This is a genomic window from Streptomyces brevispora (assembly GCF_007829885.1).
Taxonomy (GTDB): Bacteria; Actinomycetota; Actinomycetes; order Streptomycetales; family Streptomycetaceae; genus Streptomyces; species Streptomyces brevispora.
In genome coordinates, this window is sequence record NZ_VIWW01000001.1 from 6225339 (window position 1) to 6282585 (window position 57247).

Genomic DNA, 57247 nt, shown 5'->3' on the forward strand with positions numbered 1-57247 from the left:
GCTCTGCGGCACGGCCGGGACCTGTTCGCCGATCCGGACGTGACGCATGTGGCCATGGTCGCTCTGGACTTCGTGCCGGACGACCGTCAAAGGGTCCAGCCCTACGCCGTGTTCGGTGACGCGGTGGTCAGCTGCCTGCTGACCCGGCACCATCCCGGGCTGGTGCGGCTGTCCTCGTCCGCCGTCAGGGCGGACCCGGACGGACTGCGCGGTCGCGACTCGTTCGTCTCCCGCAAGGCCGTCGCCGACCGTACGCTGTCCGCGGTCCTGCAGGCCGGCGGGCGGGAGTTGGGGCAGGTGACCAAGGTGTTCGCGGCCAACCTGTACAAGCCACTGACCTTGTTCAACGCGACCGCGGTCGGCCTGCCACCGGACCGGCTGCACTTCGCCGACACGCTCTCCGCCTACGGGCACTGCGGCAACGCCGACTGGATGATCAATCTGGCCGACTACCACGAGCGGGTCGGCATCCGCAGCGGGCAGACCTATCTGGCACAGTCCTCGGCGCCGGGGTTCTACGCCTGCGTGCTCCTGGAAGGGAGCGCGCAGTGAACGGGATGCTGTCCAAGACGGACTGCATCGGGCCGATCATCGTGCCGGCCGGCGTGACGCACACCCTGCACTCCCTCGCCACGGCGGCCGGGGTCGACGATTTCGTCGCCCTGTCGGTCTGCATCGGTGTGCTCGCCGAACGGTTGCCGCGCCCCGGCACAGACTGCCGTGTCCGGTTCACCCGGCAGGAGGTCGAGGCCATCCTGCCGCTGCCCGATGCGCCGGACCCGGCGATGAGCTTCCGCGACGCGCTGCGGCAGGCCGCCCAGTCCGAGGCCGTCACCACGGCGGAAACCGACGACGCCCCGGTCGCTGTGACGATTCTGATCACCCGGGCCGGCCGGAACCTGTACGTCGAATCCATGACTGACGCGTCCGACGTCCCCTCGACGCAGGCCTGGGCACACGCGTTCCTGCAGTTGCTCGCCGGCCTGACGAGCGAGCCGGACGCACCGATGCTCAGCCATCCGCTGGTCGGTCCCGAGGAACGCGAGCTGATCCGGCACGGCCTCAACCCGCACCACGACCCGGAGATCCGGTTCCGCACGATGGCGGAGCCGTTCGAGGAGCAGGTGGAACGCACCCCGGACGCGGTCGCCCTGCAGGACGAGGACGGCAACACCGTCACCTACCGGGCGCTGAACGAGCGCGCGAACCGTATGGCCCATCACCTGCGTGGGCTCGGCGCCGGCCCCGGCACCCGGATCGGGATCTGCCTGCAGCGCGGCATCCAGCAGATCGTCGCGATCTACGCCGCGGTCAAGACCGGCGCCACCTACGTTCCCCTCGACGCCGACCTGCCGAATCAGCGCATCGCCCTGATCCTGGCGGACTCGGCGCCCCGGCTGGTGCTGACCGACCGGGTCTGCCGCGAGCACCTGCCCGACGGCGCGTGGGAGATCCACGAGGTCGGCACCGAGCAGGCCTGGTCCGACCGGCCGGCGACCGATCCCGTCGTCGAGGACGGCCCGGGGCTGGTCCACATCCTTTACACCTCGGGGACCACGGGCCGCCCCAAGGGCGTGGTCTCCCGCACCGCGGGCACCCTGGCCAACATCTTCTGGATGCAGCGGCAGTACCCGTTCCACCCGGGCGGGACGGCGCTGTTCAAGGCCTCGCCGGGATTCGACATCTCGATCTGGGAGATCTTCTGGCCGCTCTATCACGGTGCCCGTCTGGTGATCTGCCGGCCCGGCGGCGAGCGGGATCCCCGGCATCTGGCCCGGCTCACCCGGGATCACGACGTGTCGCTGATCTTCCTGGTGCCGACCATGATGACGGCCTTCCTGGAGGAACTGTCCCAGGCCCCGTCCGAGGCCTTGAAGTGGGTGGTGTGCGGGGGCGAGCCGATGAGCCCGCGGATCCCCGAGGCGTTCACCACCGCTCTGCCCGGCAGTAACCTGGTCAACGCGTTCGGCCCGACCGAGGCCGGTCCGGTCACCGACAACGTCATCGATCCGGGCACGACCGGCGGGTCCGTTCCGGTGGGCCGGCCCGCCGACAACTTCCGGGTGACCGTGCTGGACGCCAACCTCGACCTCGTACCGATCGGCGCGCCCGGTGAGGCGTACATCAGCGGGCAGGTCGGCCTGGCGGACGGCTACTGGCGGCAGTCCGCCCAAACTTCCGAGCGGTTCGTCGCGGACCCCTACGGACCGCCGGGATCGCGGATGTACCGCACCGGTGATCTCTGCCGCTACCGTGCGGACGGCGCGCTGGAGCACCTCGGCCGGATCGACCGGCAGGTGAAGATCCGTGGGCTGCGGATCGAGCCGGGGGAGGTCGAGTCAGTGCTGACCGCGCACCCCGCGGTCGGCGACTGCGCGGTGATCGCCCACGGACAGCCGCTCCGCCTGCTCGCCTTCGTCGTACCGGTCGGCCAGGGCTCCGTCGCCGACCTGGACCCGGCGGCGATCCTCGAACACGCGGCCGGGCTCCTGCCCGCGCAGATGCGGCCGGACCGGGTGGTGCCGATCGACTACCTCCCGGCGACGGTGAACGGCAAGATCGATCAGGGCGAGCTGATCAAGATCTGGCAGGAGCTCGCCGAGCGGGAACGAACGGTCGAGCCGCCCGCCGACGAACTGGAAGCGGCCCTGATCGACATCTACCACCGGGTCCTCGGCCGGTCCCCGATCAGCGTGCTGGACACGTTCGTTCAGCTCGGAGGCCACTCGTTGCTCACCTTCCGGCTGCTCGACGAGTGCAAGACGACCCTGCGGGCCGAACCCGACATGACCCAGCTGCTGCACGGCACGCTGCGCGACGTGGCCGCGACGATCCGCGGGACGAGAATCCCGTCACCGCAGGACTAGGACCGGAGGACGACGGCTTTGGACACCCTGACGAGCGGCGAATCGGAGAAGCTCGCCCACGAGCTGCGTGGCGATCTCATCACCGCGGCCGATCCGCGATACGACGAGGCCCGCAAGGTCTGGAACGGAGACATCGACCGGCATCCCCTGCTGATCGCGCGCTGCGTGGACGTGGCGGACGTGACCGCGGCCGTCACCTTCGCCTCCCGGCGTGGACTGCCCATCGCGGTCCGCGGCGGCGGGCACAGCGTGGCCGGTCAAGGGGTCTGCGACGGCGGCCTGGTCATCGACCTGTCGCGGATGCGTGCGGTCCAGATCGACCCGGAACACCGGCTGGCCCATGTGCAGGGCGGAGCGCTCTGGCAGGACGTCGACCGGAACAGCCAGGCACACGGGCTGGCGACGACCGGCGGCATCGTCAGCGAGACCGGTGTCGGCGGTCTCGCCCTGGGCGGCGGCATCGGCCACCTCATGCGCCGCTGCGGGCTCACCGTGGACAACCTGGTGGAGGCCGATCTGGTGACGGCGGACGGCACTCGCCTCCGGGTGGACGCCGACAAGGACCCGGAGCTGTTGTGGGGCCTTCGCGGTGGGGGCGGCAATTTCGGGACCGTGGTGCGGTTCGGCTTCCGGCTGCACGAGATCGGACCGACCGTCCTGGCCGGGATGATCATTTATCCGCTGGACGTCGCACCGGCGTTCCTGGCCCACTACCGCGACCTGGTCGCGGACGCTCCGGACGAGCTCGGGACGATACTCAACCTCCGGTTGTGCCCGCCGGTTGAAGCCGTTCCCGAACAGCTGCACGGTTCTCCGATCGTGGCCGTCAACGTGTGCTGGTCCGGTGACCACGAGGACGGGCTGGCGTTCCTGCGTCCGCTGCGTGAGTTCGGACGCCCGCTGCTCGACACCGTCGGCCCGATGCCCTACGTCGAACTGCAGCAGATGGTCGACCGCACCTCCCCGCCCGGCAAGGAGTACTACTGGCGGTCGGTGGACTTCGGGGAGCTCAGCGACCAGGTCATCACGACCGTCGTCGAGCACGCGTCGCGGATCACCTCGCCGCTGGCAGCCGTGCCGATCTATCACCTCGGCGGAGCGATCGGGCGGGTGCCCGCCACGGACACCGCCTTCGGCTCCCGGCACGCCGGTCACAACATCAACATGTTCGGCGCGTGGGAGCCCGGCCGGGGCGACCGGGAGCGTCACGTCAGCTGGGTCCGGGACTTCAGCGAGGCGATGGCGCCGCACTCGGTCGGGCAGTACGTCAACTTCCTCAACGACGAGGGAAGCGACGGCGTACGCGCGGCCTACGGCGAGCGGTGGCGGCGCCTGGTCGCGCTCAAACGGCGGGTCGACCCGCAGAACCTGTTCCGCTACAACTTCAACATCGACCCCGGTCGGCTGGACGAGGGAGACACATGAGATTCGGCATCATGATCGTCCCGGAGGATCGGTGGCAGACGGCGCGGCAGAAGTGGCGCCAGGCCGAGCAGATGGGATTCGACCACGCCTGGACCTACGACCATCTCAACTGGCGGGCGTTTCGCGCCAAGGAGTGGTTCACCCTGGTGCCGACGCTGACCGCGGCGGCGGTGGAGACCGAGCGGATCGGGCTCGGTGTGCTGGTCGCCTCACCCAACCTGAGGCATCCGGTGCACCTGGCCAAGGACGTCGCCGCCATCGATGACATCTCGGACGGCCGTCTCATCCTCGGTCTCGGCGCCGGCGCGGCGGGCTTCGATTCCACCATGACCCGCCGGAACCCGTGGAGCCGGAGCGAGCGGACCGAGCGGTTCGCCGAGTACGTCGAACTCACCGACCAACTCCTGACACAGCCGGTGACCACGTTCGACGGCCGCTACTACCTGGCGAACGAGGTGCACTCCTATCCTCTGTGCCGGCAGCAGCCCCGCGTCCCGTTCGCGATCGCCGCGTCCGGTCCCCGTGGCATGCGCGTGGTGGCCCGGCACGCGTCGTACTGGGTCACCACGGGCGAGCCCAACCAGTTCGCGAGCGCTCCGTACGAGCAGGCCCTCCCCGTCCTGCGCCGGCAGGTGGAGGCGCTGGAGAAGGCCTGCGTGGAGATCGGCCGCGACCCGTCCACGGTGTCCCGGCTGCTGGTCACCGGACCCACCGTCGGCGGCGTCCTCGATTCGCCCGCGGCGTTCTTCGACGCGGCGGCCAGATTCGCCGAAGCCGGAATAACGGACTTCGTCGTGCAATGGCCGCGACCGGACGAGCCTTTCCAGGCAAAGGTGGAAGTCCTGGAAAAGATCGCCGAGGACCTGGACCGTCACCGAATCACGTGACTTCACCCCGAGGCAAACCTGCCTACCGTCCCAGGAACACGCCGGTTTCGACTGAGAAGGGTTGCCTGATCCGATGCGAACCCATTATGTAGGGGACACCTGTCTCGACGACGCCCGCCTGGCGAAGGACCTCGCGACGAGCGATTCCATTGCCTGGTCCGAGGCGTACAGCGATTACGTTTTCGGTGGCGCGTGGAAGAGCTGCATGCTGTGGGCCCGGGGCGGGAGCGCCGGTGACGGCGTGGTCACCCATTACGACCACGACCGGCCCGCCGCTTTCTCCGAGTTCGCCGATCAGCTGCCCTATCTGCGGGAGCTGATCTCGACAGTCGCCGACCTGGACCGGCTGAACTTCGTACGCCTGGCGAAGGTGCAGAACAGTGTGATCATTCCGCATCGGGATTTGCTGGAGCTCGGCGATCTCGCTGACGAGACCCGCAACGCCCACCGGATGCACATCCCCCTCGCCACCAACGAGGACTGCTTCTTCAACGAGGGCGACACCGTGTTCCGCATGCGGAAAGGTGAGGTGTGGTTCCTCGACGCATCGGAGATCCACTCGGTCGCGGTGCTCTCCTCGCAGGAGCGGGTGCATCTGATGTTCGACTTCGTGGACGTGCCGTCCGCGAAGCCGTTGATCTCGGTCGAGGGCGCGAGCCCGGACGCCGGCATTCCGGCCGACCGGACGGTGAAACGACCGCCGCTCACCGAAGCCGACCACGCCCACCTGATGCGGCTCGCCGACGTGCTGACGCTGGAGACGGTCAACGAAATCTTCAGCATCGTGATCAAAAAGCACTTCCGGTGCGACGGGGGCGAGGGTTTCGTCTGGAATACCATGATCGATATTGCGCGCGCCGCCGAGGACCCGGCCGTTCTCCCGCACGTCAAGGAACTCCGTCGCCACTACACGCTGGAACGGTCGGCCTGACAATTCGCAAAAGGAATGTTATCCGGTGCACCACGTGAGGGTAAACACTAAATTCCATCACCGGTGTCCCATAAAGCGGGGAACTCTCCGAACCGCATTTTAGGGCCATCATGGCTTGGCGACAGTAGTGTCCGCGTTCGGATGCGCCTTTTCTCCGCTGGAGTGATGAGACATGAGAGAGACGTCATCGGCCGTCACCATGGCGGCCCAAGTCAGATTTCCCAGACCGCGGTTTCATCACGTCGGAGTGCAGACGACTGACCTCGAGAACAGCGTCCGTTGGTACGAGGACTTTCTCGGGTGCCGACAGGCGTGGTCGCTCGACCAGTTCTCCGAACTGACCCGTAGCCGCCTACCGGGGATCCACGGGCTGACCGAGATGGTTCTCGGCGACGTCCGGTTCCACCTCTTCGGCCGGCCCGGACGCAAGTCCGAGCCGGCCGAGAGCGCCGTGCAGTTCCAGCACTTCTGCTTCAGTGTGAGCGCCGCCGATGAACTGGTACGGCTTCGGCAGCACTGGATCGAGCTCTACGGCTCCGACCGCTACACGTTCGCGATCGATGAGCAGCCGACCGACATCGTGATCGACGACGACGGCGTGCAGAGCTTCTACACGTACGACGTCAACGGGCTGGAGTTCGAGTTCACCTTCGTGCCGGACGGTCTGTCATGAAGCCGGCCGGCAGTGGTGCGCTGTGCGACCTGCCAGCCGTCGGGCGATGGGACTTCGGCGGGTTCGCGTACGGTCTCGAACCGCTGATCCTGCCGGCGGTGGGGGATCCCGACGGCCCGGCGGGCGAGGTTCCGGCCCGGGACTACGCCGGCAGCTGCCGGCGCCTGGCCGCTCTCGGCGAACACGGCCTGCTGACCCCCGAGGTCCAGCTGTGCGAATCGCCGGACGAGTTGTTCTGGTTCCGGTGGATCACCGGGCACCAGGTGTGCTTCGTCGTGTGGCGGCTGATCGCTCAGCTCGTGGAAGACCTCGACCAGGGCCGCCGCCCGGCCGACGAGGTGCTGCCGCAGATCAGCCACTACGTGGACGGCTACTCCGCGATGCTGCTCTACACCGGCTCGTGCCCGCCCGGCCTCTACAACGACCTGATACGGCCGAGCATGCGGCTGCGGCACCGCGCGTTCAGCGGAGCCTGGGCCCCTGACTACTGGCCGATCCGGGACCTCTTCCGCCGCGGTCGGCTGCCCGGGATCGCGGACACCGACGCCGGTGAGCTGCTGGACGCCATGACCCTGCTGCACCTCGTCCACGACGGGGTCGCCGCGCGCCTGGTCACCAACGGCCGGTCGCTGCTGCGCGAGGCCGCCGTCCGCGGTCCCGGTCACCGGCTCGCAGGGCTGATCTACGACTCCTATTTCACGACGCTGCGGGCCCCGGTCCCCCGACACGAGGTCGTGGCCCAGTTACTGCGCCGGCTCGTGGCCATCGCCCAGGACGTCGCCGCGAACGGGCTGTACGCGGCGGATGACGCCGACGAGCGGCCGACCGAGCTGCAGAAACCCGAAGTGGTCAAGTGCGAGAACAGCCTCGTCGACATCCTGCTGAGCGTCGCCCAGCACGCGTGCGACCTGCCGTCCCAGCCGCCACCCACCCTGCGTACGAGCCTTGCCGAGGAGTGAGCCGATGACCGTCATGCGACCGGCGCTGACCGGAACCCTCGGCGGAGTGGCCGCCACTCACTGGCTCGCGTCCACCGTCGGCATGGGCATCCTGGAGCGCGGCGGCAACGCCTTCGACGCGGCGGTGGCCGCCGGTTTCGCCCTGCAGATCGTCGAGCCGCATTCGAACGGACCGGGCGGTGACGTCGTGATCGCCGTCTACTCGCGCTCGACCGGCGCGGTCCGCATCATCTGCGGCCAGGGCCCGATGCCGCAGGCGGCGACCATCGACGCGTTCGCCGCGCTCGGCATCAAGCAGATGCCCGCGGGCGGCCTTCTTCCGGCGACCGTGCCGGGAGCGTTCGGGGCCTGGATGCGACTGCTCGGCGAGTTCGGCACCATGCCGCTGGAGTCCGTCCTGGAGCCGGCGATCGGATACGCCTCCCGTGGCTACCCGCTGCTGCCCGCCGCCGCGTCGACGATCGGGGCCATGGCCGGCCTGTTCCGGACGGAGTGGACCGAGTCGGGCCGCACCTATCTGCCGGGCGGCGCGGTGCCGGCGGCCGGGTCCCGGATGCGCAATGAGGTACTGGCCGACACCTATCGACGGCTGATCCGCGAGGCGCGGGGGAAGTCCGCGGACCGGGAAGCCCAGATCGAGGCGGCCCACCACGCCTTCTACCAGGGCTTCGTCGCCGAGGCGATCGACCGCTTCGCGCGGACCACCGAGGTGTTCGACTCGACCGGCCGGCGGCATCGCGGCCTGCTGACCGGCGACGACCTGGCGTCCTGGCGGCCGGGCGTCGAGGCCGCGTGCGAGCTGCCGTACGGCGAGTTCACCGTCCACAAGCCGGGACCGTGGTCCCAGGGCCCGGTGTTCCTGCAGCAGTTGGCCCTCCTGCAAGGGTGCGACCTGCGCGCCATGGGGCTGGGCAGCGGCGAGTACGTCCACACCGTTGCCGAGGCGGCCAAGCTCGCGTTCGCCGACCGGGAGGCGTGGTACGGCGACCCGGAGCACACGCCGGTGCCGATGGACGAGCTCCTGGCGGCCGAGTACTCCGCCGAGCGGCGCTCACTCATCGGCGAGCAGGCGAACCTCGACCCGCGGCCGGGACGGCCGGGCGGCGCCGAGCCCTGGATCCCGGTGGCGGAGCCGGAGGAGCCGGGCGCGGACGAGCCGGAGTGGATGACCCACCTGCGCAGCGGCCTGCCCACCGTCACCCCGGCCGGTCCACGGGCCGGTGCCGGGAACACCTGCACGGTGGCGGTCGCCGATGCCTGGGGGAACCTGGTCGTCGCCGTGCCCAGCGGTGGCTGGCTCAAGAGCGCGCCGGTGATCCCGGAACTCGGTTTCGCGCTCGGCACCCGGGGCCAGACGGCGTGGCTGACCGAGGGACACCCCAACTCGCTCGCGCCCGGACGGCGTCCCCGTACCACGCTGAGCCCCACCATCGTGCTGCGCGACGGCGCGCCGTTCCTGGCCTTCGGAACGCCGGGCGGGGACCAGCAGGACCAGTGGACGCTCCACGCGTTCCTCGCGGTCGCCGAGTTCGGATACGAACCGCAGGCGGCGGCCGAGCTGCCCGCCTGGCACATCGACCACTTCGCGCAGTCGTTCGCACCACGCATCTCGCGGCCGGGCGTGGTGGTCGTGGAGCGTTCGTTCGACCCCGCCGTGCTTGCCGTGCTGGAGAAGAAGGGCCATCGGCTGGACGTGGTGCCGGAGTCCACGCTCGGCAAGGTCTGCTCCGCCGGCGTCGACCCGGCCACCGGATTCCTGCGAGCCGCGGCCGGTCCGCGCGGCCGCCAGGCGTACGCGGTGTGCCGCTAATTCCGATCGTGTGAGGCGGTAGCCATGTTCGTGCCCAGCCACTACCAGATCCAGGACGAGAACTGGCACCGCCGGATCATCGACGGCCACCCGATGGCGACGCTCACCACCAACGGCGCGACCGTGCCGTGGGCGTCACGCCTGCCGGCCCTCGTCGCTCCGGGCCGGCCCCGGTCCGGCCCGCTCATCGGCACGGAGCTGTTCGGCCATCTCAACCGCGCCAACCCGCACTGGAAGGCGCTGACCGATGGCACGTACGCCCGGCTGATGTTCGACGGTCCCGGCGGGTTCGTCACCCCGGCCGTCTACCCTGATGCCCCGTCCGCCCCCACGTGGAACTTCGCGAGCGTGCACGTGTGCGGGCGGATCCAGCTGATCCACGAGCCGGAGGAGACGCTCGAGGTCGTCCGGTGGACGGCCGAGCGCCTGGAGAAGCGCTTCGGCGCCGGCTGGGACCAGACCGCGTCGGTCGGCTACTTCCGCCGGATCCTGCCCGGCGTCGGAGCCTTCCGGCTCCGGATCGACGAGGTGGAGGGGCTGTTCAAGTTCAGCCAGGAGAAGCCGGCGGACGTCCAGGAGTCGGTGATCCGGCGCTACGAGGCCGATGACAGCGGCACCGGCCGGCCGATCGCCCGGCTGATGCGCGAGGCCGGGATGGGTCAGCCGGCCGGGGCCGAACTGCCCGGCCGGATGCCGCAGGACGCCGCCCGGGGCTGCCCGTTCTGACCGGTCCGGCACAGCGGCAAGATCGATCGACCACAGCGTGGGGTGCCCCGTAACATCCGATTTATGGCACTCATCGCTCGCACCGCGCAGGCGCTCCCCGACGAGACGCTGGACCAGCTGCGTTCGGCCGTCGCGATGGCCACCCGACCCGACCGGCTGGGCGGCCGCAGCCCCTATCACTACACCTTCTGGTACTCGCTGGGGACGCCGCCGCGCAATGTGGTCGAGGCGGCCGTCCGGAACCATCTCGTGCACCACATCCCCGCCGAGGTACGGGCGGCCGCCGTCGGAGTCGAGTGGTGGCTCGGGCGGCTGGCTCCGCCGTACGCCTCGAACTTCGAATTCGGTCTGCACCGTGACATCGGCGAGGATCCGGAGACCGGCGCGCTGGACTCCCCGATGCTGTCCAGCGTCGTGTACCTGACCGACGTCGACGACGGCCCGCTCGTGGTCTTCGGTGGCGAGCCGTCACCGGGGGAGCAGGACCGGGAGTTCGTCTTCCCGGCCAGGAATCTGTACGTCACGTTCCCCGGGCATCTATGGCACTCCGTGGGCAGCCGCGCCGACGTACACCAGGAACCGCCGACCGCCCCGGAGCATCGGGAACGACTGACGGTCCTGGTGAACTGGTGGCCGTACGAGCCGGGCGACATCGCCGCCGAGCCGATGAAGCAGGTCGCCGCGGCGTACGACGGGTCGATGTACCCGGAGTTGCGGGCGGCGGCCGCCGGCCCTCAGATCTCCTCGTAGCCCATCCGCCGGGTGATGGCGTCCCTGATCGCCGCGGCCAGCTGGTCCACATGCTCGGGATCGAACAGGCTCAGGTGGCTGCCCTTGATCTCGGTGGTCTCCAACTCGGCGACGAAGGCGCCCCACCCGCGGTCGTCGTCCATGTATCCCGCGGGGAACCTCGGCGCATCCGCGGGCAGCGGGTCACTGGCGCGCAGCAGTTCCACCTCGGCCGGGTAGAACTCCGGCCAGTAGTCGAGGAACGAGGCGCGGTTGCGCTCGACCATCCCGGTCAGCTCGGCCAGCGCCGCGGCGGCGTCGGCCTCGGCGCCCTCCAGGCGCAGTACGTCGAGCGCCAGGCACGCGGCCCGCACCTCGGCGGCTTCCGCCGCCGAGGACATGAACGAGGGCGGCGCCCAGGTGTCGAGCAGCAGCGTCGCGGCGACCGGCTCGCCGCGCAGCAGCCAGTGCCGGGCCATCTCGACCGCCACGCAACCGCCCATCGACCAGCCGGCGAGCACGACGGGGGCGACGCCGCGCACCGCGTCGACGGCGGCCACGTACCGGGCGGCGATCTCCTCGATCGTCGCCTGCGGGTCGTCCGGAAGCGACTGCAGGGCGTACAGCGCGAACTCCCCGCCGAGCCGCTGCGCCACCTCGTAGAACGGCAGCACCGAACCGCTCGCCGCGTGCACGAACACCACCAGTGGCGCGCCGGGGTTCTCGACCAGGTCGACCAGGTTGCCCTCGAGCGCAGGGGCGGCCTGCACCGCACCCAGCGTCGCCGCCAGCTCGCGGACCTTCGGGCCGGTGAAGACGTCCTGGACGGACGGCCGCAGGCCGAGCTCGCTCTCGCACTCCTCGATCAGTTTGAACACCAGCAGCGAATGGCCGCCCAGGTCGAAGAAGCTGTCGGTGACACTGACGGCGTCCCGGCGCAGGAGCCGGGCGTAGATCGCGGCCAGCCGGGCTTCCAAGTCGGTCTCCGGAGCGACGAAGTACTCGTCCTCGACGAGCGTGCCGCTGTCGCGCAGGTCGAGCAACGCGGCGACGTCGATCGCGCCGTCGTCGGCACGGACGATCCGGTCCACCACCGTGACGCTGCCCGGCACCAGGTAGTCGGGCAGCTGCCGGGCGGCGCCGTCGGCGAGCTCGGTCCCCGACAGTTCCCGATCACCACTCGGCACCACGAAGGCAGCGAGGCCGCCCTCGGGCGCCGCGGTGACCGCGCACAGGGCCACCCCGCCCTGGCCGGTGAAGGCCGCCTCGACGGCGGCCCGCTCGACGCGCATGCCGTGCACCGTGATCTGCCGGTCGATCGGGCCGAGGTACTCCAGCACACCGTCCTCCCGGCGCCGGCAGAGTTCGCCGGTGCGAACCATGCGGGCGCCGGGCACGCCGAAAGGGTCGGCCACGAACCGTTCCGCGGTCGGGGTGGGCAGCCGGTGGTAACCGTGGGCCAGGCCGGCCTCCCCGCCGACGTACAACTCGCCGGCGACGCCCACCGGGGTCGGCTCCAGCGCCTCGTCCAGCACGTACAGGGCGTGGTGGGCCACGCGCCGGCCCCGCTCGACGACCCGGCCGGTCTCCGGCCATCCCCGCCACGTGATGACCTCGCCGGGAAATCCGGCGACGGTCACCGGTTCGCCGCCGTGGAAGACCCGGCGCAGCGACCCGCCACCGGCGCCGTCCAGCGGCACCGACGCCGTCGTCCACAGCGTGGTGACGCGGTACGCGTCGATGTGTTCCATCAGGGGCCGAGGATCCCGGTGCACCACGGGCGGGCAGAGCAGGACCACGCCCCCGCAGGAAAGCGGCCAGAACGCGCCGTCGGGCGTCTCCGGGAGCACCACCTCGCCGGCGTCGAGGGGATGGGTGCGCCGCAGTTCCGCGACCTCGGCCAGCTCCGCGACGACGGGACGGGCGACGGCCCCCGGCCGGCCGGGGGTGTGGACCAGGCGGAGCAGGTCGTACCCGGTCTCCGCGACCGGCGGGTCGTCGGTGGACACATCGGCCCACCGCTCGGCGTCCGCGAACGAGACCACCTGCCACGATCCGGGCGGCACCTGGGCCGCCGTCGCCCGATCGGTGATCACCACGTCCGGAGCGACCTCTGCCAGCTGCTCCGGCGCGATCGCCGTGTACGGGGTGCCGAGCTTGGCCGCGGCGTACCGGGCGACGATCTCGTCGGCGCCGTGGGCGAGGCACAACGCCAGGACCGAGCCGGGCCGGACCCCGGCGCCGAGCAGGACCCATGCCAGCCGGTTGGCCCGGACGTTCAGTTCCGCGTAGCTCACCGCCCCCTCGCCGGTGTGGACCGCCACCGCGTCCGGAGTGCGGCGGGCCTGCTCCTCGAACGGCTGCGCCATCGTCCGGTACCGGATGTCCGGTTGCTCGGGTCCGGTCAGCTCGTGCAGCACGCGCTCCCGTTCGGCCGGAGCCAGCAGCGGCAGCTCGAACGCCCGCGCGTCGGGCTGCCCGGCGCCCGCGGCCAGCAGGCCCTCCAGGATGGAGGCGAAGCGCAGCGCGGTCGACTTCTCGAACAGGTCGGCGTCGTACACCAGGACGCCGCTCATCACGTCCTGGTCGACGAACAGGCTCACGGCCAGGTCCCACATCGCGGCGTTCGTGTCCAGCTCGGTGCCCATGTCGGCGGCGCCGCCCACCGCGATGGACTGCACGTTGACCATGGTCTGGAACACCGCCTGCACCCCGGAGAGCCGGGGCAGACCCAGTTCCGCCACCACCCGGTCGAAGGGCACCGTCTGGTGGTCATGGGCCTCCAGGACGGTCTCGTGCACCTGGCGGACGACCTTTCGGAACGTGGGGTCGCCGCTCAAGTCGGTGCGCAACGGCGCCGACTTCACGAAACAGCCCACGATCGACTCGGCGACCTCATGGTCCCGGCCGGCCAGCGGGACGCCCACGATGTTGTCCCGCTGCCCGGTCATCCGGGTCAGGAACACCTTGTACGCGGCCATGACGACGACGAACAGGGTGACCCCCTCGTCCGTCGCCAGCTGCCGCAGGCGGGCCAGCACCGGTCCGGGGACGGAGATCGGCACGGTGCCGCCGGACCGCCTCGACGTGGCCGGCCGGGGACGGTCCCTGGGCAGGTCCAGCACCGGCAGGTCGCCGGACAGCTTGCCGGTCCAGTAGGACAGGTCGCTCCGGACCGCCGTGTCGTCGGCGTTCTCCTGCTCCCAGGCCACGTAGTCGAGGAAGCCGACCGGCGGGGCCGGATCGAGCGGACCACCGGCCAGCAGGGTGTCGAGCTCGGCGACGACCATAGCCCGGGACAGCCCGTCGATGACGATGTGATGGAAGTTGATCGCCAGCATGGTCCGGTCGCCGGGCAGGGCGAACCCGATGATCTGGAAGAAGCACGGCCCGTCGAGCGGGAACGGGCGCCGAGCGGCCTCGTTGCCGCTCGCGGTGGCCCGCGCCTCCGCCTCACCGGCCGCCAGATGCCGCAGGTCGTGCCAGGTCACCGGCGGCTCGATCGGGCCGTCGTCCTGCTGCATCGGCACGCCGTCGCGCTCGAACATCCTTACTCTCAGCACGTCGTGACGGGCCATCAGCTCGACCGTGACCGCGCGCAACGTCGGGAGGTCGAGTGCCCGGTCCAGGGTCCGCAGCTCCGGCAGGCTGTACTCGCTGGTGTCCGGGTACTGGCGGCAGGAGAACCAGATCCTCGCCTGCGGCGGGTTGAGTGGCACCGGGGTGCCCGGCGGTACCGGCGCGACGCGCGGGCCCCGCGTTGCGGTGCTCCGCTCGCGCAGCAGCTTCATGAGCAGCTGCTGCTTCTCCACGTTCAGTGCGGTCATGGGATCATCCCTCCCGGCCGCCGCGTTGCGCGGCGGCGTCGTCGGACAGCGTGGCCAACTCGGCGACCAGCGCCTTCTCCAGGTACTCAGCCACACCCGCGATCGTCGGCGCGCTGAAGAACTGTCGTACGGTGACCGCCACCCCGAACCGGGTCTTGACCCGGTGCAGCATCTGCAACGCCGACAGCGAGGTGCCGCCGGCCTCGAAGAAGTTCTGCCGCCGGCCGATCTCCTCGACGTTCAACAGGTCGCGCCACACCTCGGCGAGCTGAGACTCGATCAGCGAGGTGGTCTCGGAGACCCCGGCACGTGCCCCGCGATCCTGCGCGGTCGGCGCCGGCAGCGTCTGCCGGTCGACCTTGCCGGACGGGGTGAGCGGCAGCGCGGCCAGCTTCACGTACACCGTCGGCAGCAGGTACCGGGACAGGTAGCCGGCCGCGTACTCCGCCACGTCGGGGACGACGGCGTCGGGTCCCACCAGATAGGCGACGATCTCCTTGGCGCCGGGCTCGTCCTCCCGGATCCGCACGGCAGCCTGCTCGACCGCGGGGTGGCCCCGCAGCACCTCCTCGATCTCCCCGGGCTCCACCCGTACGCCCCCGACCTTGGCCTGGCCGTCGGACCGCCCGGCGTAGTGCAGCAGGCCGTCGTCCTCCCGGACAGCCAGGTCGCCGGTGCGGTACAGCCGCTCCCCGGGCGTCACGGGCCACGGGTGCGGCAGGAACCGTTCCGCGGTGAGGGCCGGCCGGCCGAGGTAGCCGCGGGCCAGGCCGTCCACGCCCGCGACGTAGAGCTCGCCCACCACACCGGCGGCCACCGGCCGCAGAGCCTCGTCGAGCACGAACAGCCGGTAGCCGTTGACCGCCCGGCCCATCGGGACACCGCTCCCGTCCGGCCAGTCACGGCCGCTCCACAGCGCGACCTCCGAGGTCTCCGTCTGGCCGTACGCGTTGTCCAGCTCGATGTCGAAGTGGGCGGCGAACCGCCGCAGCATCGCGGTGGGGACCGACTCGCCTGACGTCTGCACGCGGTCGAGGCCGGGGTACTTGGTGGCGGAGACCGTGGCCAGATACATGTCCAGCATCGACGGGACGAAGTGGGCGAGCGTCGTGTCCGGCGTGGCGAGCAGCTCGGCCAGGTAGGGCACGTCGGTCTCCGTGCTGGCCTCGGCCAGCAGTATCGTCGCGCCGGCCCCGAGCGTCGCGAAGATCTCCCAGATCGCGACGTCGAAGATCAACGGGGTCTTGTGCACCACCTGGCGGCCCGGGCCCAACTCGTAGCGCCGGGCGATCCATTCCACCCGCGACGCCGCGCAGCCGTGATCGATGACCACACCCTTGGGCCGGCCGGTCGACCCGGACGTGTAGTAGACGAACGCCGTGTTGCGGGGGTGGATCCCGACCGCCGGTCCGCCTTCCGGGGCGGCCGCGTCCGGGTCGATCACCGGCACGTCCTCCAGCCCGGCCGGCACCGCGGACGCGATCAACGCGGCCATCGCGGAGTCGGCGGCGATCCAGCGCAGCCGCTCGGCCGGATAACCGGCGTCCAGCGGCACGAACCCGGCACCGGCGCGAAGCACCCCGAGCACCGCGGCGACCGAGGCGACCGAGCGCTCGACGCAGACCCCGACCAGTGCCTCCGGACCGATGCCGGCGGCGGCCAGCGTGGCCGCGATCGCCTCGGCCCGCGCGTCCAGTTCGGCGTAGCTGACGGCGTTCTTCCCGGACCGCACGGCCACCGCGGACGGGTCGAGGGCCAGCGCCGTGCGGAAGCCGTCGTGCAACAGCGTGCCGGCGGCGCTGCGGTCCCGGTGGTCGGCGTTGATCGCGGTCAGCTGGGCCGTGGCCGCGGCAGGCGGAAGCAGCGGCAACTCGGCCAGTCGTGCCGCCGGATCCGCCAGCGCCGACTCGAGAAGCGTCACCAGGGCGTCCTGCCAGCGATCGGCGGACGGGCGGTCGAAGCGGCGGGTGGCGTACTCCACCTCGCCGGTGACCCCGCCGGTGTCCAGCCGCAGTGTGCACGTCAGCGCCACCTTGGCGGTGCCCGAGTGGATCAGCTGCTCGGTGATGTCGAGGCCGTCGATCGTCCCGCCGTCGTCCACCGGAGTGGACTGCAGGACGAACATGGTCTGGAACACCGGGTTCTCGGCGGCGCCCCCGCCCTGGGCGATGCCGCCGGTCATCTCCGAGAACGGCAGGTCCTGCCGGGACAGCGCCTCGGCCAGCGCCGCGTCGGTGCGCTCCACCAGCTCCCGGAAGCTCATCCGGGGGGTGAACCGCATCCGCAGCGGCACGGTGTTCACCAGGTATCCGATCAGCTCCTCGGTGCCCGCCCGCCCCCGGCCGGCCATCGGAACACCGACCACGATGTCGTCGGCGCCGCCGGTCATCCGGTGCAGCGTGGCGAAGAAGCCGGCGAGCAGCACACCGAACGGGGTCGAGCCGCAGGCCCGGGCCACGTCCTCGACCTGGGCCGGGCCGAGGCCCCCGAGCCTGAGCGGCAGGGAGAACCCGCCCTGCCCCGGCGCCCCGGTCGGCCGGCCGGGCTCCACGACCGGCGCATCGCCGGACAGCCGGTCCGTCCAGTAGCGCCGCTGCCCGGCCGCCTCCTGCGAGGCCAGCCAGCGTTCCTGCCAGGCGACGTAGTCGGCGTACCGCAAGGTGGGTTCGGGCAGCCGGTGGCCCTGGTACAGCGCGGCGAACTCACGCCGGAACACCCCGAGCGACCAGGCGTCGAAGGCACTGTGATGCACGTCGAGCAGCCAGAGGTGGTTCTCGTCGTCGACCCGGTAGCAGGAGGAACGCAGCAACGGTCCGGTGGACAGGTCGAACGGCCGGGCCGCATCCGCCTCCGCCCGGCGTGTCGCGGAGGCACGGTCCGCCACCGCCGTCACCCGCGTGCGGACCGGACTCGGTGGCCGCAGGCGCGCCCGGACCAGGCCGTCGCGTTCCGCAAGGGTGCCACGCAGTGCCTCGTGCCGGGCCAGCAGCTCGGTGAGCGCCGCGTCCATCCGGTCGACGTCGAGCGGACCGGAGATCCAGTACCCGAGGGGCACGGCGTACGTCGCCGCGCCGCGGTGCAGCTTGTCCAGGTACCAGAGGGCGGCCTGGCCACGGGACACGGGCCGCCACTCGTCGCGCTCGCCGGTCGGCGTAACGGCGCCCACGCCGGGTTCGTACCGTCGCGCCCGGTCCAACAGCGCGGTGAGACCGGCCACGGTCGGTGCCGAGCGCAGCTGGTCGAAGGTCAGCGCCGACCCGGTGGCCTGGGCTATGCGGCTGAGCAGCTGCAGTCCGCGCAAGGAGTCGCCGCCCGCTGCGAAGAAGTCCTCGTCGTCGCCCGGCAACCGGCCCAGCACCTCCGCGACGAGTTCCGCGACGGTCTGCTCAGCGGTGGACGGTGCGACCGGGCCGGGCCGGTCGGCGACGGCAGGCAGCGGCGGCAGCTGGGACGTGACGACCTTGCCGCTCAGCGGGGACCGCGGGATCCTGTCCATCCGTACGATGGTCTGCGGGACCATCACGGCGGGCAGCCGGCCGGTCAGCTCGACCCGGAGCGCGGCCTCCGCATCCGGCTGCGCGTCCGCCTCGACGTACGCGATCAGGCGCGCACCGGCGACCGGGTCGTCGGCCGTGACCACGACGGCGTCGCGTACGCCGGCGCAGGCGCGCACCGCGTGCTCCACCTGGCCGGGCTCGATCCGGAATCCACGGACCTTCACCTGACGGTCCGAGCGGCCGAGGAACTGCAGGTTCCCGTCGGTCAGTAGCGCGGCCCGGTCACCGGTCCGGTACATCCGCGTGCCGGGCGGCCCGAACGGGTCCGGGCGAAACCGGTCGGCGGTGGCCGCGGGCGCACCCAGATAGCCGCGGGCCAGCCCGAAGCCGGCGATCCACACGTTTCCCGGTTCACCGTCGGCCACCGGCGTCAGATCGTCGTCGTCGAGCAGGTGCACGGTCTCCCCGGGCAGCGGCCGGCCGATCGGCACGAGCCCGATGTCGGGCAGGTTCGCCGGGTCCGGCCGGTACGTGGTGCAGCTGATCGTGGTCTCGGTGGGCCCGTAGTCGGCGACGAAGTCCACCGGCCGTGAGCCGACGACCGCCGTCCAGGCAACCAACTTGTCCATGCGGATCTTGTCGCCGCCGATGAAGACCATGCGCAAGGTCTCGGGCAGCGCCACCACCCCGGCCCGCAGGTCGTCCGTCCACTGGTGCCAGTACGCGCTCGGCAGGCTCACCGCGGTCACACCGCGCGCGGTGATCAGTTCGGTCAGCTCGACGCTCGTCGGCCGCGGCGCATCCGGTAGCACGACCGTCCCACCGGCGAGCCAGACCGGCAGCACCTCCTCCAGCGAGGCGTCGACGGCCATCGAGGTGAACTGGAGGAACCGGTCGGTCGACCGCAGGCCCAGCTCGGCCCCCATCGCGACGGCGTGGCCGGCCAGTCCGGCGTGCGGGATCCCGACCGGCTTCGGCCGGCCGGTGGAGCCGGAAGTGAAGATGCAGTAGGCGAGGTTGTCCGGCCACATCGCCGGAGCCGCGGCCTCGACCGGGTCCGCGCCCGCCAGGTCGGCCAGCTCCACGACCGAGAAGCCCGAACCGGTGGGCACCGGACCGGATCCGGAGTGCAGCAGCAGCTCCACCTCGGCGTCGGCCAGCATCGAGGCGGCCAGCTCCGCGGGGAGCGCGGCGTCGACCGGGACGTACACGCCGCCGGCCTTCCAGACGGCGAGCAGCGTCACCAGCCAGCTCGCCGACTGCTCGACGGCCAGCCCGACCCGAACCTCGGGGCGCACACCACGCGCGGCGAGCAGACCGGCCAGTCGCCCGGCCTGTTCGTCGAGTTGGGCGTAGCTCAGGACTCCCTCACGGGACACGATCGCGGGCGCGGTCGGCGTCCGCGCCGCCTGCGCCTCGATCAGCTGGTGTACGCAAAGATTCGACATGAATAGCCTGCCTCCGTATCCGAATGGGCGTGAATCGCGCACGGGGAACGGGGACCTGCCACCGTGTCCAACTGTGTGAAATGCGCGGTCAGACAATGCCTCGAGCAGTACTTCAGCAGGCTAGACCTGGATTTCGCAGGTGGGGAATCGCTTCGTCCTCCAGCGGAGTCCGGTTGGGGCCGATATGGAGAAGCCGTTTCTCAACCGATCATGGAACGTGCGGTTCGAACAGGGCGTGCTGGTGGAGTGATCTTCCGGCTGTTCGCGCATGATGACATGGCCTCTTGATGGTTCGCGGATACGAACCCAACCCAACTGTTCAGGAGGCCCGTTGCCACATGTATGGCAACGCGGCTGATCATCCGGAGCGGGTGGCAAGCCCTCCGTCGGGCACGTCGGACACGTCGGATGAGGAATGGGTGGTGGTGGGGCCTCTGTTGCCCACCCCGGCTCGGCTGGAGAAACGGGGGCGGGCGCCCCGAGGGCTGCTGCCACCGTAAGACGCTGGATCAATGCCACGAAGTCAGGGCCTGTGGATCATTGACTCGCTGTCTTGATCTTTGACGGGACGGGGGTACAGGCCGCGGTCGAGTGCTCGTATAGGTGCTCCAGTGTGGTGAGTTGGCCGTCGGTGGGATCGATGGTGTGCTCCATCTTTATCAGTGGTTGGCGCATGTCGCGGATATGACTGGTGATCGTCTCTGGGTAGACGCCGAAGAGGGTGGCGACGGCGATGCTTTCGTTGTCGCGGACAAGCTGCCGTTGCCCGGAGCGTGCACACACGTCATCTGATTGCCGGGGCCGGGGCCGGGGCCGGGATCGTGCCCGGGACCGAGATCGATTCTCGGCTCGTCGTGCCCGGGACTGAGGCGCCACCTCGTCGGCCGTAGTCACCGTGACCGGTCGGTCTTCGAGGCGTGCGCGGTGGTGAAGACGCCGGGGAACGTGGTGCGGACAAGGGCCGCGGCGGTGGGAGCGGTCGGACTGCGTGCCTGGAGCAGACCGATGCCGAAGTCGGGTGAGTGCGGCCCGCCTTCACCTGAATACCGCATGGTGCTCATGGGTATCGCCCCAGCCGTGCCGTCTCCCGACCGAATCTTTTCGTATGCCTGATGCCATGCTGCGAGAATGATCTTGATGCATAACGAGGTCGGCGGAAGCGGGCAGTCGTTTGCTCTGGCTCGATCGCTTGTAACGTCTGGGGATACGGCACTTCTGCCCCTCTGCGACTCAGCGATCCCGCACCGCGGAAGCAATATCGACAGCCTGCGGGCGCGCGCCACGAACCGCGGCTGAATTCCGTCGGTGCCAGGGCAAACCTCGTACGGACATGATCATCGTATCGAGTTAATGTCGACGACTTTCCTTGGTTCGGAGGGCGAGGCGGCCCATAGGGTTCCTCTGGATCCGGACGGATTCCTTTTCGTATACACCGATTCCGTGCTGTTGCCCGGTGACGTCCGCATATGCGCGTCACCGCCCCGACCAAGGAGTGTCTGCCCGATGACAGTTGACTCAAGCTCGGACGCGCGGCTGGAACTGCCCCGGCAATCCAGCCTGGGGACGGCGGCTGCCCGCAACCTCGCCACCACGACCAAGTCGGCTCCGCAGATGCAGGAGATCACCTCCCGCTGGCTGCTGCGGATGCTCCCCTGGGTGGAAACCAAGGGCGGGGCGTACCGGGTGAACCGTCGCCTGAGCTACACGGTCGGCGACGGGAGGGTGGACTTCGTCCAGGACGGCGCCGACGTCCGGGTGATCCCCCAGGAGCTGGGTGAACTGGCCTTTCTGCGCGGCTTCGACGACATCGAGGTGCTGACCGCCCTCGCCGACCGGTGCGTCCAGCGCGAGTTCCGGATCGGTGAGGCGCTGGTCGAGCGAGGGGCACCCGCCGATCAGCTCCACCTGATCGCCCACGGCCGCATCGGTCGGACCTCCGTCGGCAACTACGGCGACGAGGTCCATCTGGACGTGCTCGCGGACGGCGACCGCTTGGGAGAGCACGCCCTGCTGGACGAGGACGCCCGGTGGGAGCACACCGCCACCGCCGAGACCGCCGGCACGCTGCTCACCCTGTCGCGCGCCGACTTCGCGGCCGTGGCGTCCACGGCGCCGAGTCTCCGAGGACACCTCGAAGCGTTCGCATCGCGTTCCGACCGGCGTCAGAACCATCGCGGCGAGGCGGAGATCGCCATGTCGGCCGGCCACGTCGGCGAGCACGAGCTGCCCGGCGCGTTCGCCGACTACGAACTGAATCCGCGCGAGTACGAACTCTCGGTCGCCCAGACCATCCTGCGGATCCACACGAGGGTCGCCGACCTCTACAACGGTCCGATGAACCAGACCGAGGAACAGCTCAGGCTCACCATTGAGGCGCTGCGCGAGCGCCAGGAGCACGAGCTGATCAACAACCGGGAGTTCGGCCTGCTCCACAACGCCGACTTCAAGCAGCGCATCCAGACGCACTCCGGGCCGCCCACCCCGGACGACCTGGACGAACTGCTTTGTCGTCGCCGCGGTTCCAAGTTCTTCCTCGCGCACCCCCGGACGATCGCGGCGATCGGGCGCGAGTTCAACTCGCGCGGGCTCTATCCGGACCACGTGGACCTCGGCGGTCAGCAGGTGCCGGCCTGGCGCGGGGTCCCGATCCTCCCCTGCAACAAGATCCCCGTCACACCGGAGAAGACCAGCTCAATCCTCGTCATGCGTACCGGCGAGGAGAACCAGGGTGTCATCGGGCTGCACCAGACCGGCCTGCCGGACGAGTACGAACCGGGTCTTTCGGTCCGTTTCATGGGACTTGACGAGAAGGCGATCACGTCCTACCTCGTCACCACCTACTACTCCGCCGCCATCCTCGTGCCGGACGCGGTCGGCGTGCTGGAGAACGTGCAGATCGCCCGCTGGCCCAAGTAGCGGGACCGGCCCGCTCGGCGTGGTGCGACGCCCCGGACCGCCAGGGGCGGCCTCGCGCGCCCGGAAGCCTTCGAACAGCCGCCCACCCCACCAAGGAGCCATGGATGCCCGCGCCTGAGCTGCCACCTCCGCAGTCGAGCCTGCCCGAGGCCGCTTCCCACTTCGGGGCGCACATTCTCGACGCTGCCTCGGCCCGCGCCCGCGACATCAAGGCCGCCACCGGCGGCGCACCCCGCGTGCCCTCCCTGCCCGCCCCGCCTGCGATGTCCGCGCCCACCCTGCCCATCCCCGGCGCACCGGCAGTCAAGACGTCGGCAGCGAGCGCCGGCCTGGAACGGATCCTGCGCGGACCCGATGGCCTGGGCACGGGGAGCCTGCGCATGATCCTGCGGGAGGAGACCCCGACGCCGGCTGCCGCCCCGGCGGAGGGAATCCCGATCCCTGGCCTCTACTACCACCCGATTCCCGAACCCGACCCGGTACGGGTCGAGGAGGTCAGCCGAAGGATCAAGTCCTGGGCATTGGACGAGGTCGCCCTGTATCCCGACGACTGGGAGGAGGAGTTCGACGGCTTCTCCGTGGGCCGCTACATGGTCGGTTGCCATCCTGACGCGCCCACCGTCGATCACCTGATGCTCGCCACACGCCTGATGGTGGCGGAGAACGCGGTGGACGACTGCTACTGCGAGGACCACGGTGGGTCACCCATCGGCCTGGGCGAGCGGCTGCTGCTGGCGCACACCGCCCTTGACCCCCTGCATACGGCGGAGGAGTACCAGCCGGGATGGGCGAAGTCGCTCCACGCGGACGCGCCCCGGCGCGCCTACCGCTCCGCCATGGAGTACTTCGTACGAGCGGCGGGCCCCTCCCAGGCGGACCGGCTCCGGCACGACATGGCCCGGCTGCACCTGGGATACCTCGCCGAAGCGGCCTGGGCCCAGTCGGAGCACGTTCCGGAGGTGTGGGAGTACCTGGCGATGCGTCAGTTCAACAACTTCCGCCCCTGTCCCACCATTACCGACACCGTCGGCGGCTACGAACTCCCGGCGGACCTGCACGCCCAGGCAGCCATGCAGAAAGTCATCGCTCTGGCGGGGAACGCCACGACCATCGTGAACGACTTGTACTCGTACACCAAGGAACTCGACGCTCCGGGCCGGCACCTGAACCTGCCCGTCGTGATTTCCGAGCGTGAGGGACTCACCGACCGGGATGCCTATCTGAAGTCGGTCGATATTCACAACGAGCTCATGCGCGACTTCGAGACCGCGGCCGCAGACCTGGCCGTCGCCTGCCCCGTACTGAGCGTGCAGCGCTTCCTGCGGGGCGTGGCCGCTTGGGTGGACGGCAATCACCACTGGCACCAGTCCAACACCTATCGCTACAGCCTGCCCGACTTCTGGTAAGAGAATGGACTCATCCGTGACCAACACCGAACTCACCACCGCCCCCACCTCTACCTCCGTGCGCATCCCCCGCCCGGCGACGCCCTACCAGGGGGATATCGCCCGCTACTGGGACGGGGAGGCCAGGCCGGTGAACCTGCGTCTCGGCGATGTCGACGGCCTCTACCACCACCACTACGGCATCGGTGAGGTCGACCACTCCGCACTCGGCGACACCGAGGACAGTGCGAGCGAGAAGAGGCTGATCTCCGAGCTCCACCGACTGGAGTCGGCGCAGGCCGAGTTCCTCCTGGGGAACCTCGGTGACATCAAGCGTGACGACACCCTGGTGGACGCCGGCTGCGGCCGCGGCGGGTCGATGGTGATGGCGCACCAGCGCTTCGGATGCAAGGTCGAAGGTGTCACGCTGTCGGCCAAGCAGGCCGACTTCGCCAACGGGCGTGCCCATGAGCTCAGTTTGCAGGACCATGTCCGCGCCCGCGTCTGCAATATGCTCGCCATGCCGTTCGAGACCGGGTCGGTCGCGGCATCGTGGAACAACGAGTCGAGCATGTACGTCGACCTCCACGACCTCTTCGCCGAACACTCCCGCATCCTTGAGGTCGGCGGTCGCTACGTGACCATCACCGGCTGCTGGAACCCGCGGTACGGCCAGCCTTCGAAGTGGGTCTCGCAGATCAACGCGCACTTCGAGTGCAACATCCACTCGCGCCGGGAATACCTCCGGGCCATGGCCGACAACCGCCTCGTGCCGCAGGCCGTCATCGACCTCACTCCCGACACCCTGCCCTACTGGGAGTTGCGGGCTACGTCCTCGCTGGTCACGGGAATCGAGGACGCGTTCATCAACTCCTACAGGGACGGGTCCTTCCAGTACCTCCTCATCGCGGCCGACCGCGTCTGACCGGAGCGCGGCCGGGCGATTCCGTATCACCGTCACAGGTGGGCGGGATCGCCCAGGGCGCTTCACCGGACCATCCGAACTGGCCGTCCACAAGGCCGGGGAATAGCTTGGCCCCCGACGCGGCCGAGGTACCTCCGATGGGTGGGATGGGCCTATGCGCAGCAGAGCCGTACTCCCCAGCGACGCCCGGAATCCGCCGGGTCCGGGCTACAAGTGGATCGCCCTGTCGAACACCACGCTGGGTGTGCTGATCGCGACGATCAACCTCTCGATCATCCTCATCGCTCTGCCGGACATCTTCCGCGGCATCGGAGTGGACCCCCTGCAGCCGGGCAACACGAGTCTGCTGCTCTGGCTGATCATGAGCTACATGGTCGTCACCGCGGTCCTGGTGGTGAGCTCCGGCCGGCTGGGCGACATGTACGGCCGGGTCAGGATGTACAACCTGGGGTTCGCGGTCTTCACGGTGTTCTCCGTACTGCTCTCGGTGACCTGGATGCACGGCACGGCCGGCGCCCTGTGGCTGATCGGGATGCGGGTACTCCAGGGAGTCGGTGGAGCGATGCTGATGGCGAACTCGAACGCCATCCTCACCGACGCCTTCCCGCCCCGGCAGCGCGGTCTCGCTCTGGGGCTCAATCAGGTCGCAGCCGTCGCGGGGTCGTTCATGGGACTGGTGCTGGGTGGGCTGCTCGGCCCCTTCGACTGGCATCTGGTGTTCCTGGTCTCCGTGCCGATCGGCCTGTTCGGAACCGTCTGGGCCTATCTGAAGCTGCACGACACCGGAGTCCGCACCCCGGCCCGGCTCGACCGGTGGGGGAACCTGACCTTCGCGGTCGGCCTGATCGCCGTACTGTCCGGCATCACCTACGGCCGGTGCGCAATCTGCTTGGCCCGGAATCACTGGCGCGTCTGCCCATCAGCCACGCCGACTACCTCACCGGACGGGCGTTCTTCCCGAAGCTGATCTCCGAACCGTTCGAGCAGGGCCTCTCCGTCGCCTTCGACTTCGCCATCGCGGCGTGCCTGGTGGCCGCAGTCGTCTCGCTGCTCCGCGGCGGCCGCTACGTCCACGGCGAGACGGCGACGACGAAGGCATGACACCCGCGGTCCACCGCCCGCCGGGGACCGGGCGGGGCCGACGCGATGCGGCGCTACCACGACCTGACGCGCCTGGACCCCGGCGCCCATGGGCCCGGCGTGCTCACCACGAACTACGGGCAGGCGCGGGCGGCTCTCCAGGAGGTGGCAGGCCGGACGAAGGAGCCCGCGCCGCGCACCCTGCTGGACCGACTGACCCGCAATCTCGACATTGCTCTGGCCGACATGAGGATCGGACTGGCACCGGCCGGCAGCGCCGAACTGGACGCCGCACGCCGGGAGTACCGGGCACTCGTGCACCGCGACCGGTTCAACGGCATCTGCCTGCCCAACATGCTGGCATGGGGGCGCTGGAACGGTCCGGACGGCCAGTCACCCTACGACGACGCCCGGATCCGCCAGGATGTGGTCGACACCTACGCGAGCCCCGCGCTCGGGTTCGGTGATCCGGGGTTCCTGGTGCTCGAACGGGCCGGTGACCCGGTGCCGTTCGACGTGGAGGCCCAGGACGTCGACTTCGCCGGCCACACCGTCCACTGGACGGCCACCGCGCCCGACGGCGTCGTCCTGGAGCCGTCGAGCGGCACGCTGAAGGTGCGCGGCACCCGGGGCGCCACCGCGCGGGTCGCCGGACGGGCCACCGCGGACGCGGCGGCCGGGTCGCACCCGGTCACACTGGAGTTCCGGCTGGCCGACGGGACGCGGCTGGTCCCCTCCCGGGTGGAGACCGACATCCGCTGACCAGCACGGCCCGCCCCGGCATCCGGACGCCGGGGGCGGGCCCGGCCGTCCGTCCCTGGCCACCCCTGCGCACCCTGGCTCAGCTGAAGAGCTTGGCCACGAACGCGGAGAGATTGGCCGAGGTGCGGGCGATCTGCTCCTCCACCGTCAACGACTCCTGGAAGCGGGCACCGGCGGCCACGGCCTTCTTCCCCCGGACGTAGAGCGAGCAGGCCAGATCGGTGCACATGTACAGGCCGACCGAATTGCCCTCGCGCCCTGCCGGCCCGGCCTTGCGGGCGGTCATCAGGGAAACCCCGCTGCCCGGGTGCGTGGTCAGACAGAGCGAGCACATGCTGCGGTGCAGAAAGCCGCGCTGCTGGGAGGGGAAGCGGAGCGTGATGCCCGCCGGCCGGCCGTCGTGCTCGGTGACGATGTAGCTGCGCCCGGGAGCGGAAAGGTCACGCCAGCCGAGGAAGTCCAGGTCCTCCCACGGCAGGTCCTCGAAATCGCGGGGGAGCGGCAGACGCTTGGCTTCCCCCTTGGAGCAGTTGACGAACGATGTGCGGATGTCCTGCTCGGTCACGGCCTTCATGCAACCGACGCTAACTCTGCCTATGACCCCTAGGCAAATGAATAAATGATTTAGGGGTTCACCTGCGTATCCTCGGGCAGTACGGCCAGTCGGTGCACGGGCGGGTGCTCGATGCCGAGATCGGGGCGCCAGGCCGCGAGGATCTGGGCCGATGGGTCGAACAACGGCGTCGGCAGGGCCTCGGGCCGGGTCCACCGCCAGCTGCTGATGAGATGGGGTTCGGTCACCTGCGGACTGCCCGAATCCACCGCGACCAGTGCGGCCATCGTCACCCGGTTGATGCCGCCGACCGCGTCGTGCAGCATCGAGAAGATGCTCATGTCGCGCTCGGCGACCTCCAGCCCCGTCTCCTCCCGGAGCTCCCGCACCGCCGCCGCCGCGATGGACTCGTGCGTCGGATCGACCTTCCCGCCGGGCAGTTCCCAGGTGCCGCTGTGGTGCCGGCCGAGCAGGATGCGCCCCTGTGCGTCCTGCACGATCACTCCCACGCCCAACGCGGCCTGGGCCAGTGGCGGCCGGGAGTTGCGGGCGGGGATCTGCGCCGGGTCGCGGTCCATTGGTTGCTCCTCGGAGTGATCGGCGGTCGGTGACCGGTGCGAGGCGTCGAGCCTACGGCGAGCCGCGGCGGACACCGCGGCGGACACCTCGGCGGCGGCCACGTTCGCCCCGGCTCTTCCCGGAGCGCCGCCCCGGGGGTGGCTGGTCACACCGTCAGCCGCAGCGACGTGGGTGAGATGCCGAACCGTACGGTCTGACCCCATGTCAACTCCAGTGCGTCCGACTCCATTCCGTCGCCGAAGACCACCACCCGGTCGGATTCCACGGTCAGCCGCAGCCCCTGCCCGCGGCCCAGCTCGCCCGAGACCAGCGAGGTCCCGGTGACCGGCGACGGCCAGGCCTCCCGGACGAACCAGAGCAACCGGGAGTCGGTGGGCCCCGGCAGCGTGAGCGGGCTGCGGCGCTCCTGCCACAGGGAGCGCAGCCAGCCGGTGGCGCCGGTGCCGGTGCCGACCAGGACACCGGAGGAGGCCTGCGGTTCGGTGGGGGAGTCCGCCACGTCGGGGCCGAGCCGGTAGCGGGCCGTCTGGTGCCCCGGCGGCCCCAGGTAGATCTCGTTGAGGGCCAGCAGCCGCTGGGTGTCGTCGGCCACCGCCTCGACCATGGTGAGCTCGTCCGCCGCACTGCCCGGGGACACGGCCGCGCGCAGCAGCGCGGCGGCGTCGGCGGGCCGGTGGCGGACCAGGACTCCCGGATTGCGTCCGGGATCGGTGTCGATGCCGACGACCGGCTGGCCGGAGAGGTACTTGGCGGCGTTGGCGACCAGGCCGTCCTGGCCGACGACGACCACCACGTCCTCGGGTGCGAACAGGAACCGGTCCAGATCCTGGCGCTCCACCCGGGACCGGCGCCACTGCAACGGAACGGCCGCCGCCACATCGGCGAGTGCCCGCCGGGTCCGCTCGTGCCGCCGGGCGACCTCCTCGATGGACCGGCCCCGGCTCGTCAGGAAGAACGCCGCCTGGCCATGGGTGCCGTGCCGGGCGAGCAACTCCTCGTACTCGGTGGTGCGGTGGACCAGAACCGCTCTCGGGGCCAGGCTCATTCCCGGGTGTCCGGAGCGGGCCGGCCGAGCTTGGTGAGCAGGCCGGTGAGGACGTCGGGGGAGAGGGTGAGGCTGTCGATGCGCGGCAGGTTCTCGGCGAGCCGGGTGGCGGCCAGCGCGTGCAGGGTCGCGGCCTCCACCTCTCCGTGCACCCGGAGCCAGGCCGCCTGGGACTCGGCGCGGGCCGCGCCGACCTCACGCGCCGATTCGGCCTCGGCGCGGGCGAGGCGGACCTTGCGCGCCGCCTCGGCCTCGGCGCGTACGCCGTCGGCCGCCGCGTTCTCCTCGGCCTCGCGCCGGGTGTTGGTGCCGCGCTGCTCGACCAGCTGCTCCTCGCGGCGGGCGAGTTCGATCTGACTGGCGAGCTCGTTCTCGGCGATGGTCCGCTCGCGCTCGACGGCCACGGCCCGCCGCTCGTACGTCGCCCGGTCGGCCTCCTGCTGGATCTGCTCGCGGGCGGGGGTGCGCAGGGCCCGTTCCACCTCGGCCTCGGGCCGGATGGCGACGACGCGCACCGCCACCACCTCGATTCCGGTGGCGGGCAGCCGGGGCTCGTCGGCCAGGCCCGCGGCGACCCGTTCGCGCACCGTGGCGACGCCGTCGACCAGCGCACCGGCCAGCGGGGTGCGGGCCAGCACGTCCAGGGTGTGCTGCTGGGCCGTTTCGGTGAGCAGCGTCGCGATCTGCTCCAGCGGTGCGCCGCGCCAGGCGCCGGAGTCCGGGTCGACGGAGAAGTCCAGGCGCGCGGCGGCCTCGGCCGGATCGCTGATGCGGTACGTCACGGTGGCCTGCACGGTGACGTCCTGGAAATCGGCGGTGCGGGCGTGGAACGCCATGGCCAGTTCGCGGTCGTTGACCGGCACCTCGGAGAGTGCGGCGCTGAGCGACCGGTACCAGAAGCTCAGCCCCGCCCCGTCGTGCGCGAGCCGGCCGCGCTTGTGGTGGCGGATGTGAGCCGTGGGCGCGGAGCGCAGATGGCGCCAGCCGAAGCGCCTGGTGATGTCGGCCATGATGGAACCCCCTTGTTTTCGTCACTGAGACGATAATAGAGGCCGCGTCCTATCGTCAAGAGGACGAAAAGGGGGAGTGTGGGCGGCGGGTGCCGACGGGGCCGGTGCTACGAACGCGGGCGGCCGGTGACTTCCGAAGAAGTCACCGGCCGCCCGGACGGTGCGCCGCCCCCGTCCCCACGGTGCGGCGCGGGCGAGCCGTCGTCATCCGCTGGAACGACGGCCCACGTCTGTCAGGACCTGGACGCGGGGGCGTCCAGGCCGAGTGCGGGAAGGACGGCGCTCTCCACGAAGCGGACGAGGAAGGTCTCGTCGGCGTAGCCCCCCTCCAGCAGGGGCCGGGCGCGCATCACGCCCAGCAACTGCGCGGAGACGAATTCCACGGCCGGGTTGTCCGCCGCCACTTCGCCGCGCTCCACGCCACGTCTGACCATGGCGTCGATCGCCGCGAGCTCCGGCAGGATCAGCGCTTCGCGCATCGCGCACAGCAGCTCGGGGCTGTGGAGAGCGGCATGGCTCAGGGCCAGCATCAGAGGCGTGTCACGTCCGGAACCCTCGCCGATGACCTTCGCCGCCTCGCGCAGGTCTCCCCTCAGCGTGCCCGTGTCGATCCCCGGCAGCAGTCCGCGCCGGGTGCCGTGCAGTGCCGCGACGACCAGCTCCGGCTTGGAGCCCCACTGGCGGTAGAGCGTCGACTTGCCGCAGCGGGACCGGGAGGCGACACCCTCCATGGTGAGTGACTCGTAGCCACTCTCCCTGAGCATGTCGAGGACTGCCGTGAAGAGCTCCTGTGCCCGTTCCGGCGTGATCTTCGAGCGGCGCGACACGGGGGCCGCCTCCTGCCCGGCTTCCTGCGGCGACATGCGCGTTCCCTCTCTGCGACTTTGCGACTCTGCGACGAGGTCCATCGATACGCCAGTGTACCGATACGAGAGCGTTCCGATACGTTCCCGTATCGGTACACTGGCGTATCGATATGGCGTGGACCGGTCCATGCCGCCTTGACACCGCTTCGTCAGCAAAGGGGCACCGGGTGATGTTCGCCGGTAGCAGGCCCGCAGATCGGGAGCCGGACAGTTCTGCCCGACCGCGCCGCGGCGGCCATCGGCCTGGCCCTGCTGGGGGAGCGCCTGCAGGGCGGGACGATCAGCCTGGTCGCGGCGCTGCTGGGCGCGGCCGCCGCCGTACGCGGAGTCTTCCTGCTCAGCCACGCGCAGGCCGGGGCGGCACCCGGCGTCAAGGCCGCCACTGCGGCCGGGCCCGCGCCCGCTCCCCCCGCACCGTCGCGGGTGGTCATCAGGACCCCGCGTGTGCTCCGCACGGAACACGGACACGTCCGCAGGATCAGGGCCGGCCGGTCCTGACGCGTGTCGCGGAAGGCCGCGGGGGGTTCCCGGGTCGACCGAACCGCCTGCCGGTGAGGCAGCCGACGGGTGCCGACCCTGTCCCCGACTCCGACATCGTTCACCGCTGGACGACGACGGTGACGCTGAAGTCGACCGGCGCCCAGCTTCAGATGGTGCAGTGGAACACCGGCGGCGACCTCGGTGGCGGAAACACGCCGAAGCCGACCCGTGACGCACCCCCGCTCTCCCAGGAGCAGGCGGTGGCCGCACTCACCGGTCCCACCTGGGCGCCGATCCTCGGTGCCGTCGGCTGACCTCTTGCATTACCGAAAGCGAGGGAGGCACCCCCATGACCTGCTGCGTCGGCAGGTCATGGAGGTCCTGGTCGGTGCCGTCGTCCCCCCACAGGCCGGACGCGGTGGCCTCAGACCGCCGAGCTACGGGGAGCTCCGACGGTCCGGCGCCAATTCACCTGCAAGGCCCGGTATTTGGCGGCAGGGAATTCACCGGTTACGCCTTGCGGGCCACGGCACACCACATGGGCAGGGTATCGTCCGGGGTGTCGTCCGGGCCCGGGTGCCAGCGAGTCAGCGTGACCACCCCCGGTTCCAGGATTTCCAGGCCTTCGCAGAAACGACGCACCTCTGAGTGGATGCGGGGCGTGGCCGAGGCGTGGTTGGCGGCGCGCTCGTTGTAGATCCGCATCGATTCCGCGACCTCGGGAGCGGTGACGTCGGCGGCCGGATGCGACAGCACAAGGTGACTGCCCGGGGCAAGGCGGTCCAGCAGCCGGCGAGTGATGTCCCAGGGGTCCTCGGTGTCCTTGATGTACTGGAGGACCGCCACGAGCATGAGGCCGACCGGCTGGTCGAGATCCAGGTTCCGGGAGGCCGCTTCGAGGATCGTGTCCACGTCCCGCACATCGGCCTGCACATAGTCGGTCTGCCCCTCGGGACCGCTGACCAGGAGCGCCCGCGCGTGGGAGAGCACGATCGGGTCGTTGTCGACGTAGACAACGCGTGATTCGGGGGCGGCCTGTTGCGCCACCTCGTGGGTGTTCGCCGCAGCGGGAATCCCCGTACCGATGTCGAGGAACTGACGGACCCCGACCCCGGTCAGGTGGCGTACGGCGCGGCCGAGGAAGGCACGGTTGGCCCGGACCGACGGAACGATCGTCGGGTTCGCCAGGGCGGCCAGCTCTGCCGCCTCCTGATCCACCGGATAGTGGTCCTTCCCGCCCAGCCAGACGTTGTACACACGGGCGGGGTGCGCGCTCGCGGGATGCGGTGCGGACAGCGTGTTCTCATTCATTGTTTTGTCTCCTCGTGCGGCCGCCACAGCCAGCTCGAACTCAAGTCCGGACACGGTACCTCCATGATCCGCCGCCCCTTGCAGGCGGCCCATGTCCCTGGGCACGTCGAGGGTTTCGGACCGGGGCGCCCGGACGATCGGATGCTGCGCCCCAGCCCGGCATTGTGCGAGCGGCTCGATGTGCTCGCCCACGGTGGACGGCAAGTCGACGTGTCTGGCGCGGCGTTGTCCCGCCGCCTGCGCTGTGGGTACCGCGAGGCCTGCTCGGGGCTGCCGGCCGTTGGCGAGCCGGAGAAGGACCGCAGCCACTCGGCGGTATCAGGGCCGCCGTGCACGCGAAATCCCAGGAACCACTCCCGCCCCGCCTGCCCGGCCTACTCCGGCTCGCGCGCGGCCGTGACGGCGTCGTCGGCCAACGCACTGGTCAGCCAGCCGATCCAGAAGTTCTCCAGATCGATGCCGCCCCGCAGCACCAGATGCCGCAGCCGGTCCTGCGCCGCGCTGCGCTCCGGCGGGAAGTCCCGCTCCTCGATCGCCAGATACTCCGCGAGCTGCTGTCGGTGCAGCGCCAGATGCCTGCGCAGTTCCGTATCCAGGCCGGGTGCGCCGACGACTGCCGCCGCCCGCATCCGCAGCAGCAGTGGGTCGCGGACCTGCTTCGGGTCCTCCGGGCGGGCCACCCAGACGGACAGCGCCTCGCGGCCCGCCGACAGCACCTCGTACTCCTTCTTCTGCCCCCGGGCGGGCTGCGCCGGCACGAGTGCCCTGATCTGCCCGGCCTGTTCCAGCTTTCCCAGCTCGCGGTAGATCTGCTGGTGCGTGGCCGACCAGAAGTAGCCGATCGACCGGTCGAACCTGCGGGTCAGCTCCAGCCCCGACGAAGGCTTTTCGAGCAGGGCGGTGAGGATCGCGTGCGGGAGTGACATGGGGTGCATCCTAAGGACGGCCGGGCGAGCGGCCCCACGACACGGGCCCGCGGCCCGCGTCGTAGGGCGTTCGGTCAGAGTGCGGCGGCGAGTTCAGTGCCCTGGCGGATCGCCCTCTTGGCGTCCAGCTCGGCCGCGAGGTCCGCGCCGCCGATCAGATGCGCGGGGCGGCCCGCGGCGAGCAGTTCCTCGTACAGGTCCCGTCGGGGTTCCTGACCCGCGCAGAGCACCACCGTGTCGACCGGCAGCAGATGCTGCTCGCCGTCGATGGTGACGTGCAGCCCGTCGTCGTCGATCCGGTCGTAGACCACGCCCGCCAGCATGGTGACGCCGCGGTGCCGGAGTTCGGTGCGGTGGATCCACCCCGTCGTCCTGCCGAGACCCGCGCCGACCTTACTCGCCCTGCGCTGGAGCAGATGGACCGTGCGCGGCGACTTCGGGCGCTCGGCGGTGCCCAGTCCGCCCCGCTCCCGGTACTCGGTGTCGACACCCCACTGCCGGAAGAACGCCTCGGGATCCAGGCTCGCCCCGTCCCCGCCGTCGGTCAGGAACTCGGCCACGTCGAAACCGATCCCGCCCGCCCCGACGAGGGCGACCCGGTCGCCCACCGGCGCCCCGTGGCGCAGGACGTCGAGGTAGCTGACCACACTGGGATGGTCGACGCCCGGAATCGCGGGGGTGCGGGGCGTGACCCCGGTAGCCAGGACGATCTCGTCGAAGCCGTCGAGCTGCCGGGCGATGACCGGTGTGCCGAGCCGGAGCTCGACCTTCTCCTCCGCCAGACGGGTGCGGAAGTAGCGCAGCGTCTCGTTGAACTCCTCCTTGCCGGGCACCCGGCGCGCCACATTGAGCTGCCCGCCGATCTCGTCGGCGGCGTCGAAGAGCGTCACCGCGTGGCCTCGCTCGGCCGCCGTCACCGCGCAGGCGAGCCCCGCGGGACCGGCGCCGACGACAGCGACCCGCTTGCGGGTCCTGGTCGGTGACAGCGTGAGTTCCGTCTCGTGGCAGGCCCGCGGATTGACCAGACATGAGGTGACCTGGCCGCTGAAGATGTGATCCAGGCAGGCCTGGTTGCAGCCGATGCAGGTGTTGATGGCATCCGCGCGGCCCTCACTCGCCTTCACGACGAAGTCCGGGTCGGCGAGGAAAGGCCGCGCCATCGACACCATGTCCGCGCGGCCTGCCGCCAGGATCTCCTCGGCGACCTCCGGGGTATTGATCCGGTTGCTCGTCACCAGCGGTACGGAGACGGCGCCGCGCACCTTCTCGGTGACCCAGGTGAAGGCGCCGCGAGGCACCGACGTCGCGATGGTGGGGATCCGCGCCTCGTGCCAGCCGATGCCGGTGTTGATGATCGTCGCCCCGGCCGCCTCGATCTCCCGGGCGAGCCGCACGACCTCCTCCAGCGACGACCCGCCGGGCACCAGGTCCAGCATCGAGAGCCGGTAGATCAGAATGAAGTCGCTGCCGACCCGCTCACGGACCCGGCGCACGATCTCGACGGGGAAGCGGATGCGGTTCTCGAACGAGCCACCCCAGCGGTCGTCACGGTGATTGGTGGCCGCGGCGATGAACTCATTGATCAAGTAGCCCTCGGAGCCCATGATCTCGACGCCGTCGTACCCCGCGAGCTGCGCCAGCGCGGCCGCCGTGACGAAGTCCTCGATGGTCGACTCGACCTCGTCGTCGCTGAGCGCGTGCGGGGTGAACGCGCTGATCGGAGCCTGGACCGCGCTCGGTGCCACCAGGCCGGGGTGATGCGCGTAACGCCCGAAATGCAGTATCTGCATGGCGATCCGGCCGCCGGCCGCGTGTACGGCCGAGGTGACCTGCGCGTGCTGCGCCGCCTCCGCCTCGGTGGTCATCTTGGCGCCGCCGGGGAACGTGCAGCCGCGTTCGTTCGGGGCGATGCCGCCGGTGACCATGAGGCCCACGCCGCCGCGGGCGCGGGCGGCGTAGAACGCGGCCATGCGCTCGAAACCGTGCTCGACCTCCTCCAGACCGATGTGCATCGATCCCATCAGGACCCGGTTCGGGAGGGTGGTGAACCCGAGGTCGAGCGGGCTCAGGAGATGCGGGTACGGGCTCATGGGGCGGCTCCTCGCGCAGTGTCGTTGAGCCAGTTCTAGACCACCGAAACGTCATTGTGCAACAAGTTGCACAATGACGTGCGTCGCACTGTGTCACGAGTCACCCGCCGACCGGCCGTGCCTGGACGGCGAGTGACTCGTGACCCTCCAGGGTGCGGCGGCGCGAACGGCGGATGCGTACTTCCGTGGATGCGTACTTCCATGGCGCGGCTGGCGCGAAAGCGGCGACGCACGGCCCGGGGGGCGCCGCAGGTCCCCGGTCCGCACGTGAAGTGACGGCCGGATCGCGATGTCTGCCCTCGGCAGGTAGCTGCCACCGCAGCGCCCCGCAGGCCCTGGAGTGGCGGTCTCACTTCCCTCGGCACCGCGCTTTCCAGCGCGCGTCCCGAGGAAGGCGGTCTCGCCTCCGGTATGGTCAACACCAGCTATCAGGTCGGCTCGGCCCTCGGCCTCGCCGCGATGACCGCCGTGTCCTCCGCCTACGGAGCGAAGGAACTCGGTAATCCCGTCGCCCTGACCGACGGCTTCTCGGCCGCTTTCGTGGGCGCCGCCGCCATCGCTGCGGCCGGTGCGGTCATCGCTTGGCTCACGCTCCGCACCAACCCCGCCCCGGCACCCGCCGCGCCGGACGCGCTTCCGCTCGACACCGGTCGCGACCGCTTCGGTTAACCCGCGTACAGGGACGAGCGGCACGTTGGACCGGAGCGAACCTCCCGCGTCAGTACTGTGAGGAATTTTTTGCTCGGCAGCATCTCGTCCTGGAGCACCAGATGGTGAGTTGCGTAGATGGATGCCGACTCCATGCCGCGGTGGCTGTCCACATGGCAGCCGGCGGGCAGTCAGGAACTGGATCGATGACGATCCGCCGAGCCAGTTCGCACCATCGCAGCGCAGGTCTTCCGCAAGCGCAAGATGCTTGGGTCCCCGTGCCGTAGCAGGGAGGCCACCGGCTCTACGGTGTCACCGCGTCCGTGGCCGACGAAGCCCATCAGTGGTGGTGTCCGTAGGTCTCCTTCCACGTCGCGGTGGCGTCTTGCTTGCCGGATCTCCGGCCCACCTCTCGATCAGTTCAGTCATGATCAAGGAAACGCCGACCGCGCCGCGGCGGTTCCGGTGGGCGCCGAACTCCCGTACGTAATACCGGGCGCGCCGGGCGGCCCGTCAGCCGGAGACGCTCGCCCGGCCGTTCTCGATGTGCCCCATCAGCCGTCGCCGGAAGGCATCGTCCCCGTTGACGGTGACGGACAGGTCGTACCAGCCGTGTGCGTCGGCCGCCGAGTGCACGACCGTACGGCTGCGTCCCGGCTTGACCTTGACGGCCCTGGTCCAGTCCCGCAGGTCGGCCGCCTCGACGTAGCCCAGCGGCCGTACGGCGAAGGTGAGCGTCGTCCGCCCCGTGTTGTGCAGGGTGAGATGCAGATCCCGCTCATGTGCGTCAATCCGCGAGGCGACCTCGGCCCCGGCAGAAGCGCTGTCCTTCGCGGGCCCGGCGAACTCGCGCCGGAAGCCGTTCGGGCCTGTCACCGTGAACCGGTACGCCGCACCGGTAAGGGGCACCGTCCATTGCGCCGTGCCCCTTACATCCCGGTGCTGCGGTACGGGGAACTCCCCCGCGTACGGATACAGCGCGAAGTGCGCGGAGGAACGCCCCGTGTTGCTCAGGGCCACCTGCACCGCCCCGTCCACCAGCTTCGCCTGGGCGTCCGGCTGGTACGGCAGCGCGCGGGCCGGGCGGACCCCGGACTCCTGTACGGGCATGTGCTGCACGAGCGGCGGTTCCGGCGCCCAGCGCCCGCTGAACGGCGTGATGGCACCGGGCTGCTCGACCTTGGGCCGGCGCCGCGCCCGCTCGAAGTCGAAGGCCGAGGTCAGATCGCCGGTGGCGGTGCGCCGCCAGTCGCTGATGTTCGGTTCCTTCACGCCGGTCCAGCGCTCCAGGAAGCGGATCACAGAGGTGTGGTCGAAGACCTCGGAGCAGACGTAGCCGCCCACGGTCCACGGCGACACGACGAGCAGCGGCACCCGGATCCCGAGACCGGTGGGCTTGCCCTCCCACTGCTCCTCGGCCACCTCGGGCGGTGCGATCGGCGGCGGCACGTGGTCGAAGAAGCCGTCGTTCTCGTCGTAGTTGATGAGGACGGCGGTGTGCCGCCACACATCGGGGTGCTTGCCCAGCGCGTCCAGGACCTTGTAGACGATCGTCGCGCTGTGGATCGGCGAGGAGACGCTCGGGTGCTCGGAGTCGACGGCCGACGGCACCAGATAGGAGACCTCGGGCAGCGTGCCCGCCGCCACGTCCTTGGCGAACTCATCGGCCAGCTTTCCGGTCTCCACCCGGCGCAACGCACGCTCGAAGAGGCTGCGCTCAGCCTTGTCCAGGGTGGCGACACCCTCTTCGAGCAGACCGAACAGCCGCTCCCGCTCCGTGGCGTCCGCGTCCCGTACCGCCGAGTAGAACGACTCCATGTATGTATGGCCGCCGCTCTTCGACAGCGCCTTGCGGGCGATCGCCTTGAAGGCGGCGAAGAACTCGATCTGGTTGTCGGTGAAGTTCTCCCACTCGGTGTACGTACGCCAGCTGCGCCCGGCTTTCTCCAGCCGCTCCGCGTACGTGCCCCAGTCGTACCCCGGGTGCGTGTCCTCGTTGTACGCGTCGTTCCCGACGGCCCGCTTGCCGTTCGCCTCGTTGCCCGTCTTCCCGCTCCACAGGTGGTTGCGGTTGGGGCTGGTCGAGGTGTGGATGGAGGAGTGGTAGGCGTCGCAGACCGTGAAGGTGTCGGCCAGTTCGTAGTGCAGCGGGATGTCGCGGCGGTCGTAGTACGCCATGGTGGCGGCCGTCTTCGCAGTCACCCAGCCGTTCATCCACCCCCCGGCCCATGCCGTCCCGCCACCGCTCCAGGAGTGGTCGAGCGCGCCGATGTACTGGAGGTCCTTCTTCTGCGTCTCGGCAGCGCCCCGCACCGGGAACGGCAGCACGGACGTGCCCAGCAGAGCGGGCTGCTCGAAGACCGGCTTGCCGGAGGGCAGCTCGACGGCGTTGCGGTCGCCGAAGCCGCGCACTCCCCGGAGCATCCCGAAGTAATGGTCGAAGGAACGGTTCTCCTGCATCAGGATCACCACATGCTTGATGGCTCCGAGCCCGTCACCGCCACCGGACCCCGCCGCATGTGCCGGCTGCGCGGCAATCGCGACCTGCAGCGACGGCGGAAGCAGCGACCCCGCAGTCGCGACGCCGAGTGCACCGCCGCCGAGCGCGAAGAGCCGGCGCCGTGAAATGTCCGTGGTCAAGCGAGCCTCCCGAGTCGTGTCGTTCAGCCCGGAAACTAATCAAGCCAGGTGGCGCAGGGAAGGATTCCGTACGGCTCGGTGGTGAACGTCCAACAGGTCGGCCGGGAAGGTCCAACCGCGCCCCGCACTGGTCGCGTGGGTCTCGTAGACGAGCTGGATCGATGTCATCGCCCTGCTGTTCATGGTCAGGCCGCCTTGAGAGGACGTCCGCCCCAGCGGATGCCCTTCTCGCTGCGGATGCGGGCACGCCCTTGCGCGGCCTGCACGCCGCCATCATCCGCGCCCGCAAGATTCGGTCCGGTCAGATACCCCCTTCCGCTGCCCGGACACTCACAGAGTCGATCGCACTCCGGGACCAACCCAGCTCGCCTCGGAGCCCGAGTTCGTCGAGGACGACACGATGGAGCCGGGCCCGCACACGGTCCCGGCTCCATCGTGCGAAACGGCGGTAGACCGTCGGCCGGGCGGGACCGACCACCGGTGGCAACTGCCGCCAGGTGCAGCCGGAGGTGGCCACGAAGATGATCGCGGCCAAGACGTCGCGGTCACCTGCCCGCCGCCGGCCCCCGCCCTGCGGACGCTTCATCTCCGTCGGCGGCACCACCCGCCGAAATCAGCACTCTTTCCTCCAGGGCTCGCCGGGGCGCGAAGCCGCCCGTCTTACCCGTCGCCGCGATCGACGACCCGGCGCTGCCGGAGGCGCTGGCCGAGCTGGCGGCGGCGCGGGCGGGCGAGATGGACGGCTGGACACGTCACCGTCTCCGCCACAGCGCCCTGACACACGACGCCGAGGGCGGCACCTCCACCCCCACATGCTGCTCGCACGCTCCCGCCACGCCTCCGTCCGCTCCCTGGAACGGTACGTACGCCCGCCCCGGCGTCGACGCGGTCGCCCGGCACGTCGCGCAGCGCGATCCCGCTGCCCGTCGCCGGGGTTGAACCAGGCACCTTGGCGGTCAGGGCGCGGAAAGCGTCTGCCGAGCGCCGTCACTTCCCGTCCTGAGTCGGTTGCGGCGAAGTGGCGGGGCCGGACACCGTCGCTGGCCGGCGCGAGGCAGCGCCGATCTGCCAGGTGGCGGAGTACAGCAGCAGTGCGACCGTGAACGACGCGCCCGCTCTCTTGGCGGCCCCGGTCAACACGCCTTCGGCGAGGGTCCCCCACGGAGCTCGAACCGTCTGGGAGGGATAGGTGGTCTCGCTCGCGCCGTCGCCCAGGTCGACGGTAGTCGGTTGGCTGTAGTCCACTTCGGTCACATAGCGGTAGGCGTTGAAGTCGTTACGGGTGTTGACGGCGCCGCCCAGCACGGGTGCCGCAACCAGCAGAGTGACCACGCTCCACCGTATGACCGGACTCAGGCGGGCAACGGTGTCGGTGCCGCCGTGGGTGCGCAGACGGCCTCGGCGCCGCCAAAGATGCCGGCCGACGGCCGCCAGGCCGAAGGCGGTGCTCGCGTACTGCAGCAGCCGGGCGACCGTCAAGCCTCCCAGGGCCGAGGCGCGCAGCGGCTGCACGTGGGTGACCAGGAAGCCGTGGGTGAAGGAGTCCCACGCGAGGTGGGAGGCGATACCGATCAGGGCGGAGACCAGTAGCCATATGGTGTGGCGGACCTTGGCCGGCATGCCGGTTGTCCGCTCGGGTTCCGGAAGGCGGAGGCCGGACGGGAGCAGTGCTGTGATCGGCGCGCGCAGCATCCGGTAGGCGGCGACCAGAGCGATGGCAAGGGGCAGATTGACCACCAGGCCCGCACTGAGCGAGTGGGTCTCCGTGGCGTTGAGGAGCGGCCCGTACCAGTCCTGGGGGCTGGTCTCGGACACGCCGAGGACGTCCAGGAAGTACGGGACGTCGGGTGCCACGGCACCCGCGACCAGAGACGCCGGAACGAAGGGCCGGCGCATCAGCGGCAGCACTGCTGCGGGGTGGGACACGGTGAACGGCAACTGGATGATCTTCTCTGCTCGGAAGGGACGGGCGGAGGTCACTGCATGCCGCACCGCGCGCTCTTTCGCTGGGGCTACGAGATCGCACGGCTGGCCCAGACAGCACTCACGGATGGAACACCGGAGAGAGTATTCATCTCAACGGACTATCGCAAGGTGCGCGGGTCACGGTGTGCTGCCAGCGTGAGGAAGCCGCCAGGCAAGACACATGGCGGCACGGCAAAGCCGGCCGCCCGTTGGCGGGCGGCCCGCCGGAAAGTAAAGGCGGGGTCAGCTTCGGCGGCGCACCGCCTGGAAGAACGCCGTGAGCGCGGCCACGACCGGCAGCAGGAGAAGGGTGCCGAGGACGGGCCAGGGATCGCCCCAGACAGTCGCGTAGGAGTAGGCGACCAGCGGCGGAGAGGCCACGGCCATCGCGCCCATCTCAAGCAGACCTGAGGAACGCGCGCGGAGGGCGAGGACGGCCCCCGTGAAGGCGAGGACCAGCATCGGCCAGGCGCCGTAGTCCGTGGTCACACCGAAGGCCCCCGTGTAGGCCCCTGTATTCACGACGGCGACGGGAAACCACCCCGCGGCAGCCATGGCGCCGGTCGCCGCCGACAGTCGCCTGTCACCGCGTCGATCCGGAGGGCAGGCGAGGACGACGGCGACGGTCAGCAACGCCGCGACCGGAGTGATGGCCCCCTCGTCGTACACGCGTGCGCCGGCGGCCCACTGCACGGCCGTCCCCAGCAGCCCGCACACGGCCACCCCCGCACCCGGCCCCCACCGGCCGGTCAAGGCGATGACCGCGCCGACGCACACCAGCAGTGAGAGCAGCATGTGCAGGCTCCACGCACCATCCACGGTGGAGAGCTGTACCTGTACCGGGGCCGGCGAGAGAACAAGCCCTGCGTACCAGCGCGTCAGGCGCAACCCACCGTCCACCGCACCAGCCGCCAGCGCGAACGGGGCAGCCAGGGCGAAGAAACGCCCCGCAGGCGACGCCGAGTCAAGCCCCAGCCGAACCCGCAGGGCGTGCGCGGCCAGGTCGGCATCCGCACGCAGCCGGGCCGGACGCGGCATGTCCGCCGTCATCTCCCGGTGCACATCGACGATTTCCTGCCCGTAAGCAGCCCGGTACGCAGCCGGATACAGACGGACGAGGGGATCGCTCACGCAGGCGCCGCCGCGCCGTCGGCCAGACGCCGCCTGACCTCCCGGACGGTCGCGGCCAGCCGCTCCGCCTCGGCCTCCAGCCGCTCCCGCCCGGCAGGAGCGAGAGAGAAGACACGACGAGCCCGGCCGTCCACCACCTCCTCACGCTCCACCTGGATCAAACCCTCCGCCAGCAGCCTGTCCAGCGCCCCGTAGAGCGCCCCGGTACGCGGCGTGACGCGGCCGTCGGTGATGGTCTTGACCTCCTGGGCGATGGCGTACCCGTGCCGAGGGGCATTCGCCAGCGCCGTCAGCAGCAGCAGAGCCAGCTCCTGCATTCCTCGTTCGCTCATACCAACAGAGTATTCCGCCCAACAGACCTTCGGTGGGCCGGAGCCGCAGCGGTCTCGTCCTCGCGGGTGCGTGGGCCGGGCACCGTCGCCGACCGGGCTGTCAGGTCCAGGCCGAGACGACTGTGCCTGTCGAGCTCGAACCGGCCGTACAGAGATCTACGGCCGGTTCGAGCTCGACGTGCGCAGCCGCCTCGATCTGGATCTGTCCATCCGGGCGACAGCGCTCGGCCCACGCGCCCCGCAGGGTGATGTAGCTGGAGTGGCCCCGGCATGACCCCCGAGCAGGTCTGGTTCGGTGGAGAATCAGCCTGACCACGGAGGTCCGCAGCTATCCGCCCTGGCGCCGAGTGCCGTCCGCCCCGGTTGCTGTGTTGTGCCGTCGCGAACACCGGACTTCGTCCTGTGGCAGACCGGGGTCCGCGATGAGGTGGGGCCGCAGGTCAGCTTGTTTGGCCGGTGGGCATGATGGTGACCTGCTGGAGGTTCACCCGCGGAGGCAGGGTGGCGATGAATCCGATGGTCTGGGCGATGTCCTGCGGGGTGAGCCAGTCCATGGTCTCCTTCGATCCGTCGAGCCATTCGAGTGCGCCGGTGTCGGTGACGTGGTTCTGGAGTTCGGTGCCGACGATGCCGGGCTCGATCGCGGCGACCCGGACGTGCTTCGGCCCGAGTTCGGTCCGCAGGTGCCGGGACAGGTGGGTGACATATGCCTTGGTGCCTGAGTAAACGGCGAAGTTCGGGAAGATGTTCTGCGCGGCGATCGAGGCCGTATTGATCAGGTCGGCCGCGCCGCGTTCGCCGGCGTTCTTGACCAGCTGCGGAACGAACGCGCCGATGACGTTCATCAGCCCGCTGATATTCAGGTCGATCTGGTGCTGCCACTGGCCGATGCGCAGCTCCTCGATCGGGGCCGGGAGCATGATTCCGGCGTTGTTGAACAGCAGGTCCGCGCCGCCGAGCTCGGCTTCCACCCGGTCGGCGGCAGCCTGTACGGCTGCGGCGTCGGTGACGTCGGCGGTGATCGCCAGCGCGCTCCCGCCGTTCTTCTCGATGCGGGCGACCAGGTCCTGCAGCCGCTCCGCGCGGCGGGCGAGGACGACGACCGTCGCGCCCAGTGAGGCCAGGTGCTCGGCGGATGCCTCGCCGATACCGCTGGAGGCACCGGTGATCACGGCGACCCGGTCGTCGAGGGGCTGGACAGGTGCAGTAGCCATGGAAACGTACCTTCCGGAAACGAGAGGGCTTCGGGACAGGGAGCACGGCCTGGTGGCCGTGCTCCCTCATCCAGGACACCACTGCGTCACCCACTCGCAGGGCGCCGAAGCGGCTCTGGCGAGGCAGGTACCGCCAGGACCACCCAGCCGGTCCGCGGCCGCGGACGCCGGGGCCAGACTGGGGGCATGGATCGCAGCAGCGAGATCTCCGACTTCCTGCGCACCCGCCGGGCCCGGATCACCCCCAACGAGGCCGGGCTGCCCAGCGACGGGCGAGCGCGCCGGGTCCCGGGACTGCGCCGTGAGGAAGCGGCCCGTCTGGCCGGGGTGAGCACCGAGTACTACACGCGCCTCGAACAGGGCCGCGCCTCCAACCCCTCACCCGAAGTCCTCGCCGCGCTCGCCGACGCGCTGCGGCTGGATGCAGCCGAGCGCGAGCACCTCTGCGACCTCCTCGCCCGGCCCTCGGCCGCCCGCCGGACCGCGACGAGCCCACAGCGCGTACGGCCCGGACTCCACCTGACACTCCAGGCCCTCGACCACCGGCCGGCCTTCATCCTCGGGCGGCGCACCGACGTCCTGGCCTCCAACCACCTCGCCCGCGCCGTCCTCACCGACTTCGACGCCCTGCCGGCCACCCAGCGCAACCTCGCCCGCTACTACCTTCTGGATCCCCAGGCCCGCGAACGCACCGGCGACTGGGATCGCATCGCGGCGGAGACCGTCGCCATCCTGCGCCTGGAAGCCGGCCGGTACCCCCATGACCGCCGGCTCACCGACCTCGTGGGCGAGCTGACCGTGCGCTCGCCCGAGTTCAGCACCTGGTGGAACGACCACCGGGTCCTGCGACGCACCCACGGCGCCAAGCACTACCACCACCCTCTCGTCGGCGACCTGCACTTCTCCTACGAATGCCTCCAGCCTCCTGGCGACGCGGATCAGACCCTCTGCCTCTACAACGCCGAACCCGACTCACCCACCGCCCGGTCACTGCAGATACTGGCCGGCTGGAACACTCCCTCAGCCCCCGCACCGCCCCTGCAGAAGCCCCGGCAGGAACGCCCATAAGGGTGCCCACTTCTACCAGCCCGTCTTCCCCTCCGGCCTGGGCTACGAGGCCGCCGGTGTCGTCGAGGCCATCGGCCCGGACGTCTCCGGCTTAACCGCCGGGGACACCATCGGAGTCGTCCCGGCCTTCCTGCAGACCGACTACGGCACCTACGGCGACCACGTCCTGGGCCCCGCCGCCACCGTCCACCGCCCCGTCTCCGTCGCCCCCGAGCAGGCCGCAGCGGTGTGGATGGCCTACCTCACCGCCTACGGCGCGTTCGTCGAGAACATCAGGAGCGCATCAGGGACGGCCTGGACCGCTGCAAGGTTCACTGGAGGCCGACCAGGCCCGAGCAGTCGTGACGACCGCCACCTCGATGGCCGGCGCCCTGTGGCAGATGGCCGCCCCCGGCACCCAGCTGCGCGCCTTCTACGAGAGCGACCCCGAACTGTCCCACTCCGTCGTCGATGTCGAACCCCGCCTGACCGACATCCTGACCGCGCTGCTCACCGACTACGCCGTCGGCTCGAGCCGGCTCACCGAGAACTGAGGAACCCCCGTGCCACGCCATGACCCCCCGGACCGGCACCGTTGTCACGGATTCAATCGTCCATCAGTGGTAGACAGGGCAGCACCTTCTCGATGGTGATGGGGAAGTCGCGCACGCGCGCGCCGGTGGCGTTGAACACCGCGTTCGCGACCGACGCACCAGCCCCGCAGATGCCCAGCTCGCCGACGCCCTTCGCGCCCAGGACGTTGGCCTTGTCGTCGTACCCGTCAAGAACGACTGCGTCGACGTCGGGGACGTCGGCGTGGACCGGCACCAGGTATTGCGCGAAGTCCCGGTTGACGAAGGCGCCGGATCGCAGGTCGACCACGGCCTCTTCTTCGAGGGCCGCGCCGGCTCCCCAGATCATGCCGCCGATCAGCTGCGAGCGGGCCGTCTTGGCGTTGAGCACGCGGCCCACCGAGAACACGCCGAGCATCCGCCGCAGACGGATCTCGGCGGTGTCCGCGTCGACCCCCACTTCAGCGAAATGGGCCCCGTAGGTGTTGATCGAGTAGTCCGTGTAGTTCGGATCGTCGCCCATGAAGCGGGTATCGCCTTCCGCCTCGACACCTTCCGGATGGTTGCGTGCGACGATCTCGCGCAGCGCCTCGCACGCGCCGCCGATAGCCACGTTGCCGTCGGAGAACACGGCGTCCGCCGGGTCCAGGCCGTGCAGCGGGGAGCGCGTGTCGTCGCACGCCGCATCCAGGAGCTGCTCACGCAGGGCCATACACGCACCATGCACCGCAGTGCTTGAGCCGGCGGCGCCCCACGAGCCGCCGGACCCCCAGCTGGTGGGAAAATCGGAACGCCCGAGCTCGGTCCGCACCCGATCGGGCGGCAGCCCGAGCCCGTCGGCCGCGACCTGGGTCAGGACGGTGTACGTGCCCGTACCGAGATCGGTCATGTCTGTCTGGACGACGGCGGTGCCGTCGGCCTCCAACCGCACCCGCGCCGCTGTCGGCCCTTGGAAGTGCCCGCGGATGGCGGCCGACATGCCGTAGCCGACCAACCACCGCCCGTCGCGCACACTCGCCGGGGCGGCCGGGCGGTGCTCCCAGCCGAACAGGCGCGCGCCTTCGCGCAGACACTCGACCAGGTGCCGGTCGCTGTACGGCACGTCTCGCTCGGGATCGACGGTGGGCTCGTTGAGGATCCGCAGCTCGACCGGGTCCATCCCGAGTGCATGGGCCAGCTCGTCCATCGCCGACTCGACCGCCAGCATGCCCGGCGCTTCGCCCGGCGCGCGTACGTCCGTCCCGGGCGGCAGATCGAGCGGCGCCAGCCGGTGGCTGGTCAACCGGTGGGGCGCGGCGTAGAGGCTGCGGGTCGTGGCGGCGGTCTGCTCGGCGTACTCCACGTCGGGGTTGGTGTGCATGGTGACGTCATGGGCGATCGCGGTCAGCCGTCCGTCCTGGTCCGCGCCCAGTCGAACCCGCTGGCTGGATGTGGGGCGGTTGCCGACGAGCTGGAAGATCTGCTGCCTGGTCATCGTGACCTTGACCGGTTGGCGCAACTCGCGAGCGGCGAGCGCCGCCAGGATCGTCTCGGAATGGATGCCCAGCTTGGAACCGAATCCCCCGCCGACGAAGGGGGTGACGATGTGAACCCGCTCCGGGTCGATCCGAAGCGTGCCGGCGACCGAGGCCCGCGCCGCGTCGACGATCTGGCAGCTGACGTAGACGACCAGGTCCTCGTCGCGCGGTTCCACCAGACACGCGTGCGGTTCCATCGGCATCGAGAGCTCGAACGGCGTCGTGTACTGCTGGTCGACCTTGACCTCCGCGCTGTCGAACCCGGCATCGAAATCGCCGACCGCTGTGTCGGTGGGGAGACCGGCGTTGACCACTTTCGGGATGTACACCTCGTCTTCCTGCTCGGCAAAGTTGAAACGTCCCCGCCCGCCGCTGTATTCGACTTCGACCAGATCGGCCGCCGCTCGGGCCTGTTCGAGGGTCGTGGCGACGACGAGTGCCACCGGCTCGCCGTAATAGTGGATGTCGGGGCCGGTCAGCACCGGCTGGGCGCGCCAGTATTCGAACGGAATGGACTCATCACGGACACCCTGCGCGGGGGCATTGTGATAGGTCATCACCATCTTTACGCCGGGTGCGCGTTCGGCGCTCTCGGTGTCGATCCGGGTGATGCGGCCTTTGCCGATCGTCGCGCCGGCGACGAATCCGTAGAGAGGTTGGCCGGCCCCCCACTGCTCGTAGGCGTATGTGGCCCGGCCGGCGACCTTCAACGGGCCGTCGACGCGGTTCAGAGCTTGCCCGATCATCTCGTCTCCTCAGCTCGCCTGAGCCGCTTGCGCCAGCGTGCGGCACAGCGTGCGCCTGGCCAGCTCGATCTTGAAGTCGTTGTGCCCCTGCCCCACGGCGTCGCGCATCGCGGCCTCGGCGGCGGCGCGATAGGTGACCATCGTGGCGGGACGGCCGGTCAACGCGTCCTCCGCCTCGATGGACCGCCAGGGCTTGTGCGCCACACCGCCGAAAGCCACTCGCGCCTCACTGATCGCTCCTTGATCGGTCGAGACGACAGCCGCGACGGAGACCAGCGCGAACTCGTACGACGCCCGGTCTCGCACCTTGCGGTAGATCTGCCGGCCCGACGGGGGCGGGGGAAGGAGCACGCTCGTGATCATCTCGCGAGGACCCAGCTCGGTCTCGATGTGCGGCGTATCGCCCGGCAGCCGGTAGAAGTCTGCGATGGCGACGCGGCGTACCGACCCGTCGGCGTCGAGCAGCTCGATCTCCGCCTCCAGCGCGGTCAACGCGACGGCCATGTCCGAGGGGTGGGTGGCGATGCAGGAGTCGCTGACGCCGAGGAGGGCGTGCATCCGGTTGAACCCGCTGATCGCCGAGCATCCGGAACCGGGATCCCGTTTGTTGCAGCCCGCAGCCGTGTCGTAGAAGTAGGGGCAGCGAGTGCGCTGCAGCAGATTTCCCCCGGTGGACGCCTTGTTGCGCAGCTGGCCCGAGGCACCGGCCACCAGCGCCTCCGTCAGCACCGGGTAGCGGGTACGCACTCGGGCATCGGCGGCCACATCGGAATTTGCCGCCTGGGCCCCGATACGCAGTCCGCCGTCGGGGAGCTCTTCGATGTCCCGCAACGGAAGCCGACTGATGTCGACCAGATGGCTGGGTTTCTCGATGTCGAGCTTCATCAGGTCGAGCAGGTTGGTGCCGCCGCTGATGAACTTCGCGCCGGTTCTGGACACCGCAGCGACGGCGGCCTGTGCGTCGGTTACTCGCTCGTACGTGAAGGATCTCATTCCGGGCGGCCCACCGCGATGCCACGGATGGCCGCGACGATGTTGGGATAGGCGGCGCACCGACAGATGTTGCCGCTCATCCGCTCGCGGATCTCCTCATCGGTCAACGTGATCCGCAGCGAGGTCACATCAGCGGTGGCGTGGCTGGGCCAGCCCGCCTCCACCTCGGCGAGCATGCCGACAGCCGAACAGATCTGGCCGGGAGTGCAGTAGCCACATTGGAAGCCGTCATGCTCGACGAAGGCACGTTGCATGGGGTGCAGACCATCGGGATCGCCCAGGCCTTCGATCGTCACGATCTCATCGTCCTCATGCATCACGGCGAGCGTCAAACAAGAGTTGACGCGGCGGCCGTTGATCAGCACCGTGCAGGCGCCGCACTGCCCGTGATCACACCCCTTCTTGGTCCCGCTCAGGCGCAGGTGCTCGCGCAGCGCGTCGAGCAGCGAGGTCCGTGGATCCACCTCAAGCCGTCGCACCTGATCGTTGATGTTCAACTCGATCGCCGAGAGTTGGGCCATCTCGCCCTGGCTCCGCCCAGCGGCGCCCGTATCCGAATCACTCACCACAGCCCTCCTTCCTCGCTGGGTGCGGGTGTCACCCTGGGTACGCGTCGCCACTGTGGGGCGCGCTCCTCCTCAAGGTCTCGCAAAAACCGATGGGCCGCTCGCCGAAAGGTGCTCAACCGTGCCCGCCTTACCCGGCCGGGCGTTTCTGCGTGGCAGCCCGGCGCGCATCCCGCGCAGCCACCCCGCGAACCGGCGCCGGGCGGCGAAGATGTTCTTGAATCAGCCGGGTGGACATGTGCGGTGGAGACTGACCACGCTCGATGAGCCGGCTTTCGGATCCGCGATCCGCTTCACAGTGAAGCGGAGAGTCGACAGTGGCGGCGGGACCCGCGCACCTGGGTCAGTCGGGCCCAGACAGGGGAGCGTGGTTCGTGGGGCAGCTGTGGAGGGCGAGGCAGCCCCGATTCCGTCCCCTTCCCCGAAGCGGGCGGAATCGCCGCCCCTCACGGTGAGCGGCTGACAGCGTGCAGGTCGGACGGCAGCGGAAGCCAACGAGCTCGCACAGTCCCGCCCAAAACCCTGTCGGTCAGATGGTCGTACAGTCCCGGACGCGTGAAATCACTGCCCTCTGTCCCACTCGTCCAGCTTCGGGTTCGCCAGTGTCCACAGGAACGGGGCTGAGGCAGGGGCCTCAAGCGCTGGTCCCCCTGACGTGCAGCCGGGATGCACGCGCCTACGGATGAGAAGTCGCGTGGTGAATTTCTGTACCGACGGCCCGTGCGTAGGGCCTCATGGCGTCCCGGCATCACGCCTCGGCCCTTTGGGTGATGGCTGCCTCGGTGCGGTCTCCCAGGAACTCGTACCACCGGCGTTCCAGGCAGACGTAGCGCACGTCCGCTTCGACGAGGCTGAGGAAAGCCGTCACGGTCTCGGTGAGACGTTGCTGCAGCCCCGGGTCGGTCAACGTTCCGTCCTCGGCGAAGGCCTGGTAGCTATTGGCCAGGCTGAACATGTCCGGGTAGACGCGTGCCCAGGTGTTCCAGGGGAATCCTCAGGGTCCACAGCCCTACGGGGGTGACGGGTGCTGAGTTGATCCGGCAGCTGCGTCGTCCCGCTGGTGATCGCCGACGGGAGGTCACCGAGTACGCCCCCGACAGCTTCCTTGAGGTGGGATACGAGGGGCCTGGGCCAGCTGGCCCATGGTGGCGCGTGGCCCGACTTCCGGTCGAGTGCCTACGCTCCTGAGTGCCGTCCAGACCGTCCATGTGACGGTGATCACGAACGCCCTTCGGGCGGTGCTGCGTAGGCTTGGGCCGTCGCCACGGTGGGGTCGCGAGAGTGGGCGAAGGCTCTCCCCCGGTCGCCTGGCGATGCGTCAGGAAAGTGAGCAAGTGGTGAGCATCAGTCCTCAAAAACCTGGGGAAAGCTGACCGAACTTGCGACTCGTTGTAGGGTAGGGAAACAGCACTTGACCTGCAAAAACGCAGGCAGGAAGCCTAGCCTGGGAATAGCTCCATGATGCGTACTATGTTCAAGTCCAAAATCCACCGGGCCACCGTGACCCAGGCCGACCTGCACTACGTCGGTTCCGTCACGGTCGACGCCGAGCTGATGGAGGCCGCGGATCTGCTGCCCGGTGAGCTCGTGCACATCGTGGACATCGACAACGGCGCCCGGCTGGAGACGTACGTCATCGAGGGTGAACGCGGCTCCGGAGTCATCGGGATCAACGGCGCGGCCGCTCACCTCGTGCACCCCGGCGACCTGGTCATCCTGATCAGCTACGCACAGGTCGACGACGCCGAGGCGCGCACCCTGGTCCCGCGTGTCGTCCACGTCGACGCGGGGAACCGGATCGTCGCGCTCGGCGCCGACACCTCCGCACCCGTGCCGGGCACCGACACCGCACGCAGCCCGCACGCCGTGCCCGCGGGGCGCTGAAGCGGCCGGCCCACCGAGGAAGCACCCGCTGTGGCGGACCGGGCCGGACTGGCCGGGCTCGAACGGCATCGCCGGGTTTTTCCGTCGGCCTTCGCTGCGTAGGACCAGGGCGGGGTCCAGCGGCGGAGTTCGTCCGCGATCTCCTTGGGGGATGTCTGGATGCGCTGTTCGACAGCCCGTTGATGGATATCGATCTGCCGGGCAGGGAGCGGATGTCGGCCTCGTGGATGGCGGTGGTGGCGCCGATCCGGGCCAACAGGATGCGCGGGCGGCGAGGCGTCGTACCTGTTCAGCCCAGCCCTGTTGTCTGTCGCGCATGATGCCGGTAGCGCCCTGTCCATCACGAGTCGCTGCACGGCCCGCCCGGAGGCGGCCAGGCCGGCCACCTCCGGGTCCGCATGTGTGCGGTAGCGAGGTACGAAGCCGTGGTCGTTGGCCGGTCGTGGCCGAGCATTTTCGGTACCTTCCACAGCGACCTGCCGCGCTCATAGTTGTGTGTCGCGCAAGCATGTCTTGTGTTCAAAGGCTGTGTGCGGATGACCTCGTATGGCCATTGAGCAAGTCCGCTGTCGGAACTGCGTTCGCGACGGTGACAGCGGCGCGTGTTGTATTCCAGCCCCGCTGGCGTGACGCGGTTCACTGTCTGGGTCTTGGTGGTGGAACCGCCGGGCCGTGCGCGTCTGTTGTGGCAGGGTCGGACCATGCCCTTTGATCACAACGACCACTATCACCGTCTGCTGTTGCGCCAGGTGCGGCGGAATTGCGGTGCGGCCCTGGACGTCGGCTGTGGGACCGGCCGGTTCGCTCGTCGGCTCGCTCGCCTGGGCATGGAGGTCGATGCGATCGACCCGTCGGAGGAGGCCATTGCGGAGGCCCGCGTGCTGTCGGGGCGGATAGCCGGTGATGGCAGCCCACGCTTCCAGCGCACGAACGTCACCGAAGTCGAACTGCCCAAGAATCACTACGACTTCATCTCGTGCCTCGCCAGCATCCATCACATGCCGTTCGACACCGTCGCCGCACTGCGTGACGCACTCGCGCCCGGCGGCGTCCTCGTTATCTTGGGCTGCTATCCGGAGAAGACCCGGATCGACTGGGCTTGGAGCCTGGTGGCCGTGCCTGTGAACGCTGTCGCGCGGCTGACCGTCGCTTTGATGGAAAGGCTTCGCCCTGCCGCCGCTTCCATCGGCCCAGACCGGGTGAAAGCGCCGGTGAGCCAGCCGACTGTTCCCCTGCTGCAGATCCGTCGGGAGGCCGCGGTCCTGCTGCCTGGATGCAGCATCCGCAGGCTCCTCTTCTGGCGTTATCTGCTCGTCTTTCGCAACAGCGACTGACGGGACCGCCTGGGCGCGCCGCGGAAGGCGATCTTGGTCGTGAGTGATCATCTGCTGTGGGGCGTGGTGATCTGACGAACGATCAGTGGGCCCGGCGGCAGTTGATGGACGGCATACGGTGGCGGCCCAGGACCAGGACCGGTGCACCGTGGCGCGATGTGCCGGAGAGGTACGGCCTGTGGGACCGGGCCTACGGCCTGTTCCGGCGCCGGCAGCGCGATGGCGCCTGGAGGCGAGTCTTCGAGCAGATGCAGGCCGAGGCCGACGCGAAGGGCCTGATTACGTGGGACGTCAGCGTGGACTCCACCATCGCCCGGGCTCACCAGCAGGCCGCCGGGGCGCGTAAAAGGAGCATTACAGAAGGAGTCTCCCGGCGGCGTCGACGCCGAACCCGACGACCACGGCCTCGGACGCCCGCGCGGCGGGCTGACCACCAAACTGCACCTGGCGGTCGAGCAGCGGTAAAAGCCGCTGTCGCCGCTCGTCATCGCAGGCAAGCGGCACGACAGCCCGCTGTGGCAGTGACGGTGCTCTAACAAAACTTCGGAACCCACGGCATCGCCTCACGCCATCCCTGGCGATCGTGCGTCCAGTTGATCATCACTCTGGCGATCGGCTCTGGACCGGTCATCTCATGCGGTTTTGGGTCGAGCCTTTCAAGAATCACGAACCGATGACGCAGGTTCATATCAGCCAGCAGGTCGTGCAGGGCGTCCCCGGTCGGATCGTCCACGGCAGGCTCGCCATCTTCGATTGCCCGCAGCACCGGTTTCGCCATGCCCGCGAATGTACTGGCCTACCAGGATTCAGCCGCCCACCAGTGCACTTTCACCACACGCCCTGGTGGTCACGCCCGGACGAAGGCCGTCACTCTCCCCGTCCGGACGCCTATGCGTATGGCCCCGTCAGGGCGTGGCGGTGACCTGCCCCGGCGACCAGCCGTCGTTCTCGGTGGCGTCGATCACCAGCCAGATCTGCACCGATGTTGGCCAGCTCGATCGCCGCCTCGTAGCGAGCCACGAACTTGCTTCGTCGCCGTTCTCGTTGCTGCGAAGTTCGTCGTAGCCGGGGATGACTGCCCGCGGACAGCAGGCCGGACACCGTGTCGGCGTACAGGGCCGGCTCCCCGCCCTCATGGGTGAGCACGTATCGCCATCCGCCGTCGCCACCAGGGCGAGCCGGGCGTTCGCGGGCAGCTGACCTCGGCGGGAGAGCGCCGAGGTCGGGACAGTTACCGCTCCCGGACGGTGTAGGTCAGGTGCGTCACCCTTGGGGAGGGCTCCGTGCGGACCGGCTCCAGGGCCACGCGGGCCGCGTCCACGCCCTCGAACAGGCGGATTCCGGAGCCGAACAGCACGGGTGACAGCGCGATCGAGAACTCGTCGACCAGGCCCGCGTTCACGTACTCCAAGATCGTCGCGCCGCCGCCCGCGATGCGGACGTCACGGTCGCCGGCAGCCTCGCGGGCCTGGTCGAGCGCGGTCTCGATGCCGTCGTTGACGAAGTGGAAGGTGGTCCCGCCGGGCCGCTCCCAGGGGTCACGCCTCTCGTGCGTCACGACGAACACCGGCGTGTGGAACGGCGCCTCCTCCGGCCACATCTTCTCGCCGGCGTCGAACATGCGCTTACCCATCACGCTCGCGCCGGTGCGCTCGAAGGTCTCCCGCGCGATGTCGTTGTCGCGGCCTTCCTCGCCGCCCTCGCCAAGCTTCAGGTTCTCCCGGAAGAACCGCAGCGGGAAGATCCACTGCTGCAGTTCCATCCACTGCTTCCCCATCAAGTCCTCGGAGGACTCGGGCGCGATGAACCCGTCCAGCGACATTGACACGCTGAAGAACACTTTCCCGGCCATCAGCTCTCAGCTCCCTTCCGAACGATCTCGGTGACGTAGGCCGCCAGGTTGCTCAGGGTCTGCCGGCCGCTCTCGATCGCGTGGTACTTCTCGACCGCCTCGTCGCGCAGCTCCTTGGTGGGGAACAGCGCGCGCATCTCGATCCGGGTCGTCGCGCCGTCGGGCGCGAACGTGAGGACCGACTCGAAGGCGTTCGGGTCACCGCGGGACTCGCCGTGGAGCAATGCGATCCGCTCCGGCGGGGCGATCTCGGTCCAGGAGATCCACTCCTGGTAGTCCGTCCCATCCGGTCCGTGCATCACGAAGTCCCACTCCCCGCCGACGCGGAACTCGAACGCCCGCGTGGTGGTGGTGAACCCCTCCGGTCCCCACCACCGTGACAGGTGCCGCACCTCGGTGAACGCCTCGAACACCAGCTCCCGTGGGGCGCTGATGGCCCGGGAGATCACGATTTCACGGTCGGCCGTCGCTGACTGCGCCGGCGTCTCCCGTCCTGTCGCTGCCATCGGTCACTCCTCCTGTTTTGCCTGCTTGAGGTCCTGTACGTACTCGTCCAGCCGGTCGAAGCTCTCGTTCCAGAACCGCTCGAACCCGCCGGTCCACTCGTGGACCGGTCGCAGCCCGCGGGCGTCTAGGCCGTACAGGCGCTGCTTGCCCGCCCTGCGGTCCCGCACCAGTCCGACCTCCCGGAGCACCCGCAGATGTTTGGATGCCCCCGGCTGGGTCATCCCCAACTCCTGGGCCAACTCGGTCACCGGCCGCTCACCCGCCCGCAGCAGCAGCAGGATCTCCCGGCGCTGCGGCTCGGCGATCGCGTTGAAGACGTCCGATGTCGTCGCTGCTCGTGCCATGGATTCATCATATTCCGATATGGGCATGCGTCAAGCCGGAGAGGATCGGGCGGGTCTTGTCAGGCAACGATCGTGGCCCTTGTCGGCGGCTGCGGACACCGAGCGAAGGCAGGCCCCGGCGTTCGGCGCGACTGGTCTGACCCGGACGGAAACCGTCACGCTTCCCGTTCGCACAAATGAGTAGTTCTGGGAGGTTTGCGGACCCTCACTGGACCATGCACGGTTTGCCCCCGATCTTCGTTCTGCCGCACTCGCGGCGGCCAGGTCGCCCCGAAGTACCGCACCCCGCGCTCCATGCCGGTGCCCTCCAGCTCCGCGCCGAGCTGGAGGTGAAGCCCCCCCCTCCGGCCGCGGTCCCGGCCGCGCGTGGGGGAGGGGATGCCGCAGTGCCGGAGGCCGCGACGAAGCCCACGAGAGTCTCACCGGCCCCCTCCCGGGGGTTTACGGCCCGTCCTGGTGCGGCGCCCGCCCTGTTCGCGTTCTTCGCGGGCATGGCCGAGTCCGAGCGCGAGTGCATCCGGGAAGAGTCCCGGTGGAAGGCCAGGCGCCCGCCCGCGAGCGCGGCCGTCACGGAGGGTGCCCCAAGGTCGTCGTCGACGATACGGCCGACCACGCCCGTGCCCTGCGCGCAGAAGTGGGCGACGCCCCACCCCGACGCGCCCCGCAGGCCCCGGCCTAGCTGGTGGAGCGGGCGACGGAACGGCTCACGTCCCGTCCCGAGCTGTACTGACTCCGGGGGCGGGTGGCAGGGCCGGTAGCGTCTCGCCCGTGACCCTCACGCTGCTGCACACCTCCCCGGTCCACGTCCCGGTCTTCGACGCGCTGCGCGACTCCGGCCATCCGGGGCTCGCCCTGCGCCACCTCGTGCACGAGGAACTGCTCGACCGGGCCGCAGCGATGGGACCGGAGGTGGTGAGGGGCGATATCGAGGCGCTGCTCACGGGTGCCGTGGCCGAGGGGGCCGCGGCCGTGCTCTGTACCTGCTCGACGATCGGCGGGGTCGCCGAGTCGGCAGGCGCGGCGCTGGGTGTCCCGGTGCTGCGGCTCGACCGGCCGATGGCGGCCGCCGCCGCCCGCGCGCAGCGGGTGACCGTCATCGCGGCGCTGGCCGCCACCCTGCCGCCGACCCTCGCGCTGCTCGCCGAGGAGGCGGCCGGGGTGGGCCGGGGGCCGGCGGAGGTGCGTACCGTTCTCGTCGACGGTGCCTGGGGGCGCTTCGAGGCCGGCGACCGTGACGGCTATCTGGGGCTGGTGGCCGCCGCGGTGGACGCGGTGACCGACACCGACGTGATCGTGCTGGCCCAGGCATCCATGGCCGAGGCCGTCACCCGTACGGCCACCGGGATCCCCGTCCTGTCCAGCCCGCGTGCGGGACTTGCCGCCGCCGCGGCGGCAGCTGCCGGTGTACCGGGCCGGGCGGGTCATTTGTAGCCCGTACGTATGGACTCGCCGGGCGCGGGCAGCCGCTCCGGGAGACGGTGGAAGAGATCCACCCCGACCGTTCGGAGGCCCGAGATGACCCATCCGTTCCCCGACCCCGTTCCGCCCACGCCCACCCCGGGGCCGATTCCGGGGCCGCCCCGGCCGCTGCCGGAGCCGACGCCCGTACCGCCGGGGCCGACACCGGCACCGCCTGCTCCCACCCCGCCGGGTCCCGCGCCCGATCCGATCCCGCAGCCGCCCGCGCCGAACCCCGAGCCGGTGCCGCCGCCGGAGCCCGAGCCCTCACCGGTCGGCTGACCGGCCGCCGCTCCCGCCGCCTCAGCCCTCGGTCAGTACGGCCTCGGCCCGTGCGGTGACCGCGGTCAGTACCCGGCCCGCCGCGGCCAGGTCCTCGGCCGGCAGGTCCGCGTAGAGCCGGGCGGTGATCTCGGCGGTGCCGGTCCCGATCCTGCGCTGCAGCTCCTGTCCCGCGGCCGTCAGGACCAGCCGTGACACATCACCCGGCAGCTCCTCCAGCAGACCGGCGCCGATCAGCTCGGACAGCGTCGACTCCGCGACCGCGGCCTCGATCTTCAGCGTGGCGGTCATCCGGCCGGCCAGCCGCCGGCGTTCGACGAGCCCGTCGCTGTCCGCGGTGGCGTTCAGCGCCACGCACTGGTGGAAGGTGGTCCCGGTACCGGCCAGCAGCCGCTCCAGGACCGCGCGCGTGGCGTAGTGGGCCTGGCCGATGACCTGGCCGTTGACGGTTGGTGCGGCGGACATGGTTACTCCTTCGTGGGAGGGACGGTCACTGCGGGAACCGGTA

The 57247-nt window shown here is 70.1% G+C and carries 50 protein-coding genes and 3 pseudogenes (2 of these 53 only partly in view); 25 read left to right on the plus strand and 28 right to left on the minus strand.

Features of this window, described 5'->3' with window-relative positions; translation table 11 throughout:
- The 10 genes from FHX80_RS28620 to FHX80_RS28665 all read left to right on the plus strand — a co-directional run.
- A protein-coding gene (locus FHX80_RS28620) for a beta-ketoacyl-[acyl-carrier-protein] synthase family protein (RefSeq protein ID WP_145766838.1) crosses the window boundary here: on the plus strand, positions 1-552 show its 3' portion. It extends 381 nt beyond the left edge of the window; 552 of the gene's 933 nt are visible here — the last part of the coding sequence; its start codon lies off the left edge, out of view; it ends in the stop codon at positions 550-552.
- Between the two features lie 5 nt (positions 553-557).
- Complete coding sequence (locus FHX80_RS28625) at positions 558-2867, plus strand: non-ribosomal peptide synthetase (protein WP_145767553.1); 2310 nt, start codon at positions 558-560, stop codon at positions 2865-2867.
- A gap of 18 nt (positions 2868-2885) precedes the next feature.
- Entirely contained in the window at positions 2886-4292 is a 1407-nt protein-coding gene (locus tag FHX80_RS28630; protein ID WP_145766839.1) for an FAD-binding oxidoreductase, read from the plus strand.
- Entirely contained in the window at positions 4289-5179 is an 891-nt protein-coding gene (locus FHX80_RS28635) for an LLM class flavin-dependent oxidoreductase (RefSeq protein WP_145766840.1), read from the plus strand. The genes FHX80_RS28630 and FHX80_RS28635 overlap by 4 nt, the downstream gene beginning before the upstream one ends.
- A gap of 73 nt (positions 5180-5252) precedes the next feature.
- Entirely contained in the window at positions 5253-6110 is an 858-nt protein-coding gene (locus tag FHX80_RS28640; protein WP_145766841.1) for an aspartyl/asparaginyl beta-hydroxylase domain-containing protein, read from the plus strand.
- Positions 6111-6309: 199 nt separating this feature from the next.
- Positions 6310-6783: a VOC family protein gene (locus FHX80_RS28645; protein WP_145767554.1), complete on the plus strand. Its 474-nt coding sequence runs from the start codon at positions 6310-6312 to the stop codon at positions 6781-6783.
- The gene (locus tag FHX80_RS28650; RefSeq protein ID WP_145766842.1) at positions 6780-7742 is read left to right on the plus strand and encodes a hypothetical protein; all 963 of its coding nucleotides are present in this window, start codon (positions 6780-6782) and stop codon (positions 7740-7742) included. The genes FHX80_RS28645 and FHX80_RS28650 overlap by 4 nt, the downstream gene beginning before the upstream one ends.
- A gap of 4 nt (positions 7743-7746) precedes the next feature.
- Positions 7747-9552, plus strand: coding sequence for a gamma-glutamyltransferase family protein (locus FHX80_RS28655; protein WP_145766843.1), 1806 nt, complete (start codon positions 7747-7749; stop codon positions 9550-9552).
- A gap of 24 nt (positions 9553-9576) precedes the next feature.
- A complete protein-coding gene (locus tag FHX80_RS28660; RefSeq protein WP_145766844.1) occupies positions 9577-10278 on the plus strand; it encodes an FMN-binding negative transcriptional regulator in 702 nt (233 codons plus the stop codon).
- Between the two features lie 63 nt (positions 10279-10341).
- Entirely contained in the window at positions 10342-11028 is a 687-nt protein-coding gene (locus tag FHX80_RS28665; protein WP_145766845.1) for a hypothetical protein, read from the plus strand.
- Here the strand turns inward: FHX80_RS28665 and FHX80_RS28670 are convergent.
- The 3 genes from FHX80_RS28670 to FHX80_RS34885 all read right to left on the minus strand — a co-directional run bounded on the left by FHX80_RS28670 (position 11013) and on the right by FHX80_RS34885 (position 20840).
- Positions 11013-14834, minus strand: coding sequence for a non-ribosomal peptide synthetase (locus tag FHX80_RS28670; protein WP_145766846.1), 3822 nt, complete (start codon positions 14832-14834; stop codon positions 11013-11015). The two genes, FHX80_RS28665 and FHX80_RS28670, sit on opposite strands and share 16 nt — an antisense overlap.
- Positions 14835-14838: 4 nt before the next feature.
- A complete protein-coding gene (locus FHX80_RS28675; RefSeq protein ID WP_145766847.1) occupies positions 14839-19779 on the minus strand; it encodes a non-ribosomal peptide synthetase in 4941 nt (1646 codons plus the stop codon).
- Positions 19780-20669: 890 nt separating this feature from the next.
- The gene (locus FHX80_RS34885; RefSeq protein ID WP_167523681.1) at positions 20670-20840 is read right to left on the minus strand and encodes a hypothetical protein; all 171 of its coding nucleotides are present in this window, start codon (positions 20838-20840) and stop codon (positions 20670-20672) included.
- 442 nt (positions 20841-21282) lie between these two features.
- Between FHX80_RS34885 and FHX80_RS28685 the strand changes: the two genes are divergently transcribed.
- The 6 genes and pseudogenes from FHX80_RS28685 (at position 21283) to FHX80_RS28710 (ending at position 26847) form a co-directional block, all read left to right on the plus strand.
- Positions 21283-22695, plus strand: coding sequence for a family 2B encapsulin nanocompartment shell protein (locus FHX80_RS28685; protein WP_145766848.1), 1413 nt, complete (start codon positions 21283-21285; stop codon positions 22693-22695).
- A 104-nt stretch (positions 22696-22799) separates the two neighbouring features.
- A complete protein-coding gene (locus FHX80_RS28690; protein WP_145766849.1) occupies positions 22800-24101 on the plus strand; it encodes a family 2 encapsulin nanocompartment cargo protein terpene cyclase in 1302 nt (433 codons plus the stop codon).
- Positions 24102-24117: 16 nt separating this feature from the next.
- Positions 24118-25005 (plus strand): geranyl diphosphate 2-C-methyltransferase, encoded by an 888-nt coding sequence (locus tag FHX80_RS28695; protein ID WP_145766850.1) that lies wholly within the window; start codon positions 24118-24120, stop codon positions 25003-25005.
- Between the two features lie 154 nt (positions 25006-25159).
- A pseudogene (locus FHX80_RS28700) lies at positions 25160-25879 on the plus strand (MFS transporter); the annotation flags it as partial.
- 2 nt (positions 25880-25881) lie between these two features.
- Positions 25882-26106 (plus strand): hypothetical protein, encoded by a 225-nt coding sequence (locus FHX80_RS35275; protein WP_145766851.1) that lies wholly within the window; start codon positions 25882-25884, stop codon positions 26104-26106.
- A gap of 45 nt (positions 26107-26151) precedes the next feature.
- The gene (locus tag FHX80_RS28710) at positions 26152-26847 is read left to right on the plus strand and encodes a hypothetical protein (protein ID WP_208764752.1); all 696 of its coding nucleotides are present in this window, start codon (positions 26152-26154) and stop codon (positions 26845-26847) included.
- A 79-nt stretch (positions 26848-26926) separates the two neighbouring features.
- Here the strand turns inward: FHX80_RS28710 and FHX80_RS28715 are convergent, their stop codons facing one another.
- From FHX80_RS28715 to FHX80_RS28735, 5 genes are all read right to left on the minus strand, one after another.
- Complete coding sequence (locus FHX80_RS28715; protein ID WP_145766852.1) at positions 26927-27421, minus strand: FBP domain-containing protein; 495 nt, start codon at positions 27419-27421, stop codon at positions 26927-26929.
- Between the two features lie 50 nt (positions 27422-27471).
- Positions 27472-27978 (minus strand): nucleotide triphosphate diphosphatase NUDT15, encoded by a 507-nt coding sequence (locus tag FHX80_RS28720; RefSeq protein ID WP_145766853.1) that lies wholly within the window; start codon positions 27976-27978, stop codon positions 27472-27474.
- Positions 27979-28124: 146 nt separating this feature from the next.
- A complete protein-coding gene (locus FHX80_RS28725) occupies positions 28125-29024 on the minus strand; it encodes an NAD(+)/NADH kinase (protein ID WP_145766854.1) in 900 nt (299 codons plus the stop codon).
- A complete protein-coding gene (locus FHX80_RS28730) occupies positions 29021-30034 on the minus strand; it encodes an SPFH domain-containing protein (RefSeq protein ID WP_145766855.1) in 1014 nt (337 codons plus the stop codon). The genes FHX80_RS28725 and FHX80_RS28730 overlap by 4 nt, the downstream gene beginning before the upstream one ends.
- A 233-nt stretch (positions 30035-30267) precedes the next feature.
- The gene (locus tag FHX80_RS28735) at positions 30268-30897 is read right to left on the minus strand and encodes a TetR/AcrR family transcriptional regulator (RefSeq protein WP_145766856.1); all 630 of its coding nucleotides are present in this window, start codon (positions 30895-30897) and stop codon (positions 30268-30270) included.
- Between the two features lie 554 nt (positions 30898-31451).
- On the opposite strand from FHX80_RS28735, the gene FHX80_RS28745 reads away from it, so the two are divergent.
- On the plus strand, positions 31452-31694 hold the full coding sequence (locus tag FHX80_RS28745; protein WP_145766857.1) for a hypothetical protein: 243 nt from the start codon (positions 31452-31454) through the stop codon (positions 31692-31694).
- Positions 31695-31890: 196 nt separating this feature from the next.
- Here the strand turns inward: FHX80_RS28745 and FHX80_RS28750 are convergent, their stop codons facing one another.
- The 3 genes from FHX80_RS28750 to FHX80_RS28760 all read right to left on the minus strand — a co-directional run bounded on the left by FHX80_RS28750 (position 31891) and on the right by FHX80_RS28760 (position 35707).
- Positions 31891-32691: an SAM-dependent methyltransferase gene (locus tag FHX80_RS28750; RefSeq protein ID WP_145766858.1), complete on the minus strand. Its 801-nt coding sequence runs from the start codon at positions 32689-32691 to the stop codon at positions 31891-31893.
- A 374-nt stretch (positions 32692-33065) separates the two neighbouring features.
- Complete coding sequence (locus tag FHX80_RS28755) at positions 33066-33617, minus strand: PadR family transcriptional regulator (RefSeq protein ID WP_145766859.1); 552 nt, start codon at positions 33615-33617, stop codon at positions 33066-33068.
- A 74-nt stretch (positions 33618-33691) separates the two neighbouring features.
- Positions 33692-35707, minus strand: coding sequence for an NADPH-dependent 2,4-dienoyl-CoA reductase (locus FHX80_RS28760; protein ID WP_145766860.1), 2016 nt, complete (start codon positions 35705-35707; stop codon positions 33692-33694).
- 411 nt (positions 35708-36118) lie between these two features.
- On the opposite strand from FHX80_RS28760, the gene FHX80_RS28765 reads away from it, so the two are divergent.
- Positions 36119-36376 (plus strand): hypothetical protein, encoded by a 258-nt coding sequence (locus FHX80_RS28765; RefSeq protein WP_425281696.1) that lies wholly within the window; start codon positions 36119-36121, stop codon positions 36374-36376.
- Between the two features lie 492 nt (positions 36377-36868).
- On the opposite strand, the gene FHX80_RS28770 is transcribed toward FHX80_RS28765, so the two are convergent.
- The 7 genes and pseudogenes from FHX80_RS28770 to FHX80_RS28800 form a co-directional block, all read right to left on the minus strand.
- Positions 36869-38995 carry a phosphocholine-specific phospholipase C gene (locus FHX80_RS28770; RefSeq protein ID WP_145766861.1) on the minus strand — a complete coding sequence of 709 codons (2127 nt, stop codon included), beginning with the start codon at positions 38993-38995 and terminating at the stop codon, positions 36869-36871.
- Between the two features lie 39 nt (positions 38996-39034).
- Positions 39035-39178 carry a hypothetical protein gene (locus tag FHX80_RS34890; RefSeq protein WP_167523683.1) on the minus strand — a complete coding sequence of 48 codons (144 nt, stop codon included), beginning with the start codon at positions 39176-39178 and terminating at the stop codon, positions 39035-39037.
- Positions 39179-39285: 107 nt separating this feature from the next.
- Positions 39286-39599 (minus strand): annotated as a pseudogene (locus FHX80_RS28775) (transposase); the annotation flags it as partial.
- A 383-nt stretch (positions 39600-39982) separates the two neighbouring features.
- Positions 39983-40987: a DUF4184 family protein gene (locus FHX80_RS28785; protein ID WP_208764753.1), complete on the minus strand. Its 1005-nt coding sequence runs from the start codon at positions 40985-40987 to the stop codon at positions 39983-39985.
- Between the two features lie 216 nt (positions 40988-41203).
- Positions 41204-42091 carry a hypothetical protein gene (locus tag FHX80_RS28790; protein WP_145766862.1) on the minus strand — a complete coding sequence of 296 codons (888 nt, stop codon included), beginning with the start codon at positions 42089-42091 and terminating at the stop codon, positions 41204-41206.
- Entirely contained in the window at positions 42088-42423 is a 336-nt protein-coding gene (locus tag FHX80_RS28795) for a PadR family transcriptional regulator (RefSeq protein WP_145766863.1), read from the minus strand. Before FHX80_RS28795 ends, FHX80_RS28790 begins: the two co-directional genes overlap by 4 nt.
- A 440-nt stretch (positions 42424-42863) precedes the next feature.
- Positions 42864-43637: an SDR family oxidoreductase gene (locus FHX80_RS28800; RefSeq protein WP_145766864.1), complete on the minus strand. Its 774-nt coding sequence runs from the start codon at positions 43635-43637 to the stop codon at positions 42864-42866.
- 186 nt (positions 43638-43823) lie between these two features.
- On the opposite strand from FHX80_RS28800, the gene FHX80_RS28805 reads away from it, so the two are divergent.
- From FHX80_RS28805 to FHX80_RS28810, 3 genes and pseudogenes are all read left to right on the plus strand, one after another.
- Positions 43824-44705 (plus strand): helix-turn-helix domain-containing protein, encoded by an 882-nt coding sequence (locus FHX80_RS28805; RefSeq protein WP_145766865.1) that lies wholly within the window; start codon positions 43824-43826, stop codon positions 44703-44705.
- A 25-nt stretch (positions 44706-44730) separates the two neighbouring features.
- Positions 44731-44820: pseudogene (locus FHX80_RS36870) on the plus strand (alcohol dehydrogenase catalytic domain-containing protein); the annotation flags it as partial.
- Positions 44821-45019: 199 nt separating this feature from the next.
- On the plus strand, positions 45020-45238 hold the full coding sequence (locus FHX80_RS28810) for a hypothetical protein (protein ID WP_375888360.1): 219 nt from the start codon (positions 45020-45022) through the stop codon (positions 45236-45238).
- A 52-nt stretch (positions 45239-45290) separates the two neighbouring features.
- Here the strand turns inward: FHX80_RS28810 and FHX80_RS28815 are convergent, their stop codons facing one another.
- From FHX80_RS28815 to FHX80_RS28830, 4 genes are all read right to left on the minus strand, one after another.
- Positions 45291-47519, minus strand: coding sequence for a xanthine dehydrogenase family protein molybdopterin-binding subunit (locus FHX80_RS28815; RefSeq protein ID WP_145766866.1), 2229 nt, complete (start codon positions 47517-47519; stop codon positions 45291-45293).
- A gap of 9 nt (positions 47520-47528) precedes the next feature.
- Positions 47529-48512, minus strand: coding sequence for an FAD binding domain-containing protein (locus FHX80_RS28820; RefSeq protein WP_145766867.1), 984 nt, complete (start codon positions 48510-48512; stop codon positions 47529-47531).
- Positions 48509-49078, minus strand: coding sequence for a 2Fe-2S iron-sulfur cluster-binding protein (locus FHX80_RS28825; RefSeq protein ID WP_425281697.1), 570 nt, complete (start codon positions 49076-49078; stop codon positions 48509-48511). The genes FHX80_RS28820 and FHX80_RS28825 overlap by 4 nt, the downstream gene beginning before the upstream one ends.
- Before the next feature lie 748 nt (positions 49079-49826).
- Entirely contained in the window at positions 49827-50033 is a 207-nt protein-coding gene (locus FHX80_RS28830) for a hypothetical protein (protein WP_244318488.1), read from the minus strand.
- 503 nt (positions 50034-50536) lie between these two features.
- Here FHX80_RS28830 and panD point away from each other — a divergent pair.
- From panD to FHX80_RS28850, 3 genes are all read left to right on the plus strand, one after another.
- Complete coding sequence (gene panD, locus FHX80_RS28835) at positions 50537-50962, plus strand: aspartate 1-decarboxylase (protein ID WP_145766868.1); 426 nt, start codon at positions 50537-50539, stop codon at positions 50960-50962.
- Between the two features lie 701 nt (positions 50963-51663).
- The gene (locus tag FHX80_RS28845) at positions 51664-52296 is read left to right on the plus strand and encodes a class I SAM-dependent methyltransferase (RefSeq protein WP_145766869.1); all 633 of its coding nucleotides are present in this window, start codon (positions 51664-51666) and stop codon (positions 52294-52296) included.
- A gap of 104 nt (positions 52297-52400) precedes the next feature.
- Positions 52401-52832 (plus strand): transposase, encoded by a 432-nt coding sequence (locus tag FHX80_RS28850; protein WP_244318650.1) that lies wholly within the window; start codon positions 52401-52403, stop codon positions 52830-52832.
- On the opposite strand, the gene FHX80_RS28855 is transcribed toward FHX80_RS28850, so the two are convergent.
- The 4 genes from FHX80_RS28855 to FHX80_RS28870 all read right to left on the minus strand — a co-directional run bounded on the left by FHX80_RS28855 (position 52829) and on the right by FHX80_RS28870 (position 54999).
- The gene (locus tag FHX80_RS28855) at positions 52829-53074 is read right to left on the minus strand and encodes a hypothetical protein (protein WP_145766870.1); all 246 of its coding nucleotides are present in this window, start codon (positions 53072-53074) and stop codon (positions 52829-52831) included. The two genes, FHX80_RS28850 and FHX80_RS28855, sit on opposite strands and share 4 nt — an antisense overlap.
- A 453-nt stretch (positions 53075-53527) precedes the next feature.
- Complete coding sequence (locus FHX80_RS28860) at positions 53528-54148, minus strand: dihydrofolate reductase family protein (protein WP_145766871.1); 621 nt, start codon at positions 54146-54148, stop codon at positions 53528-53530.
- Complete coding sequence (locus FHX80_RS28865) at positions 54148-54654, minus strand: SRPBCC family protein (RefSeq protein ID WP_145766872.1); 507 nt, start codon at positions 54652-54654, stop codon at positions 54148-54150. Before FHX80_RS28865 ends, FHX80_RS28860 begins: the two co-directional genes overlap by 1 nt.
- Positions 54655-54657: 3 nt before the next feature.
- Positions 54658-54999, minus strand: coding sequence for an ArsR/SmtB family transcription factor (locus FHX80_RS28870; protein ID WP_145766873.1), 342 nt, complete (start codon positions 54997-54999; stop codon positions 54658-54660).
- 768 nt (positions 55000-55767) lie between these two features.
- Between FHX80_RS28870 and FHX80_RS28875 the strand changes: the two genes are divergently transcribed.
- Positions 55768-56430: an aspartate/glutamate racemase family protein gene (locus FHX80_RS28875; RefSeq protein WP_145766874.1), complete on the plus strand. Its 663-nt coding sequence runs from the start codon at positions 55768-55770 to the stop codon at positions 56428-56430.
- A 330-nt stretch (positions 56431-56760) separates the two neighbouring features.
- Here FHX80_RS28875 and FHX80_RS28885 read toward each other — a convergent pair whose 3' ends face one another.
- Both FHX80_RS28885 and FHX80_RS28890 read right to left on the minus strand, forming a co-directional pair.
- A complete protein-coding gene (locus FHX80_RS28885; protein WP_145766876.1) occupies positions 56761-57204 on the minus strand; it encodes a hypothetical protein in 444 nt (147 codons plus the stop codon).
- Between the two features lie 2 nt (positions 57205-57206).
- Positions 57207-57247, minus strand: partial view of a MarR family winged helix-turn-helix transcriptional regulator gene (locus FHX80_RS28890; RefSeq protein ID WP_145766877.1) — the end only. Its footprint extends 439 nt past the window's final position; the window shows 41 of its 480 coding nt (coding positions 440-480); its start codon lies off the right edge, out of view — the gene reads right to left on this strand; the stop codon is at positions 57207-57209.

Bases quoted from the DNA above. Each gene is read 5' to 3' on its own strand.
- FHX80_RS28625 (WP_145767553.1), top strand. From the start codon at position 558: ATGCTGTCCAAGACGGACTGCATCGGGCCGATCATCGTGCCGGCCGGC.
- FHX80_RS28635 (WP_145766840.1), top strand. From the start codon at position 4,289: ATGAGATTCGGCATCATGATCGTCCCGGAGGATCGGTGGCAGACGGCG.
- FHX80_RS28640 (WP_145766841.1), top strand. From the start codon at position 5,253: ATGCGAACCCATTATGTAGGGGACACCTGTCTCGACGACGCCCGCCTG.
- FHX80_RS28645 (WP_145767554.1), top strand. From the start codon at position 6,310: ATGGCGGCCCAAGTCAGATTTCCCAGACCGCGGTTTCATCACGTCGGA.
- FHX80_RS28650 (WP_145766842.1), top strand. From the start codon at position 6,780: ATGAAGCCGGCCGGCAGTGGTGCGCTGTGCGACCTGCCAGCCGTCGGG.
- FHX80_RS28655 (WP_145766843.1), top strand. From the start codon at position 7,747: ATGACCGTCATGCGACCGGCGCTGACCGGAACCCTCGGCGGAGTGGCC.
- FHX80_RS28660 (WP_145766844.1), top strand. From the start codon at position 9,577: ATGTTCGTGCCCAGCCACTACCAGATCCAGGACGAGAACTGGCACCGC.
- FHX80_RS28665 (WP_145766845.1), top strand. From the start codon at position 10,342: ATGGCACTCATCGCTCGCACCGCGCAGGCGCTCCCCGACGAGACGCTG.
- FHX80_RS28670 (WP_145766846.1), bottom strand. From the start codon at position 14,834: ATGACCGCACTGAACGTGGAGAAGCAGCAGCTGCTCATGAAGCTGCTG.
- FHX80_RS28675 (WP_145766847.1), bottom strand. From the start codon at position 19,779: ATGTCGAATCTTTGCGTACACCAGCTGATCGAGGCGCAGGCGGCGCGG.
- FHX80_RS34885 (WP_167523681.1), bottom strand. From the start codon at position 20,840: ATGAGCACCATGCGGTATTCAGGTGAAGGCGGGCCGCACTCACCCGAC.
- FHX80_RS28685 (WP_145766848.1), top strand. From the start codon at position 21,283: ATGACAGTTGACTCAAGCTCGGACGCGCGGCTGGAACTGCCCCGGCAA.
- FHX80_RS28690 (WP_145766849.1), top strand. From the start codon at position 22,800: ATGCCCGCGCCTGAGCTGCCACCTCCGCAGTCGAGCCTGCCCGAGGCC.
- FHX80_RS28710 (WP_208764752.1), top strand. From the start codon at position 26,152: ATGCGGCGCTACCACGACCTGACGCGCCTGGACCCCGGCGCCCATGGG.
- FHX80_RS28715 (WP_145766852.1), bottom strand. From the start codon at position 27,421: ATGAAGGCCGTGACCGAGCAGGACATCCGCACATCGTTCGTCAACTGC.
- FHX80_RS28720 (WP_145766853.1), bottom strand. From the start codon at position 27,978: ATGGACCGCGACCCGGCGCAGATCCCCGCCCGCAACTCCCGGCCGCCA.
- FHX80_RS28725 (WP_145766854.1), bottom strand. From the start codon at position 29,024: ATGAGCCTGGCCCCGAGAGCGGTTCTGGTCCACCGCACCACCGAGTAC.
- FHX80_RS28730 (WP_145766855.1), bottom strand. From the start codon at position 30,034: ATGGCCGACATCACCAGGCGCTTCGGCTGGCGCCATCTGCGCTCCGCG.
- FHX80_RS28735 (WP_145766856.1), bottom strand. From the start codon at position 30,897: ATGTCGCCGCAGGAAGCCGGGCAGGAGGCGGCCCCCGTGTCGCGCCGC.
- FHX80_RS28750 (WP_145766858.1), bottom strand. From the start codon at position 32,691: ATGAATGAGAACACGCTGTCCGCACCGCATCCCGCGAGCGCGCACCCC.
- FHX80_RS28755 (WP_145766859.1), bottom strand. From the start codon at position 33,617: ATGTCACTCCCGCACGCGATCCTCACCGCCCTGCTCGAAAAGCCTTCG.
- FHX80_RS28760 (WP_145766860.1), bottom strand. From the start codon at position 35,707: ATGAGCCCGTACCCGCATCTCCTGAGCCCGCTCGACCTCGGGTTCACC.
- FHX80_RS28765 (WP_425281696.1), top strand. From the start codon at position 36,119: ATGGTCAACACCAGCTATCAGGTCGGCTCGGCCCTCGGCCTCGCCGCG.
- FHX80_RS34890 (WP_167523683.1), bottom strand. From the start codon at position 39,178: ATGAACAGCAGGGCGATGACATCGATCCAGCTCGTCTACGAGACCCAC.
- FHX80_RS28795 (WP_145766863.1), bottom strand. From the start codon at position 42,423: ATGAGCGAACGAGGAATGCAGGAGCTGGCTCTGCTGCTGCTGACGGCG.
- FHX80_RS28800 (WP_145766864.1), bottom strand. From the start codon at position 43,637: ATGGCTACTGCACCTGTCCAGCCCCTCGACGACCGGGTCGCCGTGATC.
- FHX80_RS28805 (WP_145766865.1), top strand. From the start codon at position 43,824: ATGGATCGCAGCAGCGAGATCTCCGACTTCCTGCGCACCCGCCGGGCC.
- FHX80_RS28815 (WP_145766866.1), bottom strand. From the start codon at position 47,519: ATGATCGGGCAAGCTCTGAACCGCGTCGACGGCCCGTTGAAGGTCGCC.
- FHX80_RS28820 (WP_145766867.1), bottom strand. From the start codon at position 48,512: ATGAGATCCTTCACGTACGAGCGAGTAACCGACGCACAGGCCGCCGTC.
- FHX80_RS28830 (WP_244318488.1), bottom strand. From the start codon at position 50,033: ATGTTCAGCCTGGCCAATAGCTACCAGGCCTTCGCCGAGGACGGAACG.
- panD (WP_145766868.1), top strand. From the start codon at position 50,537: ATGATGCGTACTATGTTCAAGTCCAAAATCCACCGGGCCACCGTGACC.
- FHX80_RS28845 (WP_145766869.1), top strand. From the start codon at position 51,664: ATGCCCTTTGATCACAACGACCACTATCACCGTCTGCTGTTGCGCCAG.
- FHX80_RS28850 (WP_244318650.1), top strand. From the start codon at position 52,401: ATGGACGGCATACGGTGGCGGCCCAGGACCAGGACCGGTGCACCGTGG.
- FHX80_RS28855 (WP_145766870.1), bottom strand. From the start codon at position 53,074: ATGGCGAAACCGGTGCTGCGGGCAATCGAAGATGGCGAGCCTGCCGTG.
- FHX80_RS28860 (WP_145766871.1), bottom strand. From the start codon at position 54,148: ATGGCCGGGAAAGTGTTCTTCAGCGTGTCAATGTCGCTGGACGGGTTC.
- FHX80_RS28865 (WP_145766872.1), bottom strand. From the start codon at position 54,654: ATGGCAGCGACAGGACGGGAGACGCCGGCGCAGTCAGCGACGGCCGAC.
- FHX80_RS28870 (WP_145766873.1), bottom strand. From the start codon at position 54,999: ATGGCACGAGCAGCGACGACATCGGACGTCTTCAACGCGATCGCCGAG.
- FHX80_RS28885 (WP_145766876.1), bottom strand. From the start codon at position 57,204: ATGTCCGCCGCACCAACCGTCAACGGCCAGGTCATCGGCCAGGCCCAC.